Here is a 51,843-nt window from a genome sequence, read left to right on the forward strand (position 1 = left end):
AGCTTTCTTCCGGTCCTGCCTGCCAGACTTTATCAGACTCACTTTCGCTTTCCCAATTCGGCGCGTTTCGCGCTTTCCATGGTTTAGCAGCTGTGTTTCCGCTTCGTCCTGGAGGACTTTATCGGATCTCGCTTTGTTGTCCAATTCGGCGTATTCACACCGCATTCGGATAAAAGCAATATCCACACCTACACAGCCATGACGATCTGACGTGAATCAGATCTTGAGTTCTTCGGCGGATCCTGAGACCCGCTGCCAGAACACCCTGGATCGAGCGATGCTCGAAAGAGTGGAGGTGGCCGCTCCGGGGCCGGAAGCCCGCCCGAAGACTCGCGCTTGCTTCCCGCCGCACCCTGGCGACTCGGAGAACACTACACACACCCTGACGCCGTTTCAAATCGCCAGGGCAACTTTTTTCGTGCGATGTTCTGGGCTCCACTCTAGACCCCCGAGACAAGGCCCATGGGCCGTTTGCTTCACCCGGCGCCAGGGGCCTCGTGACCCACCGGTCAGGCGGGCGCGAAGAGCTCGACCGGGTTACCGGCCGGATCCTCGATCACGGCCTGGGCGCCACCTCGGCCGTCGATGCGGCTGGTGCGTACCCGAGCGCCGGCTTCGCTCAGGCGCCGGAGCTCCTGGTCGACATCGCTCACCTCGAGCTGGATACGGCTCCACCCACCGGGGCTCGGAACCTTGCCGTCGTCGGCGGCCTGTCCTGCGCCGCCGGCACCAGGGGTGTTCAGCATCAGCCGAAGGCCGTGGCCCTCGAGCATCGCGAAGCCGCCAGCTCTCGGACCGATGTCCTCGAACCCGAGCTCGCGATAGAAGGCGACGGCGGCAGTGATGTCGTCGACGATGTAGCGGAATCCTGGAATCATCTGTCTCTCCTCTCTGCAACACTACTGTTGCATAGTAGGCTCCAGACATGGCTTCTCGTCAAGGGCGTACGGACCCCCGTGTGGTGCGCAGCCGGGAAAGAGTGCTCGAAGCAGCGCTTGCGGAGCTCGCCGAGCGGGGATACGGCGGATTCAGCATCGACGGGGTGGCGACACGTGCCGGTGTCGCGCGGAGCACGATCTACCGACTCGGGCACGACCGGCTCAGCTTGGTCGCGGCTGCCATGGAGACGCTCAACGTGCAGCCGCGCCCCGAGGCCGGCGGACAGGACCCGCGAGGCGATGTGGTCGCGATCGTCGCCCATCTCGCCTCCGCCATGCAGTCGTCTTTGATGTCCGACTGTCTCCCCGCCGTGCTCGACGGCGCCGAGCGCGACCCGGGGCTGCGGGAGCTGCACCACCGCTACAGCGCGCAGCGGCGTACGCGGCTGATTGATGCGCTCACCCGGCTGCGGGAGTCGGGGCACGCTGTCGGTGATCCGGAGCGGGCGGCGGAAGCACTGGCGGGGGCGGTGTTCTATCGGCGACTGATGACGCCGGTGCCGCTGCGTACGAACGAGGTCGAGGGTTTGGTGGCGACAGTTCTCGGGGAAAAGTGATCGGGCGGCCGACTCAACCGACGCCGATGTGCTGGTAGTCGAGGTCGATCAAGGCGACAGCACGATTTCCGTACGCGTCGACCTCGCGCGGGTAGGGCGCGCCGGTGTATCGGGTGGCGAGCTCGTCGATGATTCCCCAGCGGGTCTCGTCCTCGACCCAGCCGACGACGCGGCCGCGGAGGATGACCGGCATGAAGTCGTTCTCCTGCGGCGCGAGGGAGAGCGCGATGCGCGGGTCGGTGTGGAGATTGCGGTACTTGCGGCCGCGGTTGCCGGTGAGGAAGACGACGTGGTCGCCGTGGGTTCCGATCCAGACCGGGGAGGTACGCGGGGCGCCGTCGGGTCCGATTGTGGCGACATGGGCCAGGGCGGTCCCCTCGAGGAAGGGGCGTACGTCAGGGTTGATCATCGGTCTTCTCCTTGCTGCGGTCAGCGGATGACGCGGTAGTGGAGGTGGGTGACGCCGGGGGCGGGGACGACGTCGACGATCTCGAGCGAGACGTGCTCGGGGAGCTCGTTGAAGAAGCGGCGGCCAGCGCCGAGGAGCACCGGGACCTGGTGGAGGACGATCTCGTCGACGAGGCCGGCCCTCAGTGCTTCGGTCACGACGCCGCCGCCCATGAGTCCGACGTCCTTGCCGCCGGCCTGTTCCTTGGCGAGGGCGATCGCGTCCTCGATGGTGGTGGCGAAGGTCTGGCGGTCGTGGACCGCGGGAGCGGGACGATGGGAGAGGACGACCAGCGGAGCGGTGGGATGTGGCGCTCCTCCCTTGTCCCAGCCGGAGTCGTCGTAGGTGTTGCGGCCGGCGAGGCTGACCCCGTCGCGTGCGGCCAGGGCGTCGAAGACGCGAGCGCTCGGCTCGGAGAGCTTGAAGCCGTCGAAGACCTGGCTGGGGGTGTCGCCGTCGAAGTACCAGTCGAAGAGGACGCCACCGTCCCCCAGGCCGCGACCGGGGCCCGGATCCCGTCCGGTGATGAAGCCGTCGACCGAGACCGAGAGTGCTGCGAGGACCTTGCTCATGATCGCTCCCTGAGGGTCGGAGTTTCCTGAAGAGACTCTGCGACCGTAGCATTGTGAGTTCCTTCAGGGAACCCTAAATGGTAGATTCGGGGCATGCAACGTACGAACTTCGGCGACATGGCCTGCTCGATCGCGCGGACGCTCGATGTGATCGGGGAGCCGTGGTCGCCTCTCGTGCTGCGCGACATCTGGGTGGGCATGAACCGCTTCGACCAGATCCAGGCGGATCTCGGGATCTCTCGGAAGGTGCTCACCGAGCGGCTCGGGCACCTGGTCGAGCACGGGGTTCTGGAGAAGCGGGCATACGACAACCGGCCGCGCTATGAGTACGTGCTGACGGAGAAGGGGCGTGAGCTCGTCGACGTGCTGATGGTGATGGTCGGCTGGGGTGACAAGTGGCTCGCAGGTGAGGCGGGGCCGCCGGTGCTCTACCGGCATCACGCGTGCGGGGAGATCGGGCGGGTCGATCTGCGGTGCTCACACTGCGGTGAGCCGATGCACGCCGACGACATCGACGTGCTGGCCGGGCCGGGGGCTGCGCCGGAGCCGGCCTCAGCGGGGTAGCGGGCCGGTGTAGGCCTGCCGCGCCGTCTCCACGGCAGGCATGTTCGCCTCCGACCAGTTGCCGACGGCGGCGAAGACCGGCTGGAGGCTGCGACCGAGGTCGGTGATGTCGTACTCCACCCGGGGTGGCACCTCCGCGTGGTAGCGGCGCTCGACGAGGCCGTCGCGCTCCAGCTGGCGCAGGCGCTGGGTCAGCACCTTCGAGGAGATCGTGCCGAGGCGGCGCTCCAGCTCCACGAAGCGCTGGGTGCCGAACTCGTGCAGCGTCCACAGGATCGGGGTGGTCCATCGGCTGAAGATCAGCTCCACCGCCGGGGTGATCGGACAGGCCGCCACCGGCTCGTCAGTGCTCGGTCGCCAGGTCATATCGCTCCAATACTTACCTTGGGGAACCCACTGTATCTAGGGATCTAACGTCGTTCCGAACGCAGATCACGACCTATGAATGGAGACCTCGATGATCGTCATCACCGGAGCGACGGGGAATGTCGGACAGCCGCTCGTCGAGCTGCTGGCCGACGCCGGGCACACCGTCACCGCCGTCTCGCGCGCGAAGTCGGCGCCGCTGCCGACCCGGGCGGGAGTCGTCCCCGCGGTGGCCGACCTGGCCGACGCGGCGACCCTGGCCCCAGCCCTGGCCGGCGCCGACGCGCTGTTCCTGATCGTCAGCGGCGCCGGCGCTCATGTCGACGGGCCTGCACTGATGAAGCATGCCGAGGCGGCAGACGTACGCCGCGTTGTGCTGTTGTCCTCGCAGGCCGTCGGCACCCGGCCGGGGACACCGTCGCACGCACCGCTCGCCGAGCTCGAGGAGGCGGTGCGGCGCTCGGCGATGGAGTGGACGATCCTGCGCCCCGGCGGCTTCGCGAGCAATGCGCTCGCCTGGGTGCCGATGATCAAGGAGATGAACGCTGTCCATGCGGCGTACGGAGATGTCGCGCTTCCCGTCGTCGATCCCCTCGACATCGCCGAGGTCGCCGCGACGACCCTGACCGAGGACGGTCACGCGGGGCGGACGTACGAGATCACCGGGCCTAACGCGACCACGCCGCGGGAACGGGTCGAGGAGATCGCCGCGGCGGTCGGGCGTCCGCTGGAGTTCATCGAGCTGACCCCGGAGGAGGCGCGCGGCCAGATGGCTGAGTTCATGCCGCCGCCTGTTGTCGAGGGGACGCTGGCCATCCTCGGGCACCCGACCGCCGAGGAGCAGGCGGTAAGCCCGCACGTCGAGAAGGTGCTGGGCAGGCCGGCCCGCGGTTTCGGGGAGTGGGCTCGGCGGTTCGCCGCTGCGTACGAGGCCTGAGTTCGGGGCCCGAGGTCAGCTACCGCGGGCGGCGCCGAGCTCCTTGAGCGCGGCGCCGTCGATGCGGTGGACCTCCCACTCGTTCTGCGGGACCGAGCCGAGGGAGCGGTAGAAGGCGATCGACGGTTCGTTCCACGTGAGCACCCACCACTCAAGGCGGCGCCAGTCGTTCTCGACGCAGATCTCGGCGAGGCGTACGAGGAGGGCCTTGCCGGCGCCGGCACCGCGGTGCGCGGGGTCGACGAAGAGGTCCTCGAGCCAGATGCCGTTGCGGCCGGTCCAGGTGGAGAAGGTGACGTACCAGACCGCCATGCCGATGATCATGCCGTCGTTCTCGGCGATGAGGCAGCGGGTGGTCGGGGTGCCGGACTCAGGGAAGAGCGCCGCGGTGAAGTCGGTCTCCGTAGCCTCGACGGCGTCGGGCTCCTTCTCGTAGACGGCCAGGGCGTGGACGAGACGGAGGATCTCGGGTACGTCGGTGGGAGCTGCATCGCGGATGGTGACGGTCACGGGTCGATCCTAGGAGGTCGCGCAGCCAGCGCGCCCGTATCGCGGCGCGCAGCAGGCGGCCCTACCTGCGCGACCTCTCAGGCTACTCGCCAGTTCGGGAATGCGCATTCCAGTGAGACGCAATCGCAATCACGGTGCAACAAAGGCTTCCTACGTTTCGGGGCGTCCCCAACAGATTGGATACCCCCACATGACTCAGACCCAGTCACGTCGGAACTTCTTGCGCAACGTCGGCCTCGCCGGCGGCGCGGGAGTCATGTTGCACAGCATGGGTGCTCTCGGGCTCACCTCGGCTCACGCCGCGGAGACCCCCAGCTTCACTCCTCCCAAGCCTTCCGATCTCGCCCGGGCCGGCAGCAAGTCCGTGGTCATCCTCGGCGGCGGCATCGCCGGGCTCACCGCTGCGTACGAGCTGCTCAAGGGTGGCTACAAGGTCACCGTGCTCGAGGGACGCGAGCGGCCGGGCGGTCGCAACTTCACCGTGCGTGGCGGCACCCGGGTGACCGATCTGAACGGGGTCACGCAGGTGGCCGGGTTCTCCAAGGGTCAGTACATGAACGCGGGGCCCGGGCGGCTGCCGCAGAGCCACATCACGCTGGACTACTGCAAGGAGCTGGGCGTCCCGATCGAGGCGTTCACCAACCAGAACGCCAACGCACTGCTCTACTACCCCGGCGATCACGGCATCGGCGCGGTGCAGATGCGTCAGGCGAAGGCGGACACGTACGGCTATGTCTCCGAGCTGCTCGCGAAGGCGACCGACAAGGGGGCCCTGGACGAGGAGCTGACCGCCGCCGACAAGGACGCGCTGATCGCCTTCCTGAGGAACTTCGGCGATCTCGGCTCCAAGGCGGAGGGGTACGCCTACACCGGCTCCAGCCGCGCGGGCTACACGGTCGAGCCGGGTGCCGGGCAGGAGTCCGGCACCGAGGTGGCCCCGAACTCGATGAGCGCTGTCCTCGCCGCCGGGCTGGGGCAGTACTTCTCCTTCGAGTTCGGCTACGACCAGGCGATGATGATGTATCAGCCGGTCGGCGGAATGGACGCGATCCCCAACGCCTTCGCCCAGGCCGTTGGGGCGCGGAACATCCGCTACGGGGCCGAGGTCGTCGAGTGGAGCAACACCTCGACCGGTGTCTCCGTGGCCTACAAGGCTCGCGGGAGGACCGAGACCATCAAGGCGGACTTCGCGATCAACTGCATGCCGCCGAACATCGCAGCCAAGGTCCAGCACAACCTCGGCGCCGACATCACCGCGAGCCTGAAGTCCTTCGGGCCCTCGAACGCCGGGAAGATCGGGATCGAGTACGACCGGCGCTGGTGGGAGGAGGACTTCCGGATCTACGGCGGCATCACCAACACCCGCCTCGACCTGCGCAACATGTGGCACCCGTCGTACGGGTTCAACGGGGACAAGGGCACGATGATCGGCTACTACAACACCGGTAGCGCGGCCGACACCTACGGCGTGCTCAGCCCTGCGCAGCGGCTCTCGCGGGCGGTGGACATGGGCAAGCAGATCTTCGGGGACGTCTACGGCGAGGGCATCACCGCCTCCTACAGCCAGGACTGGAAGTCGCAGAAGTTCTCCGAGGGAGCTTGGGCGTACTCGACGACGGCCGACACCGATCCGCTCTACACGCGGCTGCTGGATGCCACCGGCAACACGTACTTCGCCGGTGACCACCTCAGTCACTCCGTTGCCTGGCAGCACGGCGCGATCACGGCCGCCCGGGCAGCCGTCGAGAAGCTGCACGCGCGGGTGACGGCATGATGTCGCCGCGTACGAAGGTGCTGGCTGTGGTCGGGTTGACCGCAGCTCTGGTCGCTCCGACGGCGGCAGTCGCCGGGAGCAGATGGTCGGCCTTCCCGCCGCGTGGTGGGGAGACGATCTCGGTGCTGCCCGCGGGACAGGACAACCCGTCGATCGCCAACGGCGTCGCGATCGGGCCGGAGGCGGCGATCTACAAGACCAGCGGGCTCGGTCCGTCCCGGCTCAACACCGGGGCGAGCGGCGAGGCGGCCTACATCGACACCGCGGTGTTCCCGGGTGGTGAGCTGCCGCCGGGCGTGACCATCACCGAGGCCCAGGGAATCAACGTGCTGCGCCGGATCGGGGAGAACCTCGAGGCGGCCGGGCTCTCCTACGACGACGTGATCACGATGCGCGTCTTCCTGCAGAACCCCGCGGGCGAGGCGAAGATGGACTTCGCGGGCTGGAACCGGGCCTATCGGCAGTTCTTCGCGAACACGTCGGTCTCGACCGGCGAGGCCGTCCCGGTGCCGCTGGGCACTGCTGCGCCGGCGGCTCCGATGGTCGTCAACCCCGCCCGTCCGTCGCGGTTCGCGCTCGAGATCGAGAACCTGCCCGTCGACGGATGGCTTGTCGAGGTGGAGGTCGACGCGGCTTATCCGGTGAAGAAGAAGTAGACCCTCGAAAACGAGATCGCCCTCTCCGAGCAGTGCTCGGGGAGGGCGATTCTCGTGCAGCTCAGACCGAGGTCAGAGCTTGGAAAGCTTGGGGAAGGGGCTGGCGATGCGCACCAGTCGGGGACCGAAGTCGACAGTGACTGCGGCCGTTTCTTTGTTGACGACCCGACCCAGGCCGAAGGAGTCGTGGGAAACCAGGTCCCCTGACTCGAACTGCTCAATGACCGGCTCGGGATCTGCCTTGAAAGGACTCGCGGCGAAGTGTCGCCGCCGGGGGGTTGAGGTAGTCATCCCTTCGAGTATGTGGCCTCAGACACGAATAAGGGAATGCACAGGTTGGTCACAATGGCCTATCAGATCGTTTCAGGCCCGCGTGTAGTCGGCCTTGTCGTAGCTGGCGCTGCGGCGGTAGTGGGCCGAGATGCTGGGCCAGTTGGTGGTGATGCGGCCGTTCCGCTCGCGATACCAGGAGGTGCATTTGCTCCAGACGCTGTCGGCCAGCTTGTCCTGGATCCGCGCGTCGTAGGCCTCCTCGACCTCCGCGCGCACCTCGAGCGGGCCGGCATCGGCGACGTGATCGGCGTACCGGCCGAGGTAGCGGGCCTGGGTCTCCAGGAAGAAGATGATCGAGCCGCCACCGGTGTTGGTGTTGGGGCCGTACATGATCAGCAGGTTCGGGAAACCCGGGACGGTCATGCCGTGGTAGGCGTGGGCGCCGTCCTTCCAATGGGTGTGCAGGTCGCGGCCCTGGGTGCCGGTGATCGTCATCGGGGCGAGGAAGTCGGTGGCCTTGAACCCGGTGCCCCAGATGATCACGTCGACCTCGTGCTGCTGCCCGTCGGCGGTCGTCACCCCGGTCGGGGTGATCTCGACGATGTCGTCGGTGATCACGTCCACGTTGGGCTGGGCGAGAGCCGGCAGGTAGTCGTCGGCGAAGAGGATGCGCTTGCAGCCGAACGGGTAGTCGGGCCAGACCTTCTCGAAGAGCCCCGGCTTCGCCGCTGTCTGCGCCTTCATGTGGCGCTTGGACCAGGCCCGCATGACCGCACCGAACGGCTTGACGTGGAAGGACGTGGTGAGCCACTCGGCCTGGACCCAGATCTTCGCGCGGTTGAGGAGCTGCGGCATCGGGCTGGCGGGGTCGGTGCGCTCGAAGTCCTTGCGCGGGACGATGTAGGGCGCCGAGCGCTGGAAGAGGAGCACCTGCGCCGCGTCCTTCCGTACCTCGGGCACGAACTGGATGGCGCTCGCGCCGGTGCCGATCACCGCGACCCGCTTGCCGTGGAGGTTCAGGTCGTGGTTCCACTCGGCGGAGTGGAAGGCCTCTCCTGCGAATGTGTCGGCGCCGGGGATGCTCGGGATCGAGGGCCGGGAGAGCTGGCCGACGGCAGGTACGAACAGGTCGACCGTCTCCGTCTCACCCGTGCTGAGGTCGAGCTGCCAGGTCTTCGACTCGTCGTCCCAGCGGGCGGCGGTCACCTCGGTGTGGAACCGGATGTGGCGGCGTACGTCGTACTTGTCGACGACCCGGTGGATGTAGTCGAGGATCGCGGGCTGGCGGGAGAACTTGTGGGGCCAGTGCGGGTTGGGCTCGAAGGAGTAGGAGTAGAGGCTGGAAGGTACGTCGCAGGCGGCGCCCGGGTAGGTGTTCTCCCGCCAGACGCCGCCGACGTCTCCGGCCTTCTCGAACACGACGATGTCGTCGTGGCCGCGCTTCTTGAGCTCGATCGTGGCGGCCAGGCCGCCGAAGCCGGTGCCGATGACTGCGATGCGCAAGAGATCCTCCGAGTGCCGGGAGCGACGGTGTGACCTGGACCATACCGGGAGAATGTGACCGGCAAAATGTGAATGGCCGCGAGAGGACCGAAAGGTAAGAAGTGGGACGCCCGCTCGTCATCGCGCTTAGGGTCGGCTAACCTAATCCCATGATCGTCTGCCAGTGCCGAGTCGTCACGGACCGTGACGTCGACGCCGCGCTGGCCGACGGGGCGCGCACGGTCAGCGCGATCTGCCGCTCCACGGGAGCCGCTCAGGACTGTGGCTCGTGCATCTTCTCGGTGAAGAAGCAGGTCAGCCGGCATCTCGAGCAGGAGTGCTCACACCTCGTGGCCGACGGCGCCGCGAGCTGACGTACGCAACCGGTCACAAACTGAGTCTGTCCTCACTCCCGGGGTGCCGTGCGAGTATCGGGACAGATCCCGTTACCGGAGGTACGTCATGCAGCCAGTCGATCCACGCGTCGTCGAGCTCCTCAACGAGGCGCTCACGTTCGAGCTCACGGTCACCAACACGTACTTCCTGCATGCTCGGATGCTCGACAACTGGGGTCTGCCCAAGCTCGGCAAGGTCTTCTACGACCTCTCCATCGACGAGATGCGTGACGCCGACGACCTGATCAACCGGATCCTGATGTTCGACGGCCATCCCAACGTGCAGCGCCTCAACGCCATCCAGGTCGGCGAGACCGCCGAGGAGATGCTCTCGCTGGCCCTGGCGAGCGAGCGCGCCGCGGTCGCGCAGTTCAACGCCGGCGGTGAGGAGTGCCACCAGCTCGGCGACCACGGCACCGCGGCCGTCTTCGAGGAGATGGTCCGCGACGAGGAGAAGCACGCCGACTGGTTCGAGGCGCAGCTCGACGCGATCGATCGTGTGGGCCTCCAGGCGTTCCTGGCTCAGCACGTCGGTGCGGGCGAGGGACCCGGCTGAGCCAGGCCCCTCCTTGTTCCCCCTCAGGCAGGCACCGCGTCGTCGATGCAGAGGATGTTGTCCTCGCTGTCCTTGAACCAGGCTGCGTGCCCGGCCTCACCCATACCGGCGACGTCACCGTCCCAGGTCATCCCGGGCATCTCGTAGTGCTCGAAGCTGACTCCCTTGGCGCGCAGGTCGTCGGTCTCCTTGCGGACGTCGGCCACGTGGAACTGGGCGATCGTGTGCCCGGCCTTGCCCGCCTGCTCGGTCTCGTAGAGGTGGAAGGACGTCCCGCCGGACGTCGTGTAGAGCAGGCCGCCGGGGTCCTCACCGCTCGGCTCGAGCCCGAGCTTGTCAGAGTAGAACCGACGCGCCCGCTCGAGGTCGGCGGCCGGGATGTTCGCCATCACACTGCTGTTGGTCAACATCACAGGCCTCCTCAGGCGCTCTCGAACCAGGGGCGGTGGAGGTCGTAGTAGGTCGCGCCCTGCATCGCGTAGTCGAGCTCGCTGCGTACGTCGGCCGGGGGCTCGATCTGCTCACCCTTGCGGGCCTCGTCCTCGCTGGTGAACGCGATGGTCTCGACGAAGCTGCCGTCCGCCTCGATCGCGAGGGTGCCGCCGAGGATCTCGGGGCGCATCTCGTGCAGCTGGGTGGTGTCGGTCGTCATCATCGCCTTGAGCCGGCTCGGGTCGTCGACGCGGCCACGGATGATCTGCACGAACCCGGCGTCGTCGGAGCCGCCGTCGAAGAGCAGCGTGACGTCGTCGCAGTCGTGAAACTCCATCGGCCCGTCCATGACCTCGGCCATCCTCGCCGCCCACTCCCCCTGCTCGGGACGGTCGGAGTTGGCCATCGCGGCCTCGCGGGACTCGAAGCGGACCACCCCGATGAGCTGGCCGTCGTCGGTGAATCCGTAGGTGCCGCCCAGCCACCCGGTCGCGCTCGGCGCCAGGTCTCGACGCCACTCGTCGAGCAACTGGTGAGCCTCGTCCTGCCGGGTGCAGGGCCCCTGAATCATCTGGATGAACATGCTGCCTCCTCGGTCGTTGGTGTGCCAACGGACCGGTCGAGGCAGTAGCCGGGCCCCGGCCAGGCCCTCTCGCAACGTACGTCCGAAGGGTCGCCGCGCACATACCCCAAACAGGCGTTTTTGAAACGACGCCGTCAGTCGACGTCGACCCAGTCGAGCGTGCGGTCGACAGCCTTCCGCCAGCCGGCGTACCCGATCTCGCGCTGCTCGTCGCTCCAGGCCGGCTTCCAGCGCTTGGACTCGTTCCAGTTCTGGCGAAGCTCGTCGGTGTCCTTCCAGAATCCGACGGCGAGCCCGGCAGCGTAGGCGGCACCGAGCGCGGTGGTCTCGGCGACGACCGGACGGCTGACCTCGACGCCGAGGACGTCGGCCTGGATCTGCATGCACAGCTCGTTGGCGGTGATGCCGCCGTCGACCTTGAGGACCTCGAGGCGTACGCCGGAGTCCTTCTCCATCGCTTCAGCGACGTCACGACTCTGGTAGCAGATCGCCTCCAGGGCCGCGCGGGCGATGTGGCCGCTGGTGTTGAACCGGGACAGGCCGACGATCACGCCGCGGGCGTCCGAGCGCCAGTAGGGGGCGAAGAGACCGGAGAAGGCCGGGACGAAGTAGACCCCGCCGTTGTCCTCGACCTCCTTGGCCAGGTTCTCGACCTGCCCGGCGCTGCTGATCACCCGGAGCTGGTCACGCAGCCACTGCACCGCGGAGCCGGTGACAGCGATCGAGCCCTCCAGGGCGTACGTCGGGGGTTGGTCGCCGAACTGGTAGCAGACTGTGGTGAGGAGGCCGTTCTCGGAGCGTACGAGCTCCTCGCCGGTGTTGAGCAGCAGGAAGTTGCCGGTGCCGTAGGTGTTCTTGGCCTCGCCGGCGTCCAGGCAGACCTGGCCGACCATGGCGGCCTGCTGGTCACCGAGGATGCCGGTGATCGGGATCTCGCCGCCGAGCGGACCGTTCTCCAGCGTGGTGCCGTAGGGCCTGGGATCGGAGGAGGGCCGGATCTCGGGGAGCATCTGGCGCGGGATGTCGAAGAAGCCGAGCAGCTCGTCGTCCCAGTCGAGGGTCTCGAGGTTCATCAGCATGGTGCGGCTGGCGTTGGTGACGTCGGTGACGTGTACGCCGCCGTTGGGGCCGCCGGTCAGGTTCCAGACGATCCAGCTGTCAGTGGTGCCGAAGATGGCGTCGCCGCTCTCCACAGCCTCGCGGACGCCGTCGACGTTCTCCAGGATCCACTGGATCTTGCCTCCGGCGAAGTACGTCGCGGGCGGGAGTCCGGCCTTGCGACGAATGATGTCGCCGCGCTCGTCCTTGTCGAGAGCGGAGGCGATCCGGTCGGTGCGGGTGTCCTGCCAGACGATCGCGTTGTAGTAGGGCCGTCCGGTCCTCTTGTTCCAAACCACGGTGGTCTCGCGCTGGTTGGTGATGCCGAGCGCGGCGATGTCCTTGTCCGTCAGGCCCTTGCTGCCGAGCGCGATCTGGATCACCGCCCTGGTGCGCTCCCAGATCTCCACCGGGTTGTGCTCGACCCAGCCCGCCTTGGGCAGGATCTGCTGGTGCTCCAACTGATGGCGGGCCACCTCGTTGCCACCGTGGTCGAAGATCATGCAGCGAGTGCTCGTGGTGCCTTGGTCGACGGCTGCGACGTAGTCGGGCATGTCGGTCCTTTCGGTTTCTCTGCTCTGTGTCTCAGTCGGGGGATCGGTGGTCAGGCAGCGGCAGGCAGGTCGCTGGTCTCCTCAGCCTCTTTCTCGGCGGGCAAGAAGCGTGCAATCAACACCTTGTACGCTCCGGCACCGATGAGTCCACCGACAAGCGGGGCGATGATCGGGATCCAGAAGTAGAGGTCGCCGGCCGCGGTCACCCAGGCTCCGTCGTAGCCCGTGACGAACGAGGCCAGCCGCGGCCCGAAGTCACGGGCAGGGTTGATGGCGTAGCCGGCGTTCGTGCCCCAGGCCATGCCGATGCCGACGATCACGAACGCGATCGCGACGGGCGAGAACCAGGCGATCGGCGCGGAGTTCTTCGCGTCCGTGATCGCCATGATCAGGAACAGCAGGATCGCGGTGCCGATCACCTGGTCGGCGAAGGCGGTGGTGAGGCTGACGCCGAGCGCTGCGTCGCCGTTGCCCGGAAGCGTGGAGAAGATGCCCTGGGTGGCGTGGGTGTGGCCGGGGTCGACGCTGGCGATCGCGTCGCCGTAGGCCGCGCGGACGATGAGAGCGCCGACGAAGGCGCCGAGGACTTGGGCGACACTGTAGGGCAGCACCTTGCGCCACTCGAAGTCGCTGAAGACGGCCATCGCGAGGCTGACGGCCGGGTTGAGGTGGGCGCCGCTGATCCGTCCCGCGGTGTAGATGCCCAGCATCACCCCGATCCCCCAGGCCCAGGCGATCGAGTCGTGGTCGCCGAGCCCGCCGTCGCCGGTCGTGACCTGCGCGACCACACCGACTCCGAAGAGGATCAAGATCATCGTGCCGGCGAACTCTGCGCTGAGCTCTCCGATGAGGGTTCGACGTTGTGCTGGTGAAACGGAGCCCGAGGCGTTTCTTGTTGTCATGCGCTTGCTCCTGCCGTGTGGGGTCTGGCGGACCTCTGCACCGTAGGGACGCGTGACGCGCGTCACAACGGCGTGCGTTCGGCATGGTCGAACGCACGCGTGTTTCGCCGGGCGGCACCGGCGGGTCTCTCGATGGCCGAACCCCGGTTAGAGGGTTTGTTCGGGCTCTACGCTTTTACCCGATGTCTCGGACCGTGCAATCCGTCGAGCGGGCGGCTGCGCTACTGCGTGTGCTCTCTGCCGCGAGTGAGCCGATGCCTCTTGGCGAGCTGGCGGCCGCCGTGGGGCTGGCCAAGCCGACGGCGCACGGGTTGCTGCGTACGTTGGCGGGGGCGGGGTTCGTCGACCAGGAGCCGGTCACCGGGCGCTATCTGGTGGGGTCGGGGTTGCTCCATCTCGGGTCCGTGACGCTGGACCTCAACGAGCTGCGCTCGGAGACGCTCAACTGGGTGGACACGCTGGCGGCGCGCACGGGCGAGGAGGCGCGGATCGCGGCCTATCGAGACGGCTCCGCGGTCGTGGCGCACCATGTCTTCCGGGCGGGGCCGGGAGCGCAGGTGATGGACACCGGGAAGGCACTACCGCTGCACGCCACCGCGCTCGGGAAGGTGCTGGTCGCGTTCGATCCGGGCGCGGCCCGCAGCGTCGTCGGGCAGCGGCTCGACCGGCTGACCTTCCGGACGATCACCGACCGTTCGGCGCTGCTGCGGGCATTGGCAGACGCGCGTGACACCGGGTGGGCGTCGGCGGTCTCCGAGGCGCGGCCGGGGCTGGCCGGGATCGCGGCGCCGGTGCGTGACCGGGGCGGGTACGTGGTGGCGGCAGTCGGCATCGCGGGACCGGTGGTGCGGCTGTGCGACGCCCGTGGCCTGCCTCGCTCCGATCTAGTCGAGGAGGTCGTCGGCGTCTCCAGATCGATCTCGCGGGCGCTCGGTCACGGCCGGGCGGCATGAGTCTTCCGCGGTACGTCGCCGCACTGGACCAGGGCACGACCTCGACCCGGTGCATGCTCTTCGACCGCGAGGGCCGGATGGTGTCGCTGGCGCAGCGCGAGCACCGCCAGCACTATCCGCGCGCGGGCTGGGTCGAGCACGACCCCATGGAGATCTGGGACATCGTCTGCCGGGTCGTGCCGGAGGCGCTCGCGGATGCCGGGGCTTCTCCGTCCCAGGTGGTCGGGCTCGGGATCACCAACCAGCGGGAGACCACGGTGGTATGGGATCGGCACACCGGCCGGCCGGTCCACAACGCGATCGTGTGGCAGGACACCCGGTCGTCGGCCGTGCTGCCCGCCGTCGCCGCGGACATGGCGGAGTCGGAGATCCAGGCTCGGTGCGGGCTGCCGTTGGTGACGTACTTCTCCGGGCCGAAGGTGCGCTGGCTGCTCGACTCGTCTCCATCCTTGCGGGAGAGGGCGGAGCGCGGGGATCTCCTGTTCGGGACGATGGACTCGTGGCTGGTCTGGAACCTGACCGGCGGAGTGTCCGGCGGGGCGCACGTCACCGACGTGACCAACGCCAGCCGCACGATGCTGATGAACCTCGGCACGCTCGACTGGGACCCGGAGCTGCTGGCGGCGATGCGGGTGCCGCGGGCGATGCTGCCCGAGATCCGGCCGACGGTCTCCTCCTTCGGGACCACGGTCGCGCCGATCGCAGGGATCCCGGTGACCGCGGTGATCGGTGACCAGCAGGCCTCCCTCTTCGGGCAGGCGGGGTTCGACCGCGGCGACGCGAAGTGCACCTTCGGCACGGGCGGATTCCTGCTCCTCAACACCGGCTCGTCCCCGGTGCGCTCACAGCATGGGCTGATCACGACGGTGGCGCACGCGATGGAGGGCGAGCCGGCGGCGTACGCCTTGGAAGGGTCGATCGCCGTGGCCGGCTCGCTAGTGCAGTGGTTCCGCGACAGCCTCGGGCTGATCCGCTCGGCGGCAGAGATCGAGACCCAGGCGCTGACCGTCGCCGACAATGGTGGCTGCTACGTCGTCCCGGCGTTCACCGGTCTGTACGCACCGCACTGGGAGCCCGATGCCCGCGGCGTGATCGTCGGGCTGACGTCGTACGTCACCAAGGCGCATCTGTGTCGCGCCGTCCTCGAGGCCACCGCCTGGCAGACCCGCGAGGTCATCGACGCGATGAACGCCGACGCCGCTGCGCCGCTGACGCGGTTGGCCGTCGACGGCGGCATGACCGCCGACAACCTCCTCATGCAGACCATCGCCGACTTCCTGGACATCCCCGTCGTACGTCCGATGGTCGCCGAGACGGTCTCCCGCGGTGCCGCTTATGCCGCCGGGCTCGGCGCCGGGTACTGGCCCGACCGGCAGGTCCTGCGGCGGCACTGGCGCCGGGCTGCCGAGTGGCGGCCGGCGATGTCGGCCGAGCTCCGCGAGGCGGAGTTCCTACGCTGGCGGCGGGCTGTCGAGCTCGCGATCCGCTGGGGCGCCTGAGACGGTGGCCGCACCGCTCGCCGGAACGACATCGTGTTGCGGGTCTCGACTGTCTAGGGTCTTGCCCTGCGAGATCTTCGCCTGTTGCCCGAGGCTCACCTGCAACAGATGAGAGGCAATCATGCGAGTCGAGGATGGAGTCAAGGTGGATCAGCTGTTGAGCATCGCGGTGGCACAGCCGAGATGCACGCCTTTCGACGTCAAGGCGAACGCGATGGCGCATGCGGAAGCCATCCGGGCAGCGAATGCACGGGTGGTGGTCTTCCCGGAGATGTCGTTGACGGGATACGAGTTGGAGGCGGCGCCGGTCCGCCCGGACGATGAACGCCTGGCTCCCATCATCGCCGCGTGCGCCGAGAACGGGGCGCTTGCCTTGGCCGGCGCGCCTGTGCCGGGTCCGTACATCGGCGTCCTCGCCATCGACGGTGAAGGCGTACGCGTTGCGTACGGGAAGGTGCACCTCCACGGCAGCGAGGCCGACCGCTTCATCGCCGGCGAGCCAGCCGTGATCGAGGTGGATGGGTGGCGGCTGGGGCTCGCTATCTGCCGCGACACCGGCATCCCCCAGCACGCCGCACGGACCGCAGCTCTGGGCATCGACGGGTATGTGGCTGGAGTCATCCACGCCGACCACGAAGCCGAGGTCCTCGGAGAGCGCGCCTGCCGAGTCGCGGCCGACCACGGGGTATGGGTCGCCACGGCAGCATTCGCGGGGCCCACCGGCGGCGGTTTCGACCAGACATCCGGCCATTCGGGCATCTGGTCGGCCGACGGGGAACTGCTTGCGGAAGCGGGCGCCGACCCCGATGAGACAGCGCGGGCTGTCTTCGTCAAGTGAGATCTCCGTCCGGAGACTCGGCGAGGGACTTGAGGGCGCGGAGCCTGGTGTCCCAGGCGTTGCCGATGCGGTCGAGCTCGTGGGCGAGGGCGTTGAGGCGGGAGCCGAGGGCGGCGTAGACGATCTCGCGGCCGCGGCGCTCGGCGGTGACGAGGCCGGCCTCGGAGAGTACGTCGAGGTGCTTGACGATCGCCTGGCGGCTGACCGGGAGCACCCGGGCCAGGGCGGAGGCGGACATGGTCTCCTGCCCCAGCCGGGTGAGGATGTCCCAGCGGGTCTGGTCGCCCAGCGCCGCGCACATCTCGGGGAGGGTGGGCGTCGCGGTCACGCGCGCGCCTCGACGTACGTCTTGGCTGCCTCGAGCTCCTGGGCCCAGCCGTTGTCGTTGCCCTCGCGCTCCTTGAGCCAGACGGCGGGGTCTTCGGACAGGGTGGAGAAGCCGCTCTCCAGGACCTCGAGGGTCACGCCGCCGGCCGGGTTCTCCTCGATCCGGAACTCCACCAGCGTGCCCTCGGTGGCGTCGCGGTAGGGCGTGCCGAGCCAGCGGAACGCGGCGTAGCGCGGCTCGTCGAGCTCGATCGTGCGGAACCGGAACTCGCCCATCGTCGGGTGGGTGACCACGGCGACCTCGGTGCCGTCATCGGCGGTCTCGACGCGGGTGTCAGGGTCATCGAGGACGGTGCCGTCGTTGACGTACCACCCGGGGCGGGTGATCAGGGACCAGACCTTCTCGGCACTGGCGTCGATGTCGATCTGGCGTCGGATGCTGTCGAGCTCGGCGAGCTCTTCGGTGCTGTGAACCATGGGTCCTCCTCGGATAGCGGAAGTGCAACCTCAGTGTTGCACTTCCATCATCCACTTGCAACCTTTTGATTGCAGATCGGCTCCAGCCGGCGTACGTCTCCTACTTCTGGATCCGCTCGAGCTTGGTCCAGCCGGTGTAGCCGCGCTTCTCGACCAGGCGCATGAGGTCGCCGGCGACGGGGACCTGCTCGACGAACATCGAGTCGAGCAGGGCGACGAGCTCGGGGGGCATGGCCTGGTCGTTCTCGACGTAGGCGGCCCAGTCCTCGGGCGAGATCGCTTCGAGCTGGGAGACGATCTGGTCGGCAATGGTATCCAGACGCGGGTCACCGGGCTTCCAGTCGAGCAAGGCCTCCATCTGCTTGTACGTCTCGACGACCGACGGGTCGTCGAGCTGGCCGACCTTGCTGCGGATGAAGGCCTCCATGCTCTGTGGCTGCTGGGCCGCGACGATGATCCAGGCGTCGCGTTCGCCGTCGATGATCCGCTGCGGGATTCCGAGCTCCCGCATCCGCTCCAGGTAGGCGACCGCCTCCGGCGGGAGGGCGAGCCCGTCGCCATGGACGAGCCGGGCGATCCGCTCTCGGTGGCCTTGGCGCTCGCGGATCTCGAGACGGAGGCGCTTGTCGATCTCGGCGACAGCCTTCTTGAAATCGTCGTCGCCGGCGTCCAGCAGCTCCTTGACACGGGAGAGCGGGACGCCGGCGTCGGCGAGGATGCGGATCTTGATCAGGTCGACCACAGCGGCGGCGTCGTAGCGTCGGTAGCCCGAGTGGTCGCGTTCGGGCTCCACCAGCAAACCTTTGGCGTGGTAGTGACGCACTGCCCGCACGGTTACTCCGGCGGCGGAAGCCACCTGGCTGATCGTGAGCATCCCCGAATAGTGGCGGGAACGCCCGGGTTTGTCGCGTGGTTTAGGCGAACTTGCGGCGGTAGGCGGCGGTGGCCAGGACGTACGCGACGACCAGGAGGCCGACGCACCAGGCCAGTGCGATCCAGAGCTCGTTGCCCAGCGGCTGACCGGCGAAGATCGCCCGGATGGAGTCGACGATCGAGGTGACCGGCTGGTGCTCGGCGAAGGCTCGCACCGGGCCGGGCATGGTGTCGGTCGGCACGAAAGCCGAGCTGAGGAAGGGCAGGAAGATCAGCGGGTAGGAGAATGCGCTGGCTCCCTCGACCGTGCCGGCGGTCAGGCCCGGGATCACCGCGAGCCAGGTCAGCGCGAGGGTGAACAGGGCCAGGATGCCGACCACCGCGAGCCAGTCGAGCACGCTCGCGCCGGTGCGGAAGCCCATCAGCAGGGCGACGAGCACCACCACGACCAGCGAGATCATGTTCGCGACCACCGAGGTCAGCACGTGACCCCACAGCACCGCGGACCTGGCGATCGGCATCGACTGGAACCGGTCGAACATGCCGCCGTTCTTGTCCTGGAACAGACGGTAGGCGGTGTAGGCGATGCCGGAGGCGATGGTGATCAACAGGATGCCGGGTAGCTGATAGCTGACGTAGCTCTCATGGGAGCCGGTGTCGATCGCGCCGCCGAAGACGTACACGAACATGAGCATCATCGCGACCGGTGTGATCGCGGTGGTGACGATGGTGTCGGGGCTGCGGCCGATGTGTCGCAGGGAGCGGCCGAGCAGGACGGCGGTGTCGCCGAAGAATCGGGTGGTCATCGTGACTCCTTCACGTTGTTCGTGCTGGCGGACCTGCCGTTGGACTTGCTGGTGATGGCGAGGAAGATCTCCTCGAGGGACGGCTGCTTCTCGACGTACTCCTGCTTGGCCGGCGGGAACATCGCCTTGAGCTCGGCGAGGGTTCCGTTGGCGATGATGCGGCCCTCGTGGAGGATCGCGATCCGGTCGGCGAGCTGCTCGGCCTCTTCGAGGTACTGGGTGGTGAGCAGGACCGTCGTGCCGCTGTCGGCGAGCTCCTTGACCGTGTGCCAGACCTCGAGCCGGGATTCCGGGTCGAGGCCGGTGGTCGGCTCGTCGAGGAAGATCACCGACGGGTTGCCGATGAGGCTCATCGCGATGTCGACGCGGCGGCGCATGCCACCGGAGTACGTCGCGACCTTGCGGTTGCCCGCCTCGGTGAGCGAGAACCGGGCGAGGAGCTCGTCGGCGACCGCGCCCGGGTTCTTCTGGCGGAGCAGCTTGGCGATCAGGATGAGGTTCTCGCGACCGGTCAGGATCTCGTCGACGGCGGCGAACTGGCCGGTGAGGCTGATGGAACTACGTACGTCGTTGGCCTGAGTCGCGACGTCGAAGCCGTTGACCGTCGCCTGGCCGCCGTCCGCCTTGAGCAGCGTGGTCAGGATCTTCACGGTCGTGGTCTTGCCGGCGCCGTTGGAGCCGAGGAGGGCGAAGATGCTCCCCTTCTCGACGCTCATGTCGACGCCCTGGAGGACGTGTACGTCGCCGTAGGACTTGGTCAGTCCGGCGATCTCGATTGCTGGTGTCGGGTTCATGTCGAATAGCGTCGAGGGTTGACGCTGGGTCAAGGTCAAGCAGAAGTTCTGACCTTTTTTCGAGGGCCCCGACAGAGGCCCGATTCATCGCCTCAGGCGTAGACGTCCGCCGCCGCCTGCATGTGCGACTCGACGACACCGAGGGCGGCCTCGATGTCACCACGCTCGATGGCGTCGACGATGGGCGCGTGCTGGTCGCGGGACATGATCTCGGGCAGCTCGTCGGCCTTGTTGCTCATGATCGAGACCCGGATGCGCCCCTCGAGGTGGCGCCAGCTCTCCACGAGCATCGGGTTGTCGGCGAGCTGGCACATCAGCAGGTGGAAGCCCAGGTCGGACTCGAGCCGGTCGGCGAAGTCGGCCTTCTCGTCGGCTAGGCGCTCGAGCTCCTCGCGAAGCCTCGCCACCGCCTCCGCACGCCGCGGTGACGCGATGATCGTCTTCACGGCGAGGCCCTCGAGGGCCGTGCGCACCTGATAGAGGCCGCGGACCTCCTCGGCGGTCATGCTGTAGACCTGCAGTCGTCCGCGGACTCCGGGCTCGACAAGACCCTCCTGCTGGAGGTGGCGCAGCGCCTCGCGGACCGTCCCGCGGCTGATCCCGAGGCGGGTGGCGAGCTCGACCTCGCCCAGGTGGTCGCCCGGACGGTACTGCCCCGAGGTGATCGCCCCGCGCAGCGTCTGCAGCGCGCGTTCACGCAGGGTGCTGCGGTCCAGCTGAGCGAACGGCTCGGTCGTGGCCACGGTCGTCTCCTCCATCGGTGCCGGCGTCCTGTGGGTCGGCGCGGTTCATCGTACGCGGCCCACTGTCGGAATGGCGACTGTCAACATTTATACACACGAACCCTTGACAGAATCGAGTGACGGGAGTCACTCTCTATGTCGACTGTTAACAGTCAACTGACCGAGGAGAGGCGCACCTCTCCGTGACCCAGGAGACTCAGATGGACGGGAAACCGCTCCCCGACCCCCACCTCGCCGAGGCCGCCAGCTGGCACCCGGTCGAGGGGACGCCCGCCAAGAAGCGCGTCGCGATGGGCTCCTCCATCGGCGCGACGATCGAGACGTACGACTTCATCGGCTTCGGTACGGCCGCGGCGCTCTACTTCAACACCGTCTTCTTCCCCGCGAACGATCCGCTCTCGGGCACCCTGCTCTCCTTCGCCACCCTCGGCGTCGGCTTCGCGGTGCGACCGCTGGGCGGGATCGTGGGCGGGTATCTCGGTGACAAGATCGGCCGCAAGCCGGTCCTCGTCGGCTCGCTGCTCCTGATGGGCATCGCGACGGTGATGATCGGCCTGCTGCCCACCTACCAGCAGGTCGGCGTCTGGGCCGGCATCCTGCTGGTCGCCGTCCGCGTCGTCCAAGGCCTCGCCTTCGGAGCCGAGTGGGGCGGCGCGATCCTGATGACCTTCGAGCACGCGCCCTGGCGGCGGCGTGGGCTCTATACGGGCATCACCCAGGCCGGCTTCCCGGTCGGCCTGCTCCTCGCCAACCTGGCGTTCCTGGCCAGCGTGCCGCTGGGCGACCAGTGGGCGTGGCGGGTGCCGTTCCTGCTGAGCGCCGTCCTCATCGTGGTCGGCATCGTGATCCGGCTCAAGGTCGAGGAGTCGCCGGAGTTCGAGGAGATCAAGAGCGAGGGCGAGGTCGCCAAGAACCCGCTCCTCGAGGTGCTTCGCACCGACTGGCGCAACGTGCTGCGTGCCTTCTGCCTGCGCATCGCCGAGACCGCGGGCTATGCCGTGTCGGTCACGTTCATGCTCTCCTACCTGGAGAGCGAGGATCTCGCCGAGCGGCCGGTCATCCTCACCGGCCTGCTGCTCGCGGCCGGGATCGGGATCGCCGCCACCACCCTGTGGGGCGCGCTCACGGACCGGGTCGGGCGCCGGCCGGTCTACGTGTTCGGCACGATCGTGACGCTGGCCTGGGGCGTACCGCTGTTCCTGCTGGTCAACACAGGGACCGCCGCGCTCATCGTGATCGCATTCGTGATCAGCTACACGATCTGCCAGAACTCGCTGGCCGGCGTCCAGGGCGCCTGGTTCTCCGAGCTGTTCGCGGTCAAGACGCGTACGTCCGGAGCCTCGCTCGCCTACCAGCTCTCCGCCGTCGTCTCCGGCTTCACGCCGCTGATCGCCACCGCCCTCTACGCCGGGGTCGGCTGGATCGGACCGGCGCTGCTGCTCTCGGCGTACGGCCTGCTCGGCCTGGTCGCCTCGGTCGTCACCGCGGAGACCTGGGGACCCAAGGAGCGGGGAGAGGTGGCCGAGCTCGAGCGCCTCGCGCTCGCCTCGCGGGGCGCCGCTCCCTCCGCTCCGACTCACCGGGTCGCCGGGTCGGCGACCACCACCTTCGAAGGAAGTGACCGATGACCTCCACCGAGATGCTGACCGAGGCACCGACCCGGCAGGAGCGGATCTCGCGCCTGCGGGAGTCCGCCCGCCGGATCCGGCACAACGCGCTGCTGATGGGCGAGGTGCAGGGCCAGGGCTACATCGGGCAGGCGCTCGGCGTGGCGGACATCCTCGCCGTCGCCTACTGCGACCAGCTCCGCTTCCGTCCCGAGGATCCCGAGTGGGCCGGCCGCGACCGGTTCCTGCTGTCCATCGGCCACTACGCGATCGCGCTCTACGCCGCGCTCGCCGAGGCAGGGACCATCCCGGTCTCCGAGCTGGAGACCTATGGCTCGGACGAGTCGCGGCTGCCGATGTCGGGGATGGCGTCGTACACCCCCGGGATGGAGATCTCGGGCGGGTCGCTCGGCCACGGGCTCACCGTCGCGGCCGGGATGGCTCTCGGGCTGCGCCGGCTCGGCAGCGAGTCGCGGATCTTCAACCTGCTCTCCGACGGCGAGCTCGACGAGGGGTCGACCTGGGAGGCCGCGCTGGAGTGCTCCAACCACGAGCTCGACAACGTCACCGCCATCGTGGACGTCAACGCCCTGCAGGCCGACGGCCCGACCGCGACCGTGCTCCGCACCGAGCCGGTGACCGACAAGTGGCGCGCCTTCGGGTGGCACGCCATCCGGGTCGACGGCAACGACATCGGCGCTCTCGTCGACGCCTTCGACGCCGCTGCCTCTCACCGCGGGGCTCCGAGCGTGATCGTCTGCGACACCCGGATCGGACGCGGCGTACCGCTCCTGGAAGACCGGGAGAAGGCCCACTTCATGCGGGTCGAGGAGCACGAGTGGCAGATCGCCCGCACCCAGCTCGAGGAAGGTTTCACCCGATGACCAGCACTGCTCCCGCACCGGCGAAGAAGAAGCTCACCACCTCGGCGATGATCGCGTCCTTCGCCGACCCGGGGCAGAAGACGACGCCCGCCCCGTTCGGTCATGCGCTCGCCAGGCTGGCCGAGGAGCGGCCCGAGATCGTCGGGCTGTCCGCGGACCTGGCGAAGTACACCGACATGCACATCTTCCGGGAGGCGCACCCGGAGCGGTTCTTCCAGATGGGGATGGCCGAGCAGGCCCTGCTCGGCGCGGCCGCCGGGATGGCCGAGGTGGGGCTGGTGCCGTTCGCCTCGACGTACTCCGTCTTCGCCACCCGTCGCGCCTACGACTTCCTGTGCCTCGACATCGCCGAGCCGGGCCTGAACGTGAACGTGGTCGGAGCGCTGCCCGGCCTGACCACCGGGTACGGCCCCAGCCATCAGGCCACCGAGGACCTCGCCATCCTGCGCGCCTGCCCGAACCTCACCGTGGTCGACCCTTGCGACGCCGTCGACATCGAGCAGGCGGTGCCGCAGCTGGCCTCCCATGCCGGCCCGACCTATCTACGGCTGCTGCGCGGGGCTGTGCCGCGCGTGCTCGACGAGTACGACTACACCTTCCGGCTGGGGAAGGCCGCCGAGCTGCGTGCCGGTCGTGATGTCGTCCTCATCTCGACCGGGCTGATGACCATGCGGGCTCTGCAGGCCGCCGAGCGGCTCGAGAAGGACCACGTGGACGTCTCGGTCCTGCACGTGCCGACGGTCAAGCCGCTCGACCGCGAGGCGATCATCGCCGCGGCCGATGGCGACCGGCTCGTGGTGACCTTGGAGAACCACACCGTCGTCGGCGGGCTCGCCGAGGCGGTCGCCTCCACGCTCGCGTTCGCCGGGGTCGGTCGGCGGATCGTGCCGATCGCGCTGCCGGACGAGTTCCTCGCCGCCGGCGCTCTGCCCACCCTCCACGACCGCTACGGGCTGTCGACCGACTCGATCGTCGACCGCGTACGCACCGAGCTCACCCACTGATCAGGAGAACCCATGTCCCGCACCGCCATCGTCACCGGAGCCGCCTCCCGTCGCGGTATCGGCCGCGCCACCGCCCACGCCCTCGCCGCTGCCGGCTGGGACGTCGCCATCCTCGACCTCGACGAGGTCGCCGCCAAGGAGACTGCCACCGAGATCGCCGACCGCCACGGGGTCGCTGCCCACGGCCTGGCCTGCGACGTCACCGACGAGTCCTCCGTCGAGGTCGCCGTCGCCGAGCTGGAGCGCTCCGCCGCACCCGTCGGCGCCCTGGTCAACAACGCCGGCATCACCTCGCCGATCCCCTTCCTCGAGGTCAGCGCCGCCGAGTGGGACCGGGTCTTCGCGGTCAACGTACGCGGCGCCTTCAACATCACGCAGCGGGTCGCCCCCGGCATGGTCGAGCGCGGTTTCGGCCGCGTCGTCTTCCTCTCCTCCGTCTCCGCCGAGCGCGGCGGCGGGGTCTTCGGCGGGGTGGCGTACTCCGCCGCGAAGGCCGGACAGCTCGGCTTCGCCAAGGCGCTCGCCCGCGAGGTCGGCCCGCACGGGATCACGGTCAACTCGGTCGCCCCGGGCTTGATCGACACCGACATCACCGGCGGCGCCCTGGAGGGCGAGCGCAAGGCGAAGCTGATCGAGGGCATCCCGGTCGGGCGCAACGGCCGCGTCGAGGACGTCGCCGACCTGATCACCTTCCTGTGCCGGCCGGAGTCGGGCTACATCACGGGCGTGACGTACGACGTCAACGGCGGGTCGCACATGCACTGACCACGGTTGGCGCCGCCGGTCTCAGGAGCCCTTCTGCAGGCGGCGCCAGCCACCGGCCCGGTTGTTGGCCACGATGGCGCGCAGCAGCTCGGTCAGCGCCGGACGGTCGATCGGGTCGTCCCGGTAGATCTGGATGGCTCGCCCAGTGGCGTTGCCGTGACCCTGGTTGATGATCCCGGCCGGGTCGGGGACGGTCGGGTCGTAGAGGAACAGGTTGATGTGGTCCTTGGTGGCGAGCAGCGCGCACACGTTGCCCTGCAGCACGAAGTAGGGCTGGACCGTCCGTTTGATCGTCTCCTCGATCTCCGGGTCGGCGTCGTGGATGATCTCGCGCAGATCGCGGCAGATGTCGCGCTGCCACTCCGGCAGACCGTCGAGGTAGCTGTCGACGCCGGCATGGGTGCGGATGGCCATGATCGCAATGTACGCCCGGCCCGCAGGCGCCCGGCAAGCCAAATACACATGTCGATAAATCATCCCTTTGACTTCAAGTACTTGAAGTTCTTAGCGTCATTGGCGTGACTGCATCAACGACTCGGACGTACACGATCCGAGAGGTGGCGACGCTGACCGGACTTCCGGCCAGCACCTTGCGCTACTACGAGACGATCGGGCTGATCTCGCCGGTCAGCCGCGGCGCCAGCAGCGGCCATCGGGTCTATGACGAGACCGATCTGGACCAGCTGACCGGCGTCGCCTGCCTTGCCGCGATCGGCCTCTCGATCGACGACATGCGGACGTACGTCGCCAACAGTCGCCTCGGCAGCGACGGTGCCGCCGAGCAGATCGACATGCTCACCGAGCACGCCGCTCACCTCGCCCGCGAGGCGGAGAACCTCGAGCTGCGGCAGCGGTACGTCGGTCTCAAGACCGACTATTGGCGCGCTGTCGCCGCCGGCGAGCAGGCCCGTGCCGAGGAGATCGGCGCGCAGGCACACACCCTGGCGGACCAGATCCGCAGCCGCGAGAACCACTGATCCACCACCCATCTCAGACTCAGGAGACACCCATGCGCGTCAACGCGTACGCAGCACCTTCCGCCGGCGAGCCGCTGGCCCCGATCACCATCGAGCGCCGTGAGGTGGGCGCCGACGACGTACTCATCGCGATCGAGTACGCCGGCATCTGCCACTCCGACATCCACACCGTCAACGGTGACTGGGGCCCGCAGCCGTTCCCGGTCGTCCCGGGCCACGAGATCGTCGGCCGTGTCACCGAGGTCGGCTCGTCGGTGACCAACCACAAGGTCGGCGACCGCGTCGGCGTCGGCTGCTTCGTGAACTCGTGCCGCGAGTGCGACAACTGCCGCAACGGCGACGAGCAGCACTGCTCGACCCCCGGCGGCGGGGTCGGGACGTACGCCGCGAAGGACCGCGACGGCTCGTTCACCCAGGGCGGCTACTCGACCCACGTCGTCGTCGACGCCCACTTCGCGCTCAATGTGCCCGAGGGCATGGACGCGGCGGCCGCGACGCCGCTGCTGTGCGCCGGAATCACCACGTACGCGCCCCTGAAGAAGTGGGGCGCCGGCCCGGGCAAGAAGGTCGCGATCGTCGGCCTGGGCGGGCTGGGCCACATGGGCGTCCAGATCGCCCACGCGATGGGCGCCGAGGTCACCGTGCTCTCGCAGTCGCTGAAGAAGCAGGAGGACGGGCTGCGCCTCGGCGCGGACCACTACTTCGCGACCTCCGACCCGGCGACGTTCGACGAGCTGGCCAGCTCGTTCGACCTGATCGTGAACACCGTCAGCGCGAAGATCGACCTCGACGCGTACCTCGGCCTGCTCGCCGTGGACGGCACCATGGTCAACGTCGGCGCCCCGGCGGAGCCGCTGAGCGTCAACGTATTCTCGCTGATCACCAACCGCCGCAACTTCGCCGGCTCGATGATCGGCGGCATCGAGCTGACCCAGGAGATGCTCGACTTCTGCGCCGAGCACGGCATCGGCTCCGAGGTCGAGGTGATCTCGGCGGACCAGATCAACGAGGCGTACGCCCGGGTTCTGGCCTCCGACGTGCGCTACCGCTTCGTGATCGACACCGCGACCCTCGGCTGAGCACTACGGGAGGGCGAGCGGGTCTCGCCCTCCCGGCCGGTCGAGCGCGTCGACGATGGCCGCGAACGCGACCGCGTGGCCGCGGGCGTTGCCGTGGATGCGGTCGCGGGCGTAGATGTCCGGATCAGCGGCCAGCGGGTGGTGGTGCGTGTCGATGTGGATCCCGCCCAGGCTCCGCGTGGTCTCCGCGGTGATCCGGTCGAGGGTGTCGAACCGTTCGGCCATGTCCGCGGCCTCCTCGGCCCTCACCAGCCCGGACCGGGCGAGGTCGAAGAGCCCGACGGTGAGAATTTCGGCACCGCTCTCAGCCAGTGGCCGGAGCAGCAGCTCGAGCTCCGTGCGCAGCCGGTCCGGGTCGTACGGATTGAAGGCGTCGTTCCCGCCGGCGCTGATGAGCACCGCGTCGGGCGCGAAAGCCAGGGCCGGCTCGAGCTGTACCTCCCGGATCTCGGAGATGGTCAGGTACGGGACGGCGAGATTCACCGCCTCGAAGCCGGGGCGGGTGCTCGCCAGCGCACTCACCAGGCGCTCGGCGAAGGACTCGTCGCGGTAGCCGTCGAGCGGGCCACGCACGCCGGCGGTGACGCTGTCGCCCAGCACGGCGAAACGGCTCCACGAGTGGTGTCGGAGTCGTTCGGCGGCGGTCTCGGGGTCGGTGCAGTAGGGATCTGCAGCTTCCAGATCGAAGTTGCAGGGCAGCTCGCGGGTCTCGGTCATCGGGTGCCTCCTTCATGGACGGGGCCGGGCACACGATCAGATTAAGCGCACGATCGTACGTTATGCAATAGAGTTCGATCGTGCGCTAAACTCGTCGGCATGGCAGGACGTGCATCCGCCCAGGCGGCACTCAAAACCCGACGGAGCGTGGTCAAGGCAGCCGCCGACCTGGCGTCGGTCGAGGGACTGGACAGCGTCACGATCGGGCGGCTGGCGGAGGTCGTCCAGATGAGCAAGTCCGGGGTGATCGGCCAGTTCCGCACCAAGGAGGCACTTCAGCTGGAGACGGTCGAGCTGGTCTTCTCCGACTTCCGCACCCGGGTCTGGGAGACGGTCAAGCGGTTCCCGCGAGGTCTCCCCCGACTCCTGGCCGCATGCGACGCCTGGACGGAGTACGCCGCCGACCCCGGCTACCCCGGCGGATGCCTGATGACCCAGGTGACCTACGACTACGACGGGCGCGACGGCGCCGTCCACGAGAAGCTGCTCGAGGGCCGCAACCAGTGGCGGGAGACGTTGCGGGCCGACCTCACCACCGCTGTCGCGGCCGGCGATCTGCCCGAGGACACCGACATCGAGTCGGTCGTGTTCGGGCTCGAGTCGCTCGCCTCGTTCATCACCCCGGCCCGTCTCCTCCACGGCGACTCCCGGGCCGCCGACCGCGCCTTTCAGGGCATGCAGCGGATCATCGGGGTCCCGGAGTAGGTCCGGCTGGTGGCGCGGCCGCGATGCCACGGACCGCGTGCTCGAGCGAGTGCTGGGCGAGCGGGTCGGTGATGCGGTCGGCTTTCAGCAGCAGTGCTCCCGGCAGCGTGACGACGCAGTGACGCACGATCGTGACCGCCGCACGGTCGCCTCGCTCCCACAGGGCGGAGGCGAGCTCGACAAGGAGGGCGCCGAGCTCCTTCTGGAGCTGGAGGAGCTGCGTACGTCCCTCCTCGTCGAGCTCTGAGGTCAGCAGATCGTCCGCGGTGGCGGCCAGCAGGAGCCGGGCGCCGTCCTCGTCGTCCTTCGCGTACGCCGCGGGGGCGAGCGCCGCCGCGACGATCGCCGCGGTGGCGTCGCCCTCGCACATCGCCTCCGCCACTCGGTCGCGCTGGAACGCGAGGAAGCGCCCGGCCTCCTCGGCCCAGACCCGGGCCAGGAGGCCGTCGCGGGATCCGAACGCGTGGTAGACCGCCCCGTTGGACGCACCCGACGCCGAGCTCAGCGCCCGGATCGTCAGGCCGTCGACCCCGCGCTCGATCCAGAGGTCCCGGGCATGCCCGAGGAGGTCGGCGAGGTCGTACTGCCGTGGACGCCCCATGACGGGATCAGGCAGAGTCGTCGTTGCCGGCGCCGAGCGCCTTGACGACGTCCGCGAACATCCGGGCCTTGATCGTGCCCAGCGTGGCGCGGTCCTTGCCCGCGAGGTCGCGTACGAAGCCTGTGGCCGTCTCGAGCAGCTTCTCCGACGAGGCGGTGGCGTCCACGATGCCCGCTGCCGCGGCGTCACCTCCGCCGAAGCGCCGCCCGGTCGCCATCGCGTCGAGCGCCGTGCGCGGGGTCAGCTTGCTGGTGACGAGGGCGTTCATCCCCACGGTGAACGGGATGTGGATGTCGACCTCGGGGAAGCAGAAGTAGCCGCGGTCCTCACGCATCACGCGGTAGTCGTGCGCCATCGCCAGCATCGCGCCCGCGCCGAACGCGTGCCCGTTGACCGCGGCGACCGTCGGGACCGGCAACGTGAGGAGGCGGGCGAAGAGGTCCTCGACCCGGGCGACGTACGTGTCGTGCTGGTCGAGGTTCTGCCCCAGCCACTCCAGGTCGAGCCCGTTCGAGTAGAACTTGCCGCCACCGACCGTGACCAGCACCGCCGGCTCGGTCGTCGACTCGATCTGGTCAAGCGCTGAGCCGACGGCCTCGAGCCAGTCAGGCGAGAAGCGGTTCTCGTCGTCCCCGAGGTCGAGTGTCCATACCGGTCCGTCGCTGGAGATGGTGACCACGCTGCTGCTCCTTCGTTCGAGACCCGTACGTCGTGCCGCCGGGTCTGGCTGCCCCCGACAGTAACAGAGCAGCGCTCTGAAATCCCGCCCGGACTAAGGTGAGGGACATGAGCATCCCGGTCGCGTTGCCCGATCTCGCCTCGACCCTCGAGCGGTTCGGCAGCGGCTTCCTGCTGACCACCGCGGGCGAGCGGATCAAGGTCGTGGTCGTGGACCCGGTCGTGGAGGGCTCGGCACTGCGGATCTCTGATCCCGGCGGCGGCACCCGCGCGAATCTCGCCAGCAACCCGGTGCTCACCCTGACGTACGCCCCGCTGACGCCGCGCGACCATGCGCTGATCGTCGACGGCACCGGCCACCTCGACGGCTCCGATGTCGTCGTGACGCCGACCGGTGCCGTGCTGCATCGGCCGGCATCGCACGCTTCCGGGCCGGTCTCCGAGGACGGCTGCGGGCAGGACTGCCGGCCGATCGACCCGTCCGATCCGTAGGCTCGAACCATGGAGACCTCGCCCACCGTGCTCGTCACCGGCGCGACCGGCTTCATCGGTCGACGGTTGGTCGCGGAGCTGACCCGACGCGGCACCACTGTGCGTGCGATGACCCGGCGCCCGGACGACTACGACGGCCCCGGCGAACCGGTGGGCGCCGACGTCAACGACCCCACCACCCTGTCGGCCGCGCTCGACGGGGTCGATGTGGCGGTCTATCTGGTGCACTCGCTCGATCACGAAGACTTCGAGGAGCGCGACGCCCGGGCCGCACGCTCCTTCGGGGCCGCCGCGGCCCAGGCCGGAGTGCGCCAGATCGTCTATCTCGGCGGGCTCGGCGACGATGACGGGGACCTGTCGCCCCACCTGCGCTCTCGGCGCGAGGTCGAGGCCCTGCTCGGCGAGGCCGGCGTCCCGGTCACGGTGCTGCGGGCCGCGATCGTCGTCGGCCACGGCGGCGTCTCCTGGGAGCTGACCCGGCAACTGGTCAAGAACCTCCCGGCCATGGTGGTGCCGAGGTGGACCGCCACCCGGACCCAGCCCATCGCCGTCGACGACGTGATCCGCTATCTCGCCGGTGTCATCGACCACGAGGACGCGATCGGCGAGGTCTTCGAGATCGGCGGTCCCGAGGCGATGACGTACCTCGACATGTTGACCGCCGCCTCCAAGGTGGCCACCGGCCGGACGATCCCCGTCGTCCCGGTGCCGGTCCTGACGCCGCGGCTGTCGTCGTACTGGCTGGCACTGGTGACCGACATCGACCTGACGACGGGGCGCAACCTGATCGACTCGATGACGACCGAGGTGGTCGCACAGGACCGGCGCATCCTCGAGGTCGTACCCGGCGAGCCGCTGCCCTATCGCGAGGCCGTGCGACGCGCCCTGGCCGAGCGGCTGGCCGAGGGCAAGGGCGTCTGAGACCTCAGCCGAAGAGCAGCGGCAGCGCCAGCAGCATCGACAGGGACCACGCACAGTGGGTGAGGATCGGCGCGAGTACGCCACCGGACGCACGCCGCTCGAGCCCGACCACGACCCCGAGCAGGATCGCGGCGAAGGCGAGCATCACGTTGCCGGTCGCCAGGGTCGCGATCACGTAGGCCACCGACGTCCAGACGACCGGATGGCGAGGCAGGGCGGCATAGACCGCCCCCCGGAAGAAGAGCTCCTCCGCCACCCCGTTGACGGCAGTCACCACGACCAGGATCGGGAGCGAGCCCTGGTCGGCGAAGTCGAGCACCGAGCGCACCTGCCGGTCCAGCCACGGGATCTCGCGCACGACGAGACCGCCGATGACAAAGATGGCGGCCAGGCCCAGACCGAGCAGGATCGGCGGCAGCACCGGGCGGACGAGCCGCCGCCTGCCCTCCTGCTGCCGCCACGCGCCGATCCGTCCGAGATGCAGCGGCCCTGACGCGAATGCGCCGACGGCCCACACTCCGGCTAGGGCGAAGGTCGCCGGATAGAACCAGACGCTGCCTGGTTCGATGCGGAGCGATACGCCGAGCACCAGCGCACCGAGCACCACGAATCCGACCGTGACCGACTGGCGGCGCCGCAGGCCGGCGTCGCTCTGACGGTGATCGCGCGGCACGACGTCCCACAAGGACCTGCGCACCCAGCTGCGCACGGCACCCCCTCGCTCCAGTGACGGCTGCGTCCAACGTACGTGGCCAGCAAGACAATCACACCGGATCGGGGCGGCACCCGATCGACGAGCCGTCAGATGATCGCGACGGCGTTCGCCGGTGAGCCGGTCGCGCCGGTGACGTTGAGCGGCTTGACGCTGAGGAAGGCCTCCCACCGCTGCAGCGCGTCCATGCGGCGTGCCAACGGCCCGAGCCGCCACAGCTCACCGAGCGGCATGCCGAGCTTGGCCAGGAACTCCTGGTGCATCAGGCCGCGGTCGTTCGGCGCCGACTGGACGAAGGGCGAACCGGGCACGGCAGGCAGGCACTCGACTGCGAAGGTGTCCGCTGCGAGCAGGGCGAGACCGGAGTCCCAGGCCCAGTCGAGCACCTCCTCGCTCTGCTCGATGCCCGTGGCGCGGCCGAGGGCCTGCTGAGCCAGCTTCTTCTCGGCGGTGAGCTCGAGGAACCACTCGCACCACCCGGTGTGGAGCATGACGATGTCACCGGCACGCAGCTCGATCGCCTGCGCGGTGAGCGCCTGGTCGATGTAGTCGTACGGGATCGACTGGCCGGCCTCGTGATCGAGAATCTCCTCGCGCCGGGCGAGAAGGCCGGCGATGTCCACCAGGACTCCCCGGCTGACGATGGGACGGTCGGCCCAGACCTGGATGCCGATCTCCTCGGTCCCCGGGATGACCAGCTCGTCGGCGGTGCCGGCGTAGAACCCGACGTCGTCGGCCCGCCGGTGCCGCAGCCCGTCGACCTGGGTCGAGGACTGGAGGTAGTAGCCGTCGAGGTAGTCGGCGCGGTGAGCCGGATCGTTGCCGTAGATGACGTGCTCGGCCGGCTTCTCGGCCCTGGACATCCCGGGCATGAACGCGTTGATCGGGTAGTCCAGCCCGAAGGTCTCGCCGAGCTGGACGAGACCGGCCGCGGCCACCACGCACTCCTCGTCCGCGAACGACGGCGTGCCGCGCCACGGGTCCTCGAAGAGCTCCCAGGAGGGTGCCCCGCAGCGGTCCGGGCCGGTCGTGGAGCTCAGCCCTGCTCGGGCGGTCATGCGTGGTCATGGTGATGTCCGTTCGTATCTCAGACCGGCTGGATGCCGTGCCCCCACGCGGCTCGCCTCAGTATCTCGCGCTTCGCCGTGCCCTAGAGTCATTTTTCGATGCCCGACAACTGGCTGAACGAGACCCGCGAGTCGTACGACACCGATGCCGCCGGCTACGCCGAGAAGGTACGCGGCCTGCTGGACGATCGGCCGTACCTGCGCGCGGGTCTGTCAGTGTTTGCCGAGGCTGTGCGCGAGGGCGGGCCGGTGGCCGACGTCGGCTGCGGCCCGGGCTATGTCACCCGGCACCTCCACGACCTCGGCGTGGACGCGTTCGGGATCGACCTCTCCCCCGAGATGATCGCCATCGCCCGGCAGGACCATCCTGATCTCGGGTTCGAGGTCGGATCGATGACCGATCTGCCGCTGGCGGACGGGTCTCTCGGCGGCGTACTCGCCTTCTGGTCGGTCATCCACATCCCCGACCCGGCGGTGCCCGGAGTGTTCGAGGAGTTCCGGCGGGTCCTGCGGCCCGGCGGCTCGGTGCTGGTCGGGTTCCACGTCGGTGACGAGACTCAGCGTTCGACCACCGGATACACCGGGCGCCCGATCGGCGTCGACACCCACCGCCGTACGCCCGAGCAGATCTCCCGGTGGCTTCGCGAGGCCGGGTTCGACATCGAGGCCGAGCTCCTCATGCGGCCCGACGACGAGGTCCCGGGTGCGATCGTCTTCGCCCGCAAGCCTCTCTCCGACTGATCAGGAACGAAGAAGCGTACGGAGCCTCTGCGTCCTTAGGCTCGTCTCAACGGACCCGATAGGAAGGAAAGATCGATGGCGAAGAGCACGACGTTCACCGAGGAAGAGAAGGCCGCCATGAAGGAGGCCGCCGCCGAGCGCAGGACGGCCGCCAAGCGTGGGACCGGCAGCAAGAAGGCCGAGGCCGACCTCGCTGACTGCCTCGAGAAGATCGAGGCGATGGACGACAACGACCGCGCGATCGGCGAGACGCTCCACCGGATCGTCACCACGCACGCGACCGACCTCGCCCCCAAGACCTGGTACGGCATGCCCGCCTACGCCAACTCCGACGGCAAGGTCGTGGCGTTCTACAAGTGCGCCGGGAAGTTCAAGATGCGCTACGCCGAGGTCGGCTTCCAGGAGTGGGCGAACCTCGACGACGGCGACATCTGGCCGACCGTCTTCGCCGTCTCCACCATGACCCCCGCCGTCGAGGAGAAGCTCACCGAGCTGGTGAAGCGAGCGGTCCGCTAGCCGGCGTGATGCTCGCGGTAGCGCTGGTAGAGCCGCTCCAAGAACCCTTCGAGCTCGGCGGCCATCTCCTCGTCCAAGGTGGGAAAGGAGAAGGTCGCCTTGCCCGTACGCCGCTTGCGGAACGCCTCTGACGATCCCTCGAGCGCCTCCGGCCAGGTGTCGACGGCGATCGCGTAGAGGCTCACCTTCTGCGCGCTTCGCTTGACCGCGGCGAAGTAGTCATGGGCGCCGGAACCGGGCCAGCGCAACGACGGCATCCCGTAGATCGTCGCGTCCTCGAGCTCGTTGCGGTAACGGGCGAGGAGCGCCCAGATCCGGTCTTCGACGCCATCGAGGTCGGCCACATTGGGAGCGTAACGCCTGCCGAGGCGCTCAGTCGCGACGGAAGAGCCGAACCGACGACGTCGCCGATCACCCGTGGCTTCCGCTTCGCGAGGCTTCCTGCGGCGGGCCGCGCGACGGTCGGCCCACTCGGCAACAGTGACGTCGGGGTCGCGAGGCATCGTGATCAGCGGCGGCCCTGCTGGCGGTTCATAGCGTGCGCTGATCACGCGGGCGTTGAAGTCGTCGATCTCGCGACGTACGGCCTTCTCGTCTGCCAGCTGATCCAGGCGCGCGTCCAGCGCGGCATCGTCCTTGCGGAGCTGGATCGACGGTGGCAGCAGCGCGACGTGCTCACGCTCGATGAGACTCCTGATCCACCACTCCGGGTCGTGCTGGTCCGGCAGGTCGATCGGCTCACCACTGCCGGGCAGGTCGTCGAAGTCGCCGCGCGCGATCGCCTTCCGGATCTGGAAGTCGGCGAGGAGGGCGACAGCGACCGCGTCGTCGATCGCAAAGGCGTACGGGTCGTGGGCCATCACCATTCGTCACCTTCGCTCCATCGACTTGCTGATATAAGTCACGTGTATTATGTCACGCGTATTGAAACGAGGGAGGGATCGGGCGATGCCGAAGCAGGTCGACCATCAGGAGCGACGAGAGGCGATCGCCCACGCGTTGTGGCGGGTGGTCGAGCAACAGGGCTGGCCGCGAGCGACCATGCGCGAGGTCGCCCGCGAGGCGGAGGTCTCTCTCGGGCAGCTTCAGCACTACTTCTCGTCCCGGATCGCGATGCTGACCTTCGCGATGGAGTTCGCCTCTGAACAGACGTCAGGCCGAGTCGCTCGCGGCCTGACCGGTCTCGACCAGCCGCCACACCCCCGCGACGTGCTGCGGGTGGTTCTCACCGAGATGCTCCCGCTGCACCCCGATACCCGCGCCACCAGCCGGATGAACGCCGCGTACGTCCTCGAAGCACTGCACGACCCCGAGCTGCGCGAGGTGGCCAGCGTCGGTCTGCGCCAGGGTCGCGGCTTGGTCGAGCGCCTCATCCGGGAAGCGATGGCCGACGGACACATCCCCGCCGACCGCAACGTCGCAATCGAGACGGACCTCATCCTCTCGTTGACCGGATTCACGCCGTTGCTGGAGCTCGGCGTGGTCGAACCCCAGGCCGTGCTCGCGGCCATCGACCAGCACCTGGACCAGCTCTTCTCGCCCGCATCATGACGGCCGACCGACCCGGCCTGCGTCGGCCGCCAGCCGGAGGGCGGCTTGAGCTCGGCGGGTTACCTCGGGCCAGTCCTGGCGACGGATCAGCTCAGGTTCGACGATCCACGACCCGCTGACGGCCCCGACGGACGGTAGTGCGAGGTAGTCGGCCATGGTGTCAGGACCGATGCCGCCTGACGGCAGGAACCGCAGGTCGGGGAATGGTCCGGCGAGGGCGCGTACCGCCGCGGTTCCGCCGAGCAGGTCGGCAGGGAACAGCTTCACGGCCTCCAGCCCGAGCGCGACCGCGGCCATCGAGTCGGTCGCCGAGCCCACCCCGGGGATGACGGGTAGCCCGTGGTTGCGGCAGCGGTCGACCACCTCGACCGACAGTCCTGGGCTCACCACGAACCCGGCACCCGCCGCTGCCACGAGGTCTACCTGGGCGGGCGTGACCACCGTGCCTGCGCCCGCGAGCAGCCCGGTGACGGCTGCCATCCGGCGGAGTGTCTCCTCCGCGGCAGGTGTCCGCAGCGTCACCTCGACCACTGTTACGCCCCCGGCCAGCAGTGCGTCCGCGAGCGGCACCGCGTCGCCAGCGTCGTCGATGACGAGCACAGGTACGACGGGGCAGTGGGCGAGCACGCAGAGAGCCGACCTGTCGGCGGCCGGAAGAGAGTCAGCGGGTGGTGCGGTCATCGCACGACCTCCGCCCGACGTCCGGCGGCGGCCGACGCTCGCGGGGGCGTGAGGGGCCGGGCCAAGGTGGCTCGGGTCGGGAGGCCCTCCCAGTCGCCATGCACCAAGCAGACCTCCGCGCCGGTGCGGTTCGCGGTTGCCAGTCGCTCGGCCTCCTCACGGCCCGACACGAACTCTGCGAGGTAGCCGGCGACGAACGCGTCGCCAGCGCCGACGGGATCGATCGGGTCGACCGGCGCGGTGGGTGCCCGATGGACCGCATCGCGGGTCACCGCGAGCGCTCCGAGCGCACCGAGCTTGATCACGACGGTGGCCGGGCCGAGGCTGCGCAGTCTGTCGGCCAGCTCTTCAGCACGCTCGAAAGAGGCCTCCCCCGCGACGGTGCCAAGCACCAGCGCGGCTTCCTCCTGACCGGCGAAGACCAGGTCCGCCGCGGCGACCAGGCGGGCAAGGGCCGGAGCCGCCTGCTCGTCGGACCACAGCGACGCCCGGTGGTTGACGTCGAAGGACACGGTCGTGCCCGACGCTCGCGCGAGTTCGATGGCGCGTACGAGGGCGGCTGCGGGACCTGGGCCGAGCGCGGCCGTGATCCCACTGACATGGAGTACGTCGGCGGCCTCGATCGCAGCCCGGTTGCCGGCCTCCGCCACGTCGGCGACACTCAGCCGAGAGGCGGCGCTACTGCTTCGGTAGTAGCGGACCCGGACGGGTCGACCGCCGTGCATCTCCTTGAGCATCAGGCCGGTGGGGGCTTGGTGGTCCCTCGCCGCACGGACGACGACGCCCTCCGAGATGAGCTGCCGCTCGACGTACTCACCGAGCGCGTCGTCACCGAGCCGGCTCAGCCAGGTGCAACGTACGCCGAGGCGACTCAGCCCGATCGCCACGTTGGTCTCGGCCCCGCCGAAGCGGAGGGACTGCCCAATGCCGGTCGTCACGGGTGCCGAGGTCTCCATCTCGATCAGCCCCATGGTCTCGCCGAGGGTGACGACGTGGGCAGGCCGGCTCACGAGGCATTCCCTTCGCACGAACCGTCGGTGAGACGGAGCAGCACTTTGCCGCTGTCCTGTCTGGCGGCCGTGGCGAGCGCCTCCTCAGCGTGCGCGAGGTCGAAGCGGTGAGTGACCAATGCCGAGACGTCGAGCCCACCGGCCAGGGCGTCGAGGGCATCGGTCATCTCCTCGACGAACCGATAGGAGCCGATCCACGTGATCTCGCGCGTGACCAGGTCGCCGAGCACGGCCGGCACCGCAGAGCCGGGCAGGTTGCCCACGGACACCACGGTTCCGCCCCGAGCCGTGGCACGGAGAACGCCACCGAGCGCAGCAGCGGCGCCGGAGGCCTCGAAGACGAGCTCGGCGTCCTCAGGGAGGGCGTCACCTGCAGCGAGGTTGCGCACTTCGTCCGCCCCGAGCTCCTTGGCCACGGCGAGGGCGACGTCGGAGACGTCGACCGCAGTGACGAAGCGGGCACCGCGGTGCTTCGCCGCGGCGACGACCAGCGCGCCGATGGGCCCGGTGCCGTTGACCACGACGTCGCGGCCGATCAGGTCACCGGCGCGACCGACGGCGTGCAGGGCGACGGCCAGCGGCTCCGCCAGTGCGCCCTGCTGGGTGGAGACGCCTTCCGGGAGCGGTCGCAGCTGGTCGACGGGCACAGCGCGGAACTGGCTGAAACCTCCCTCGGTGTGCGGGTCGAAGGCCGCCGACCCGAAGTAGCGGACCCGGGAGTGGAGGTTCGTCCGGCCCGCCAGCCGGGTCGGCAGGACCGACCCGGCGGCGGGGCTGGCGGGGTGGACAGTCACCGGTTGCCCGACCTCGACCCCGGCGACACCCCGGCCCAGGGAGGCGACCCGGCCGGCCACCTCGTGGCCCAGCACGAGCGGCCGCTTCAGCACCGCAGTGCCGGAGGCGCCGTGGCGCCAGTAGGCCACATCGGAGCCGCAGATCCCGCCCCACTCCATCGCCACGACCACCTCACCCGGCTCGGGCAGCGGGTCCGGCCGCTGCTCGACGCGGACGTCGCCGGCGCCGTGGACGACCACGGCCTTCACGCCGCGTCCTCGAGTCGGACCAGGTCACGGCCGCGGGTCTCCGGCGCCACCGCCGCGGCGACGAGGGTGATCGTGGAGTAGACGATGAGCATGGCCGCGATCGGCCACCAGCTGCCCGTGGCCGCAGTCAGCGAGGCCGCGATGACCGGGCCGATGGCGGTGGCCAGGATCCCGCCGATCTCCTTGGCCAGGGCGAGCTGGGTGAAGCGGGTGCGCGCACCGAACAGCTCGGCCATGGTGACGCTCTCCAACGCGAAGAGGCCGAGGACGCCCATGTTGAGACCGGCGATCATGCCGAACATCAGGCCCGCAGTTGTACCGCCCGTGACAAGCAGGAGCATCGGGAAGGCGAAGACGATCGTGGCCAGGGAGAGCGCGATGTAGATGGTGCGCCGACCGAACCGATCGCCCAACGCGCCGACCAGCGGCACGGTCGCGAAGCCGGCGATGGAGCCGTACATGATCGCCTCTGTCGCGACCTCCTTGTCCAGCAGGAGCGTGGTGGCGATGTAGCCGACAAGGAAGGTCTGGATGAGGCCCGAGTTGCCGGCCTGGCCGAAGCGGAGGGCAAGCGCGAGCGCGAAGGCCTTGCCCTTGCGCTGCTCGAGGGCGGCCTCCAGGACACTCTTGTCGGCCACCTCCTGCACCTCCGCCTTGGAGAGTGCGACACCGTCCACGACGTCCGGTCGCGCGTCGAAGACCGGGCTCTCCTTGACGTGAGTGCGCACCCACACCGCGAACAGCATCAGCACGAAGCTGAGCAGGAAGGGAATGCGCCAACCCCACGAGAGCAGCTGCTCCTCAGAGAGCACCGCCAGCAGCACGGTCCACAGAGCCGTCGCCGCCAGGGTGCCGGAGTTGGTACCGAGCGAGACGAGTGAGGCGACGAGACCGCGGCGCTTCGGCGGCGCGTACTCGGCGAGCATCACCGTCGCGCCGGCGATCTCAGCGCCGGCACCGAAGCCCTGGATGAGCCGGAGGGCCACCAGGAGGATCGGGGCCAGGAGGCCGACCTGGGCGTACGTCGGCAAGACACCGATCAGGGTCGTCGACGCGCCCATCAGGGCGATGGTGAGGAACAGCACCCGACGGCGGCCGATGCGGTCGCCCATCCGCCCGAAGTAGATGGCCCCGGCGAGCCGAGCGACGTACCCGACGCCGTAGGTGGCCATCGCCGCGATGAGGCCGATGGCCGGGCTGACGTCGGGGAAGAAGATCTGGTTGAAGACGATGGCCGCGGCCAGTGAGTAGAGCTGGAAGTCCATGAACTCCATAGCCGTGCCGAGCCAGCCGGAGACCGCTGCCCGGGTGAGGTCCCGGGTCGAGCGTTTGGTCGCTATGCCTTCTGGCGTCATGTCTGTGTCCACCATCGGTAGTACTCCTTGCATTCTGGACCGCCGATGCGGTCGCGTGTCGACCCCGGGGGCGGCTCGCCCCGGGATGTCGCGGTCTAAGCCGTAGACCGGGTGGTGATTCCTCAGATCTCGATGCGTCCAGCCGCCAGAGCGGGCAGGCGGGAGGTGATCGCGTCGACGATCGCCGGGTCCTCGGCGACGTCGTCGGCATCGATGGTGCGCAGGAGGCGCGCAACGACCGTCGTTGGGTCACCGGCGCCCCAGCACGCCGCAAGTGCGGCAGCGGCCGGGTCGGTGGTGCCGAACCGGAGGGCCGCGGGGCTTCGGGGGGAGGAGCCGTCTGCCGACGGCCGGGTCGCGTTGACCCATGCCGCGAGCGCCAGCTCCAGGGTGGTGGTGGAAGCCCCGGCAGTGCGGAGCTGCCGTAGCGCGGGCAACCAACGTTCGCCGACCTTCAGCGAGCCGTCGTTCCCGATCTGCTGGAGCCGGTGCCGAACAGCGGGGTTGGCGAAACGGGTCACCAGTGCCTGGGCGTACTCCTCTTTGTCCGGGCCGCCGGCGATCGTCGGGCCCACCTCATCGCCGAGCGAGCGCACCAGGCGCTCGCCCCAGTCGGTGGCCATCACGTCGGCCACGGTCGTGCGTCCGGCAGCGAGACCGAGATAGGCGAGCGCGGAATGGGCGCCGTTGAGCAGTCGCAGCTTGGTCTGCTGATAGGGACGTACGTCGTCGACAAAGAGGGCTCCCGCGAGCTCCCACTGCGGGCGGTCACCCCGGAAGGCGTCCTCGAGGACCCACTGACGGTAGGGCTCCCCGACCACAGCGAGGTCGTCGCGGAGGCCCAGCGCGCTGGACGCGGCGTCCAGATCGGCCGACGTGGGGGCCGGCACGATCCGGTCGACGACGGTGTCGGGGCACCCGACCGAGGAATCGAACCATTCCAGCAACGCCTCGCGCTCGGGCCAGCTCGAGGCACGTACGAAGTCACCGAGCACCCCGCGCAGCGCGGCTCCGTTGCCCGCGGTGTTGTCGCAGGAGACCAGGTCGATGGCGGCACCCGAGCCGCGGAACCGCTCGAGCAGTCCGGAGGCCAGCCGCCCTACGACCGTGGTCATCGGTCCGGCGCCAGCCGTGGCGGCGATGTCCTGCTCGATACCCGGGGCACTGCGGTCCAAGCCCCCGCCGGGACGGCGGGCGTAGCCCTTCTCGGTGACGGTGATCGTGACGGTCGCGAGCTCGGGGGCGGCCATGAGGGCATCGACTGCCCCTCCCTGACGCTGCATTTCGAGGGTCTGCACGACCGAGCCGACGACACGCGCAGGGCGGGCGCCGGCGGCCAGCGTCGTGAGCGAGAACAGGCCGTCCTGCGCCCCTGCCTGGTCCGCCAGACCTGCCTGGCGGGGCACGACCGCGACGATGCCACGGCCGTCGCTGGAGCGGGCGGCGGTTTCCTCTGTGTACTCCGCCTGGTGGGCCCGGTGAAAGGCGCCCAGCCCGAAGTGGAGTATCCGTGGCTTGAGCTCGCGGGGGTCGACGCGCGGGCGCTGCTCGGGGGCGAGCCGGGTGAGGGTGCGCAGGGAGAGGCGGTCCATGTCAGGTCACCAGTCGTGGACGGAGCCGTCGAGGCGACGCGCCACGGGTAGATAGCGCGGGTCGTACGGGAACCGCTCGGCCGCCTTCTCGTCGTACTCCACACCGAGGCCGGGCACCTCCGCGACATCGAGCATTCCGTCGGAGTAGGAGACGGTGCTACGGAAGACCTCCATGGTCTCCCGCACGTGCGGCATCCACTCCTGGATGCCGAAGTTCGGCACGGAGAGATCGACGTGCACGGCTGCGGCCAGCGTCACCGGCGACAGGTCGGTGGCGCCATGGGAACCGGTGCGGACCTGGTAGAGCGCGGCCAGGTCGAAGATCCTGCGCAGGTGGGTGATGCCGCCGGCGTGGACCACGGTGGTGCGTACGTAGTCGATGAGCTGCTCCGTGATGAGGTGTTGGACGTCCCAGATCGAGGAGAGCGCCTCCCCCACGGCGACGGGCGTCGTGGTGTGCTGCCGGATGAGCCGGAATGCATCCTGGTTCTCTGCGGGAGTGGGGTCCTCCATCCAGAACAGTCGACATTCCTCGACGCTCTTCCCGAACCGTGCGGCCTCGATCGGGGTCAGCCGGTGGTGGATGTCGTGGAGCAGGTGGAAGTCGAACCCGAAACGGTCGCGTACCGCCTCGAGGTAGGTGGGGGCGAAGTCGAGATACGCCTCGGTGGACCAGGGCTGCTCGTCGGGCAGCGACGTGGCGGCCGGTTCGTAAACACTGCCCTTGCGTACGCCGTAGGAGCCCCCGATCTCCGGCACCGCCGCCTGCGCCCGGATCGCTTTGAAGCCCTGGTCGCGGAAGCGCGCCACGTCGTCGATGAGGGCGGGTACGTCGGCCCCGCTGGCGTGGCCGTAGACCATCACGCCGTCCCGGCACCGGCCGCCGAGCAGCTGGTAGACCGGCTGGCCGGCGATCTTGCCCTTGATATCCCACAGGGCGGTGTCCACCGCGGCGATGGCCGTCATCGTGACCGGGCCGCGCCGCCAGTAGGCACCTCGGTACAGGTACTGCCACATGTCCTCGATGCGGTCGGGGTCGCGCCCGACGAGGAGCGGGACCACGTGGTCACGGAGATAGCTGGCGACGGCCAGCTCGCGACCGTTGAGCGTCGCGTCACCCAAGCCGGTGACTCCGTCTGAGGTGGTGATCCTCAGAGTGACGAAGTTCCTGCCTGGGGAGGCGATGAAGACCTCGGCACGCTCGATCTTGGCCATGGACAACCTCTCTCGTTCCTTCATCACGTTGTGTGCAGTGCTTGTATGCAAGCACTGCCATCCAGGCTGTGTCAACCGTCACATGTGTGTCAGTGGGCATCGATGGCCCTAGACTGAGGGCATGGGGGAAGCCACCAAACGGTCCAACCGGCGGATCGTCTACGAGACGCTGCGACGCAAGGTGCTGACCCTGGAGTTGCCGCCCGGCACTCCCCTGTCCGAGAACGACCTCGCGGCTGCCCTCGGAGTCAGCCGCACGCCGGTTCGCGAGAGCCTCATCCTGCTCGCCGAAGAGGGTCTGGTCCGCGTCTTCCCGAAGGTGGGCTCCTTCGTCTCGCGGGTGGACCAGGAGAGCGTCACCGACGCGCAGTTCCTCCGCGAGGCCGTCGAGCTCGCTGCCCTCGACGATGTCCCTGACCACCTCGACCCCGACATCGTCGCCGACCTGGAGACCAACCTCGAGCGCCAGTCCTCACCCTCTATCGACAACGAGGAGTTCTTCAACCTCGACGAGGCTTTCCACCACGGGCTACTGCGCCTGAGCGGCCACGGGCGCGCATGGTCCACCGTCGTAGCAGCCAAGGGCCACCTCGACCGGGCCCGTCGGCTGGGGCTCTACGAGACGAGCCCACAACCGTTCGTCCTCCAGCACCGGGAGATCTTCGACGCGGTGAGGACCGGCAACCTCAGCGCGGCACGCGACGCGATGCGCGTCCACCTGCGGCTCGTCTTCGAGGACATCGAGAAGGTCCGCCAGCGCTCGCCGGAACTCTTCGTCACCGACGACGGCAAGGTGCCCGTCAGGCGCAGCGTGGCCGTCTGGGAGTGATTCGGGCTCGGGAGTCACAGATCGCGTCGCTGTCCGGTCTATCGAGTGCACCGTTCATCGAGGAGGACTCCCATGTCATTGACCGTGCTTCAAGAAGCGAAACCGCCCTTCATCCCGGAGGGGGCACACGCGATGACGATCGTCATCGAGTACCCGCCGGGCGACCCCGGCACCCCGCCGCACCGCCACTCCGGGCCGGCCTTCGGCTACGTGCTGGAGGGAGAGATGGTGTTCGAGCTCGAGGGCGAGCCACCGCGGGTCGTCCGTGCCGGCGAGACGTTCTGGGAGCCGGGTGGCGACGTCATTTACTATCAGGACGGCAACAACCGCGACGACATCCCGGTGCGGTTCACCGTCACCATGCTCTGCGAACCGGGCAAGCCGATGCTCGAGTTCGTGGCCGACGAAGAGCTCCGGGCGAAGGGTTGGTCGCGGAGCTGAGCTGACCGGGGCTCAGTCCGCGACGGCTCCGTTCTTCTCGGGGTTGACCAGCCAGAGCACCTGATCGATGCCGTCGGCGGTGGCGCCGACGGTGATCAGGCCGTACACGGAGCCGTCGCGGACCAGCAAGGCGGAAGTCTGTCCGTTCGTGGTCGCCCACCGGATCTCGACGCCGTCCCAGAACCAGGTGGAGATCGCCTTGAGGAACTTCGCGACCCGCTCCACGCCCACGACCGGCGTACGGGCGACACCCCTCCGGCCGTTGCCGTCGGACAGGCTGGTCACGTCCGGTGTGAAGAGCCGCTCCAACGCGGTCAGGTCGCCCACGCGGGCAGCGGTGAGGAACGTGGTCAGCAGCTCCCGCTGCTCGGCCGCGGCCACCGGGGCGCGCCGCTCGCCGGCGATGTGCTTGCGTGCCCGGCTGACCAGCTGACGTACGGCTGGTTCGGTCGAGGACAGGATGTCCGCGATCTGCGCGTAGGAGTAATCGAAGGCCTCTCGCAGCACGTAGGCGGCGCGTTCGTTGGGGGTGAGCTTCTCCATCAGCAGCAGGGACGCAAATTGGAGGGCCTCGGCCCGCTCGGCACCGAGGTATGGGTCGGCCTCGGTGTCGACCGGTTCGGGCAGCCACGGCCCGATGTAGGTCTCGCGCCGTTTCCACGCCGACTGCAGGACGTTGATGGCCAACCGGGTGGTGGTCGTCGCCAGGAACGCCTCCGGGTTGGCCACCATGGACCGGTCGTACGCCTGCCAGCGCAACCAGACGTCCTGCAGCAGGTCCTCGGCCTCGGTGACGCTGCTGAGCATGCGGTACGCGATCCCGAACAGACGCGGCCGCGCCTGCGTGAAGACAGCCGTGGCCGCCTCGAGATCCTCCACGCCGCCGAGGTCACGCACCTCGGAAGCCGTCATCCCACGCCCTACCGTCGTCTCTCGATCACCGTCCGACACCCGCCAAACTTTAGATGCTCTTGGCGGGCTGCCGGGTTCACTTCGCCGGCGGCGGGTTCAGCGGCAGCCAGTCGGCGAACCGGGTGGCCGCCAGCTGCGCGTCGGGACCGGGCAGGAGCATGTCCTTGTCCAGCAGGGCCCCGAAGTAGCGTGCCTCCCGGTCGGTGACGACCTCACGGGCGTCGCCGCGGTAGGTCAGCCCGGTGCGGATCAGCTCGTCGAGACCGAACTGCTCGGGACCGGCCACCTCGACGGTGCCGTCCAACGGTGTGCCCACAGAGACTCGACCAACCGCGGCGGCCACGTCCTCGCCGGCGATGGGCTGGATCCGCGCATCCGAGAGACGGACGGTATTTCCCTCGGTCGTCGCCTGGGCGATGCTGCCCACGAACTCGAAGAACTGCGTGGCGTGCACGATCGAGTACGGCCGTCCGGACTCCTTGATGAGCCTCTCCTGCTCGATCTTCGCGCGAAAGTAGCCACTCTCGGCGAGACGTTCGGTCCCGACCACCGACAGCGCCACGTGGTGTCCTACCCCGGCCTTATCCTCGGCGGCGAGGAGGTTCCCGGTGGACGTACGGAAGAAGTCCAGCACGGCGTCGTCGGCGAACGAGGGCGAGTTCGAGACGTCCACCAGGACCTGAGCGCCCTCCAGCACCTCGGCCAGCCCTTCGCCGGTCAGAGTGTTGACCCCCGAGTCGGGAGAGGCGGGCACCGCTTCGTGGCCGTGTTCGCCCAGCTTGCGGACGAGCTTCGAGCCGATGAGACCAGTTCCGCCGATCACGACGATCTTCATGGTGTTCCTTCCATCCCGCGTCCCGGCCGCTCCGGAACGTCGCTCACCAGTCACGACCGGACAGGCCTCCGATCTGTGACAGAAGGTCCGGCTGTCACAAACCGAGGGCTGGTCCGGTCCTGATTGCAGACACCGACCTGACGAACCGAGGTACCCCAATGGACACCCCAGGCGCCCACGCCATCGACACGATCGACGATCTCCGCCGCCACCTGCAGTGGGCGATCGAGCTCGAGCACGCGACGATTCCGCCCTACCTGTGCGCGCTCTACTCCCTGGACCCGGCCCGCAACCCCGAGGCGGCCCAGGTCGTCGGCACGGTCCTCGCCGAGGAGATGATCCATCTGGCGCTGGCCGCGAACCTGCTCAACGCCGTCGGCGGCTCTCCCAAGCTCGACGCGCCGGAGCTGCTGCCGGCGTACCCCCATCCGCTGCCCCACGGCGACCGGTCCGTGCACGTCCATCTCGTCCCGTTCGGGCCCGAAGCGCTCGACTTGTTCCTACGCATCGAGCAGCCTGCTTCCGTCGACGCGCCGCCGCAGAGCGACGAGTATCGGACGATCGGGCAGTTCTACGCCGCGATCGAGGCCGGCTTGCGCACGCTGTGTGACCAGCTGGGCGAGGAGCAGGTGTTCAGCGGTGACCCGGCCCGGCAGATCGGCGAGTTCCACCTCAGGGGCGGAGGCGGCGAAGTCCTGCCGGTCGTCGACCTGAAGTCCGCGTCGGCCGCGCTGGCCGCGCTGGCCGAGATCGTCGAGCAGGGCGAGGGTGCCGCGCGTACGAACGTGTGGGACGGCGACCGCGACGTCTTCCACCCCGACCGGGACGAGGTCGCGCACTACTACCGGTTCCAAGAGCTCCTCCTGGGCCGCCGCTACCAGACCGGTGACACACCGCAGTCCGGACCGACCGGCAAGGAGATCGCGATCGACTTCGACGGCGTGCTGCCGATGCGGCCAAACCCGCGGACCGCCGACTACCCGGAGGGCAGCCCGATCCGCGTCGCCCAGGAGGAGTTCAACCAGACCTACAGCCTGGTTCTGTACCTCCTCGAGCAGGCCTTCAACGGTGATCCCAGCCAGATGCAGGACGCCGTCGGCGCCATGTTCGGACTCCGCAAGCAGGCGCTGGCGCTGATGAAGATGCCGACCGGCGACGGGAAGACGACCGCCGGTCCGTCCTTCGAGTACGTGCCACCCGAGCAACGGAACTGAAGCGCGGCCCTGCCAATCCCGCCGGAATCAGTGGGCCATGTCGACGAAGCGGCTGTAGTGGCCCTGGAAGGCGACGACGAGGTCGCGGGTGGGGCCGTTACGGTGCTTGGCGATGATCACGTCGGCCTCGCCGGGGCGGGTCGACTCCTTCTCATAGACGTCGTCACGGTGGAGGAGGACGACCATGTCGGCGTCCTGCTCCAGCGAGCCTGACTCACGGAGGTCGGAGACGGCCGGGCGCTTGTCGGCGCGCTGCTCGGAACCACGGTTGAGCTGCGACAGCGCGATGATCGGGACCTCGAGCTCCTTGGCCAGCAGCTTGATCTGGCGGGAGAACTCGGAGACCTCGAGCTGACGGGACTCGACCTTCTTGCCGGAGCTCATCAGCTGGAGGTAGTCGATCACGATGAGCCGGAGATCGTGACGCTGCTTGAGCCTTCGGGCCTTGCTCCGGATCTCCATCATCGTCATGTTGGGGCTGTCGTCGATGAACATCGGCGCGCTGGAGACCTCGCCCATCTTGCGCGCCAGCTTGTTCCAGTCGTCGTCGGACATGTTGCCGTTGCGGATGTGGTTGAGCGGCACCTTGGCCTCCGCCGAGAGGAGACGCATGGTGATCTCGGAGCGGCTCATCTCCAGGCTGAAGAAGACGCTGGTCAGGTTGTTGTGGATCGAGGCGGCACGACAGAAGTCGAGAGCCAACGTCGACTTACCCATCGCAGGTCGCGCCGCGACGATGATCATCTGGCCGCCGTGGAAGCCGTTGGTGAGCTCGTCGAAGTCGGCGAAGCCGGTGGGTACGCCGTAGAGGCCGGCCTCGCGGTTGGAGATCGCCTCGATCTCGTCGAGGACGCCGTCCATGATGTCGGCGAGCGGGGAGTAGTCCTCACCGGAGCGCTTGTCGGTGAGCTTGAAGACCTCGGCCTGGGCCTCGTCGACGATGTTGTCGACCTCGCCCTCGCCGGCGTAGCCGATCTGCACGATCTTGGTGCCAGCCTCGACCAGGCGGCGCAGGACAGACTTCTCCCGGACGATCTCGCCGTAATAGCCCGCGTTGGCGGCGATCGGGACGTTGGAGGCGAGCGTGTGCAGGTAAGGGGCGCCACCGATGCGCTCCAGCTCAGCCTTGCGGCGCAGCTCGTCGGCGACGGTGACCATGTCAGCGGGCTCGCCGCGACCGTAGAGGTCGATGATCGCGTCGTAGATGGTCTCGTGCGTGGGGCGGTAGAAATCGGTGCCGCGCAGCGTCTCGGAGACGTCGGCGATCGCGTCCTTCGAGATCAGCATCGAACCGAGGACAGCCTGCTCGGCAGCCATGTCCTGCGGCGGCGTGCGGTCGTTGACCGCGCGCGGGGCGTTGCCCGGTTCGTACGCCGCGGGGCCGTCGCCCCACTCCTCGAACGGCGGCTCCGGGAAGTCGCCCGGACCGCCCATCGAGCCGGTCTCAGTGACGCTCATTCCCTTGCCCCTCCGTGGTCTGCGGATCGTCGCGGCGTGATCTCGGTCGATTCGGTGCCACGCTACGGGTGAGCACCGACAGTTCTGTTCGCACAGTTCCGGGCCGACCGTCGACGACACCCTCAAGTCTCCGCGACCCTACGTCGCAGACCACATCGGCGACAGAGGGTTATCCACAGGCCCTGGGGATAACCAGGGGATAGCGGTGGACGACACCCTGGTCAATGTGAACAGCCTGGGGAACTGCCTGTGCATAACTGCTTCCACCGGATTGGTAAAGGCGGCCTGACCTGCAATTTTACTATCCATAGGCTGTGGACAAAAGAAAGTACGCAGCCCGTCGTGATTCACGGCCGGGATCGCCGTACCCCCTTGGGCGTTTTGTCGACATAGCGCCGCAACGACGTTTTCCACAGGTTTTCCACCTGCCCTGGACAACGCTCCGCGCCGACGGTGTTTAACCTTGGGAGCGTGACGACGCCGGCGGATGCGAAGAGCTACTCGAAGACCGACCGCCGAGGCCTCGACAAGGAGATCTGGCGGCTCGCGATTCCCGCGTTTCTGGCCCTCGTCGCCGAGCCGCTCTTCCTGCTGGGGGACTCCGCGATCGTCGGCCACCTCGGCACACGCGAGCTCGCCGGCCTCGGTGTCGCGGGCATCGTGCTCCAGACGATCGTCGGGCTCTGCGTCTTCCTCGCGTACGGCACCACAGCATCGGTCGCCCGCCGCATCGGCGCCGGCGACACCGCCGGTGCGCTCCGGCAGGGGATCGACGGGATCTGGCTCGCGGTCATCATCGGGGTCGTCGTCACGGTTCCTGTGATGGTCCTGGCCGAGCCGCTCAGCCGGGCGGTCGGCGCGGGCGACGAGGTGGTCGGCCCCGCGACGACCTACCTCCGGATCGCCGTCCTCGGGGTGACACCGCTGCTGATCATGCTCGCAGCCACCGGTGTCCTCCGTGGACTGCAGGACACCAAGACTCCGCTGATCGCGGCGGTCGTCGCCAACGTACTCAACATCGTGCTCAACCTCGCCCTCGTCTACGGCGCCGGACTCGGCATCGCCGGTTCGGCGATCGGCTCGGTGATCGCACAGGTGCTGGCGGCCGGGATGCTGACGTACGTCGTGGTCCGGGCCGCCCGCAGCCGGGACGTGCCGCTGCGCCCGGACATGCCCGGGATCCGTGCCTCCGCGCGGGCCGGCGTACCGCTCGTGGTCCGCACGCTGACTCTGCGCATGGCGCTCCTGGTCACGACGTACGCCGTCACCCATCTCGCCGTCGGCGACCAGGCCGTCGGGCTGGCCACCCACCAGATCGCCTTCACGCTGTGGACGTTCCTGGCGTTCGTGCTCGATGCGATCGCGATCGCCGCACAGGCGCTGACCGGGCGGTCGCTGGGGGCAGGCGACACCCAGGAGACCCGGGCCATCACGGCCCGGATGGTGTGGTGGGGTGTCGTGATCGGGATCGCCGCCGGCGTACTCCTGGCTTCCCTCTCACCGTTCCTCGGCGCGCTCTTCACCGAGGACCAGGCGGTGCGGGAGCTGTTGGTGCCGGTGGTGATCGTGGCGGCGATCGCACAGCCGATCGCGGGCGTCGTCTTTGTGCTCGACGGGGTGCTCATCGGCGCCGGCGACGGGCGCTATCTGGCCTGGGGCGGGGTCTGGACCCTCGTCGCCTACGTCCCGCTCGTGGCACTGGCCGTCGCCCTCGGCGGTGGGTTGGTGTGGGTGTGGATCACCTTCGCGGTCGGCTTCATGGGCGCCCGCTTCGTGGTGCTGACGCTCCGTGCGCGAAGCGACCGCTGGCTGGTCACCGGCGCCTGAGCACCGGTCCCACATACTCACTTGTGCCTAGACCGGCCGCACGCCAAGGTCATCTCATGGCAACTGACCCGAAGACCACCTTGAAGAAGTACATCGACGCTCGCCGCGAGGCGCTGATCTCCAAGGTCGAGGGCCTCTCGGAGCGGGAGGCGCGGCTGCCGCGTACGCCGACCGGCACCAACCTTCTCGGCATCATCAAGCACGTCACCGGGGTCGAGGCCGTCTATCTCGGGGCGACGTTCGGGCGTCCGTTCCCGCATCCCGAGGAGCTGATCTCGGACGAGCAGTGGGACATCGACCCGCAGGCGGACTGGTACGCCACCGAGGACGAGACGATGGAGGGCATCATCGATCTCTACCGTCGGGTCATCGCCCACGGTGACGAGACGATCGAGGCGCTGCCGCTGGACGCCATCGGGCATGTGCCGCACTGGGGCAACGAGGAAGTCACCCTGCACCAGATCCTGGTGCACCTCTTCGCCGATCTCGCCGGCCACGGCGGACAGGCCGACATCCTTCGCGAAGAGGCCGACGGCGCAGTCGGCTGGCGCAAGTCGGGCGACAACATCCCGTCGGAGTACGACTGGCCGGCGTACGTCGCCAAACTGACCGACCTCGCGAACAAGTTCTGAAAACGAACAGGCCCGCCTCCCGGAGGAGGCGGGCCTGGGTGAATCCCTAGATCAAGCGGGGACCACGTTGAGGGCCAGCTTGGCGGACACCTCGTCGTGGAGCTTGACGGAGACCTCGTGAGCACCGAGCGCCTTGATCGGGTTGCCCAGCGCGATGGTGCGCTTGTCGATCGACTCGCCGGTGGTCTCGGAGACCGCGGCGGCGATGTCGGCGGCGGTGACGGCGCCGTAGAGGCGGCCGTCCTTGCCCGAGCGGACCTTCACGTTGACCGTGTTGGCCTCGAGCTTGCCCTTGATCTCGGCGGCGTGAGCCTCGTCGCGCACGGAGCGAGCCGAGCGCGCAGCCTTGATGGAGTCGGCCTGCGACTCGGCGCCGCGGCTCCAACGGATGGCGTCGCCACGCGGGATCAGGTAGTTGCGGGCGTAGCCGTCCTTGACCTCGACGACGTCACCGGCGGAACCCAGCCCGGTGACCTCCTGCTGAAGGATGATCTTGGTTGCCATGTCGATCCTCCTCAGCGACCGGTGGAGGTGTAGGGCAGCAGAGCAACCTCGCGCGCGTTCTTGACGGCGATGGCCACGTCGCGCTGGTGCTGGACGCAGTTGCCGGTCACGCGACGGGCGCGGATCTTGCCGCGGTCGGAGATGAACTTACGGAGCAGGGTGGCGTCCTTGTAGTCGACACCGGTCGCCTTCTCCTTGCAGAACTGGCAAACCTTCTTCTTAGGCTTGCGAATCACTGCCTTGGCCATTGTGGTGCTTCCTTTCTAGAAGCCCGGCCCCAGCCGCGGAGCGGCATATGGGTTGAGTACCGGAATGGTTGAGGGATTCGGAAATATGGATCTGTTGATCAGAAGGGAGGCTCGTCGTTGCCC

At 68.7% G+C, this 51,843-nt stretch carries 63 protein-coding genes (1 of these 63 only partly in view); 27 read left to right on the forward strand and 36 right to left on the reverse strand.

All coding sequences use genetic code 11. From position 1 onward, the window contains the following. Nucleotides 1-509: 509 nt before the first annotated feature. On the reverse strand, nt 510-878 hold the full coding sequence (locus tag AB0F44_RS15940; RefSeq protein ID WP_357356984.1) for a VOC family protein: 369 nt from the start codon (nt 876-878) through the stop codon (nt 510-512). A gap of 47 nt (nt 879-925) precedes the next feature. Here AB0F44_RS15940 and AB0F44_RS15945 point away from each other — a divergent pair, with 47 nt between their 5' ends. Next, nucleotides 926-1,495 carry a TetR-like C-terminal domain-containing protein gene (locus tag AB0F44_RS15945; protein ID WP_357356986.1) on the forward strand — a complete coding sequence of 190 codons (570 nt, stop codon included), beginning with the start codon at nt 926-928 and terminating at the stop codon, nt 1,493-1,495. Between the two features lie 13 nt (nt 1,496-1,508). On the opposite strand, the gene AB0F44_RS15950 is transcribed toward AB0F44_RS15945, so the two are convergent. Together AB0F44_RS15950 and AB0F44_RS15955 are read right to left on the reverse strand one after the other, a co-directional pair. Continuing rightward, nucleotides 1,509-1,904: a TIGR03618 family F420-dependent PPOX class oxidoreductase gene (locus tag AB0F44_RS15950; protein ID WP_357356988.1), complete on the reverse strand. Its 396-nt coding sequence runs from the start codon at nt 1,902-1,904 to the stop codon at nt 1,509-1,511. A 20-nt stretch (nt 1,905-1,924) separates the two neighbouring features. Then, nucleotides 1,925-2,515 carry a dihydrofolate reductase family protein gene (locus AB0F44_RS15955; protein ID WP_357356990.1) on the reverse strand — a complete coding sequence of 197 codons (591 nt, stop codon included), beginning with the start codon at nt 2,513-2,515 and terminating at the stop codon, nt 1,925-1,927. A gap of 93 nt (nt 2,516-2,608) precedes the next feature. Here AB0F44_RS15955 and AB0F44_RS15960 point away from each other — a divergent pair, with 93 nt between their 5' ends. Further along, a complete protein-coding gene (locus tag AB0F44_RS15960) occupies nt 2,609-3,079 on the forward strand; it encodes a helix-turn-helix domain-containing protein (protein WP_357356992.1) in 471 nt (156 codons plus the stop codon). On the opposite strand, the gene AB0F44_RS15965 is transcribed toward AB0F44_RS15960, so the two are convergent. Then, a complete protein-coding gene (locus tag AB0F44_RS15965) occupies nt 3,068-3,445 on the reverse strand; it encodes a helix-turn-helix domain-containing protein (protein WP_350717688.1) in 378 nt (125 codons plus the stop codon). The two genes, AB0F44_RS15960 and AB0F44_RS15965, sit on opposite strands and share 12 nt — an antisense overlap. Before the next feature lie 91 nt (nt 3,446-3,536). Between AB0F44_RS15965 and AB0F44_RS15970 the strand changes: the two genes are divergently transcribed. Beyond that, nucleotides 3,537-4,382 (forward strand): NAD(P)H-binding protein, encoded by an 846-nt coding sequence (locus AB0F44_RS15970; RefSeq protein ID WP_357356994.1) that lies wholly within the window; start codon nt 3,537-3,539, stop codon nt 4,380-4,382. A gap of 15 nt (nt 4,383-4,397) precedes the next feature. Here the strand turns inward: AB0F44_RS15970 and AB0F44_RS15975 are convergent, their stop codons facing one another. Continuing rightward, a complete protein-coding gene (locus tag AB0F44_RS15975; protein ID WP_357356996.1) occupies nt 4,398-4,892 on the reverse strand; it encodes a GNAT family N-acetyltransferase in 495 nt (164 codons plus the stop codon). A 190-nt stretch (nt 4,893-5,082) separates the two neighbouring features. Here AB0F44_RS15975 and AB0F44_RS15980 point away from each other — a divergent pair, with 190 nt between their 5' ends. Further along, nucleotides 5,083-6,666 (forward strand): FAD-dependent oxidoreductase, encoded by a 1,584-nt coding sequence (locus AB0F44_RS15980; protein ID WP_357356998.1) that lies wholly within the window; start codon nt 5,083-5,085, stop codon nt 6,664-6,666. Next, complete coding sequence (locus AB0F44_RS15985) at nt 6,666-7,322, forward strand: Rid family hydrolase (RefSeq protein WP_357357000.1); 657 nt, start codon at nt 6,666-6,668, stop codon at nt 7,320-7,322. The genes AB0F44_RS15980 and AB0F44_RS15985 overlap by 1 nt, the downstream gene beginning before the upstream one ends. A 72-nt stretch (nt 7,323-7,394) precedes the next feature. Here AB0F44_RS15985 and AB0F44_RS15990 read toward each other — a convergent pair whose 3' ends face one another. After that, on the reverse strand, nt 7,395-7,613 hold the full coding sequence (locus AB0F44_RS15990; protein ID WP_141790972.1) for a hypothetical protein: 219 nt from the start codon (nt 7,611-7,613) through the stop codon (nt 7,395-7,397). A 72-nt stretch (nt 7,614-7,685) separates the two neighbouring features. Further along, the gene (locus tag AB0F44_RS15995) at nt 7,686-9,098 is read right to left on the reverse strand and encodes an NAD(P)/FAD-dependent oxidoreductase (protein ID WP_357357001.1); all 1,413 of its coding nucleotides are present in this window, start codon (nt 9,096-9,098) and stop codon (nt 7,686-7,688) included. A 149-nt stretch (nt 9,099-9,247) separates the two neighbouring features. Between AB0F44_RS15995 and AB0F44_RS16000 the strand changes: the two genes are divergently transcribed. Continuing rightward, nucleotides 9,248-9,451 carry a (2Fe-2S)-binding protein gene (locus AB0F44_RS16000; RefSeq protein ID WP_350665493.1) on the forward strand — a complete coding sequence of 68 codons (204 nt, stop codon included), beginning with the start codon at nt 9,248-9,250 and terminating at the stop codon, nt 9,449-9,451. Between the two features lie 88 nt (nt 9,452-9,539). Continuing rightward, nucleotides 9,540-10,028, forward strand: a complete 489-nt coding sequence (gene bfr, locus AB0F44_RS16005; RefSeq protein WP_357357003.1) for a bacterioferritin — start codon at nt 9,540-9,542, stop codon at nt 10,026-10,028. A gap of 23 nt (nt 10,029-10,051) precedes the next feature. Here the strand turns inward: bfr and AB0F44_RS16010 are convergent, their stop codons facing one another. The 4 genes from AB0F44_RS16010 to AB0F44_RS16025 all read right to left on the reverse strand — a co-directional run bounded on the left by AB0F44_RS16010 (nt 10,052) and on the right by AB0F44_RS16025 (nt 13,597). Continuing rightward, the gene (locus tag AB0F44_RS16010; RefSeq protein WP_357357005.1) at nt 10,052-10,438 is read right to left on the reverse strand and encodes a VOC family protein; all 387 of its coding nucleotides are present in this window, start codon (nt 10,436-10,438) and stop codon (nt 10,052-10,054) included. 11 nt (nt 10,439-10,449) lie between these two features. Continuing rightward, nucleotides 10,450-11,043: a hypothetical protein gene (locus tag AB0F44_RS16015; RefSeq protein WP_357357007.1), complete on the reverse strand. Its 594-nt coding sequence runs from the start codon at nt 11,041-11,043 to the stop codon at nt 10,450-10,452. Nucleotides 11,044-11,177: 134 nt separating this feature from the next. Then, a complete protein-coding gene (gene glpK, locus AB0F44_RS16020) occupies nt 11,178-12,695 on the reverse strand; it encodes a glycerol kinase GlpK (RefSeq protein WP_357357009.1) in 1,518 nt (505 codons plus the stop codon). A gap of 50 nt (nt 12,696-12,745) precedes the next feature. Beyond that, entirely contained in the window at nt 12,746-13,597 is an 852-nt protein-coding gene (locus tag AB0F44_RS16025; RefSeq protein WP_357357011.1) for an MIP family channel protein, read from the reverse strand. A 182-nt stretch (nt 13,598-13,779) separates the two neighbouring features. Here AB0F44_RS16025 and AB0F44_RS16030 point away from each other — a divergent pair, with 182 nt between their 5' ends. From AB0F44_RS16030 to AB0F44_RS16040, 3 genes are all read left to right on the forward strand, one after another. Further along, nucleotides 13,780-14,550: an IclR family transcriptional regulator gene (locus AB0F44_RS16030; RefSeq protein ID WP_357357013.1), complete on the forward strand. Its 771-nt coding sequence runs from the start codon at nt 13,780-13,782 to the stop codon at nt 14,548-14,550. After that, nucleotides 14,547-16,049, forward strand: a complete 1,503-nt coding sequence (gene glpK, locus AB0F44_RS16035) for a glycerol kinase GlpK (RefSeq protein ID WP_357357015.1) — start codon at nt 14,547-14,549, stop codon at nt 16,047-16,049. Before AB0F44_RS16030 ends, glpK (AB0F44_RS16035) begins: the two co-directional genes overlap by 4 nt. A 145-nt stretch (nt 16,050-16,194) precedes the next feature. Further along, the gene (locus tag AB0F44_RS16040) at nt 16,195-16,887 is read left to right on the forward strand and encodes a carbon-nitrogen hydrolase family protein (protein WP_357357017.1); all 693 of its coding nucleotides are present in this window, start codon (nt 16,195-16,197) and stop codon (nt 16,885-16,887) included. Here the strand turns inward: AB0F44_RS16040 and AB0F44_RS16045 are convergent. The 6 genes from AB0F44_RS16045 to AB0F44_RS16070 all read right to left on the reverse strand — a co-directional run bounded on the left by AB0F44_RS16045 (nt 16,880) and on the right by AB0F44_RS16070 (nt 20,907). After that, nucleotides 16,880-17,215 (reverse strand): metalloregulator ArsR/SmtB family transcription factor, encoded by a 336-nt coding sequence (locus tag AB0F44_RS16045; RefSeq protein WP_357357019.1) that lies wholly within the window; start codon nt 17,213-17,215, stop codon nt 16,880-16,882. The two genes, AB0F44_RS16040 and AB0F44_RS16045, sit on opposite strands and share 8 nt — an antisense overlap. After that, nucleotides 17,212-17,691: an SRPBCC domain-containing protein gene (locus AB0F44_RS16050; RefSeq protein ID WP_141801934.1), complete on the reverse strand. Its 480-nt coding sequence runs from the start codon at nt 17,689-17,691 to the stop codon at nt 17,212-17,214. Before AB0F44_RS16050 ends, AB0F44_RS16045 begins: the two co-directional genes overlap by 4 nt. A gap of 100 nt (nt 17,692-17,791) precedes the next feature. Then, nucleotides 17,792-18,565: a MerR family transcriptional regulator gene (locus AB0F44_RS16055; RefSeq protein ID WP_357357021.1), complete on the reverse strand. Its 774-nt coding sequence runs from the start codon at nt 18,563-18,565 to the stop codon at nt 17,792-17,794. 40 nt (nt 18,566-18,605) lie between these two features. Then, nucleotides 18,606-19,370 carry an ABC transporter permease gene (locus tag AB0F44_RS16060; protein ID WP_357357023.1) on the reverse strand — a complete coding sequence of 255 codons (765 nt, stop codon included), beginning with the start codon at nt 19,368-19,370 and terminating at the stop codon, nt 18,606-18,608. Continuing rightward, nucleotides 19,367-20,164, reverse strand: coding sequence for an ATP-binding cassette domain-containing protein (locus AB0F44_RS16065; RefSeq protein ID WP_357357025.1), 798 nt, complete (start codon nt 20,162-20,164; stop codon nt 19,367-19,369). Before AB0F44_RS16065 ends, AB0F44_RS16060 begins: the two co-directional genes overlap by 4 nt. 92 nt (nt 20,165-20,256) lie before the next feature. Further along, on the reverse strand, nt 20,257-20,907 hold the full coding sequence (locus AB0F44_RS16070) for a GntR family transcriptional regulator (protein WP_357357027.1): 651 nt from the start codon (nt 20,905-20,907) through the stop codon (nt 20,257-20,259). Nucleotides 20,908-21,107: 200 nt separating this feature from the next. On the opposite strand from AB0F44_RS16070, the gene AB0F44_RS16075 reads away from it, so the two are divergent. Genes AB0F44_RS16075 through AB0F44_RS16090 form a run of 4 tightly spaced genes read left to right on the forward strand, consistent with a single transcriptional unit; the run spans nt 21,108 to nt 25,167 of the window. Then, nucleotides 21,108-22,535 (forward strand): MFS transporter, encoded by a 1,428-nt coding sequence (locus AB0F44_RS16075; RefSeq protein WP_357357029.1) that lies wholly within the window; start codon nt 21,108-21,110, stop codon nt 22,533-22,535. Then, entirely contained in the window at nt 22,532-23,398 is an 867-nt protein-coding gene (locus tag AB0F44_RS16080; RefSeq protein WP_357357031.1) for a transketolase, read from the forward strand. Before AB0F44_RS16075 ends, AB0F44_RS16080 begins: the two co-directional genes overlap by 4 nt. Next, complete coding sequence (locus AB0F44_RS16085) at nt 23,395-24,402, forward strand: transketolase C-terminal domain-containing protein (RefSeq protein WP_357357033.1); 1,008 nt, start codon at nt 23,395-23,397, stop codon at nt 24,400-24,402. The genes AB0F44_RS16080 and AB0F44_RS16085 overlap by 4 nt, the downstream gene beginning before the upstream one ends. Before the next feature lie 12 nt (nt 24,403-24,414). Then, nucleotides 24,415-25,167, forward strand: coding sequence for an SDR family NAD(P)-dependent oxidoreductase (locus AB0F44_RS16090; protein WP_357357035.1), 753 nt, complete (start codon nt 24,415-24,417; stop codon nt 25,165-25,167). A gap of 21 nt (nt 25,168-25,188) precedes the next feature. On the opposite strand, the gene AB0F44_RS16095 is transcribed toward AB0F44_RS16090, so the two are convergent. Beyond that, nucleotides 25,189-25,581 (reverse strand): DUF1801 domain-containing protein, encoded by a 393-nt coding sequence (locus AB0F44_RS16095; RefSeq protein ID WP_357357037.1) that lies wholly within the window; start codon nt 25,579-25,581, stop codon nt 25,189-25,191. Between the two features lie 104 nt (nt 25,582-25,685). Here AB0F44_RS16095 and AB0F44_RS16100 point away from each other — a divergent pair, with 104 nt between their 5' ends. Both AB0F44_RS16100 and AB0F44_RS16105 read left to right on the forward strand, forming a co-directional pair. After that, on the forward strand, nt 25,686-26,144 hold the full coding sequence (locus AB0F44_RS16100) for a MerR family transcriptional regulator (protein ID WP_357357038.1): 459 nt from the start codon (nt 25,686-25,688) through the stop codon (nt 26,142-26,144). 32 nt (nt 26,145-26,176) lie between these two features. Next, entirely contained in the window at nt 26,177-27,223 is a 1,047-nt protein-coding gene (locus AB0F44_RS16105) for an NAD(P)-dependent alcohol dehydrogenase (RefSeq protein WP_357357040.1), read from the forward strand. Between the two features lie 3 nt (nt 27,224-27,226). On the opposite strand, the gene AB0F44_RS16110 is transcribed toward AB0F44_RS16105, so the two are convergent. Next, nucleotides 27,227-27,940 carry an SGNH/GDSL hydrolase family protein gene (locus AB0F44_RS16110; RefSeq protein WP_357357042.1) on the reverse strand — a complete coding sequence of 238 codons (714 nt, stop codon included), beginning with the start codon at nt 27,938-27,940 and terminating at the stop codon, nt 27,227-27,229. Between the two features lie 99 nt (nt 27,941-28,039). On the opposite strand from AB0F44_RS16110, the gene AB0F44_RS16115 reads away from it, so the two are divergent. Continuing rightward, a complete protein-coding gene (locus tag AB0F44_RS16115; RefSeq protein ID WP_357357044.1) occupies nt 28,040-28,645 on the forward strand; it encodes a TetR family transcriptional regulator in 606 nt (201 codons plus the stop codon). On the opposite strand, the gene AB0F44_RS16120 is transcribed toward AB0F44_RS16115, so the two are convergent. Further along, on the reverse strand, nt 28,626-29,246 hold the full coding sequence (locus tag AB0F44_RS16120; RefSeq protein WP_357357046.1) for a helix-turn-helix domain-containing protein: 621 nt from the start codon (nt 29,244-29,246) through the stop codon (nt 28,626-28,628). The two genes, AB0F44_RS16115 and AB0F44_RS16120, sit on opposite strands and share 20 nt — an antisense overlap. Nucleotides 29,247-29,253: 7 nt before the next feature. Next, the gene (locus tag AB0F44_RS16125; RefSeq protein WP_357357048.1) at nt 29,254-29,925 is read right to left on the reverse strand and encodes an enoyl-CoA hydratase-related protein; all 672 of its coding nucleotides are present in this window, start codon (nt 29,923-29,925) and stop codon (nt 29,254-29,256) included. Between the two features lie 107 nt (nt 29,926-30,032). Here AB0F44_RS16125 and AB0F44_RS16130 point away from each other — a divergent pair, with 107 nt between their 5' ends. After that, a complete protein-coding gene (locus AB0F44_RS16130) occupies nt 30,033-30,416 on the forward strand; it encodes a pyridoxamine 5'-phosphate oxidase (protein WP_357357050.1) in 384 nt (127 codons plus the stop codon). A 9-nt stretch (nt 30,417-30,425) separates the two neighbouring features. Continuing rightward, entirely contained in the window at nt 30,426-31,337 is a 912-nt protein-coding gene (locus AB0F44_RS16135; RefSeq protein ID WP_357357052.1) for an NAD(P)H-binding protein, read from the forward strand. Between the two features lie 4 nt (nt 31,338-31,341). Here the strand turns inward: AB0F44_RS16135 and AB0F44_RS16140 are convergent, their stop codons facing one another. Together AB0F44_RS16140 and AB0F44_RS16145 are read right to left on the reverse strand one after the other, a co-directional pair. Next, nucleotides 31,342-32,046: a type II CAAX endopeptidase family protein gene (locus AB0F44_RS16140; protein WP_357357054.1), complete on the reverse strand. Its 705-nt coding sequence runs from the start codon at nt 32,044-32,046 to the stop codon at nt 31,342-31,344. 92 nt (nt 32,047-32,138) lie between these two features. After that, nucleotides 32,139-33,107: a cyclase family protein gene (locus AB0F44_RS16145; protein ID WP_357357056.1), complete on the reverse strand. Its 969-nt coding sequence runs from the start codon at nt 33,105-33,107 to the stop codon at nt 32,139-32,141. Nucleotides 33,108-33,215: 108 nt separating this feature from the next. Between AB0F44_RS16145 and AB0F44_RS16150 the strand changes: the two genes are divergently transcribed. Together AB0F44_RS16150 and AB0F44_RS16155 are read left to right on the forward strand one after the other, a co-directional pair. Beyond that, nucleotides 33,216-33,857: a methyltransferase domain-containing protein gene (locus tag AB0F44_RS16150; protein WP_357357057.1), complete on the forward strand. Its 642-nt coding sequence runs from the start codon at nt 33,216-33,218 to the stop codon at nt 33,855-33,857. Nucleotides 33,858-33,932: 75 nt separating this feature from the next. Continuing rightward, nucleotides 33,933-34,373 carry a hypothetical protein gene (locus AB0F44_RS16155; RefSeq protein WP_357357059.1) on the forward strand — a complete coding sequence of 147 codons (441 nt, stop codon included), beginning with the start codon at nt 33,933-33,935 and terminating at the stop codon, nt 34,371-34,373. Here the strand turns inward: AB0F44_RS16155 and AB0F44_RS16160 are convergent. Then, entirely contained in the window at nt 34,370-35,233 is an 864-nt protein-coding gene (locus AB0F44_RS16160) for a DUF1992 domain-containing protein (protein ID WP_357357061.1), read from the reverse strand. The genes AB0F44_RS16155 and AB0F44_RS16160 overlap by 4 nt on opposite strands. An 88-nt stretch (nt 35,234-35,321) precedes the next feature. On the opposite strand from AB0F44_RS16160, the gene AB0F44_RS16165 reads away from it, so the two are divergent. Beyond that, on the forward strand, nt 35,322-35,924 hold the full coding sequence (locus AB0F44_RS16165) for a TetR/AcrR family transcriptional regulator (protein WP_357357063.1): 603 nt from the start codon (nt 35,322-35,324) through the stop codon (nt 35,922-35,924). Here AB0F44_RS16165 and eda read toward each other — a convergent pair. The 6 genes from eda to manD all read right to left on the reverse strand — a co-directional run bounded on the left by eda (nt 35,919) and on the right by manD (nt 42,820). Next, nucleotides 35,919-36,605, reverse strand: a complete 687-nt coding sequence (gene eda / locus AB0F44_RS16170) for a bifunctional 4-hydroxy-2-oxoglutarate aldolase/2-dehydro-3-deoxy-phosphogluconate aldolase (protein WP_357357065.1) — start codon at nt 36,603-36,605, stop codon at nt 35,919-35,921. The genes AB0F44_RS16165 and eda overlap by 6 nt on opposite strands. After that, nucleotides 36,602-37,615: a sugar kinase gene (locus AB0F44_RS16175; RefSeq protein ID WP_357357067.1), complete on the reverse strand. Its 1,014-nt coding sequence runs from the start codon at nt 37,613-37,615 to the stop codon at nt 36,602-36,604. The genes eda and AB0F44_RS16175 overlap by 4 nt, the downstream gene beginning before the upstream one ends. Continuing rightward, nucleotides 37,612-38,658, reverse strand: coding sequence for an L-idonate 5-dehydrogenase (locus AB0F44_RS16180; RefSeq protein ID WP_357357069.1), 1,047 nt, complete (start codon nt 38,656-38,658; stop codon nt 37,612-37,614). The genes AB0F44_RS16175 and AB0F44_RS16180 overlap by 4 nt, the downstream gene beginning before the upstream one ends. Then, nucleotides 38,655-40,028 carry an MFS transporter gene (locus AB0F44_RS16185; RefSeq protein WP_357357071.1) on the reverse strand — a complete coding sequence of 458 codons (1,374 nt, stop codon included), beginning with the start codon at nt 40,026-40,028 and terminating at the stop codon, nt 38,655-38,657. Before AB0F44_RS16185 ends, AB0F44_RS16180 begins: the two co-directional genes overlap by 4 nt. A 107-nt stretch (nt 40,029-40,135) precedes the next feature. Further along, nucleotides 40,136-41,605, reverse strand: a complete 1,470-nt coding sequence (locus tag AB0F44_RS16190; RefSeq protein WP_357357073.1) for a mannitol dehydrogenase family protein — start codon at nt 41,603-41,605, stop codon at nt 40,136-40,138. Nucleotides 41,606-41,611: 6 nt separating this feature from the next. After that, nucleotides 41,612-42,820, reverse strand: coding sequence for a D-mannonate dehydratase ManD (gene manD, locus AB0F44_RS16195; protein WP_357357075.1), 1,209 nt, complete (start codon nt 42,818-42,820; stop codon nt 41,612-41,614). A gap of 121 nt (nt 42,821-42,941) precedes the next feature. Between manD and AB0F44_RS16200 the strand changes: the two genes are divergently transcribed. Next, on the forward strand, nt 42,942-43,649 hold the full coding sequence (locus AB0F44_RS16200) for a GntR family transcriptional regulator (protein WP_357357077.1): 708 nt from the start codon (nt 42,942-42,944) through the stop codon (nt 43,647-43,649). 72 nt (nt 43,650-43,721) lie between these two features. Next, nucleotides 43,722-44,090, forward strand: coding sequence for a cupin domain-containing protein (locus tag AB0F44_RS16205; RefSeq protein ID WP_357357079.1), 369 nt, complete (start codon nt 43,722-43,724; stop codon nt 44,088-44,090). Nucleotides 44,091-44,102: 12 nt separating this feature from the next. On the opposite strand, the gene AB0F44_RS16210 is transcribed toward AB0F44_RS16205, so the two are convergent. Both AB0F44_RS16210 and AB0F44_RS16215 read right to left on the reverse strand, forming a co-directional pair. After that, nucleotides 44,103-45,002 (reverse strand): RNA polymerase sigma-70 factor, encoded by a 900-nt coding sequence (locus tag AB0F44_RS16210; protein WP_357357081.1) that lies wholly within the window; start codon nt 45,000-45,002, stop codon nt 44,103-44,105. Between the two features lie 76 nt (nt 45,003-45,078). Then, complete coding sequence (locus tag AB0F44_RS16215) at nt 45,079-45,837, reverse strand: SDR family oxidoreductase (protein WP_357357083.1); 759 nt, start codon at nt 45,835-45,837, stop codon at nt 45,079-45,081. A 158-nt stretch (nt 45,838-45,995) separates the two neighbouring features. Between AB0F44_RS16215 and AB0F44_RS16220 the strand changes: the two genes are divergently transcribed. Further along, nucleotides 45,996-47,051, forward strand: a complete 1,056-nt coding sequence (locus AB0F44_RS16220) for a ferritin-like protein (protein ID WP_357357085.1) — start codon at nt 45,996-45,998, stop codon at nt 47,049-47,051. Nucleotides 47,052-47,078: 27 nt separating this feature from the next. Here AB0F44_RS16220 and dnaB read toward each other — a convergent pair whose 3' ends face one another. Then, the gene (dnaB, locus tag AB0F44_RS16225; protein ID WP_350665421.1) at nt 47,079-48,509 is read right to left on the reverse strand and encodes a replicative DNA helicase; all 1,431 of its coding nucleotides are present in this window, start codon (nt 48,507-48,509) and stop codon (nt 47,079-47,081) included. 471 nt (nt 48,510-48,980) lie between these two features. Between dnaB and AB0F44_RS16230 the strand changes: the two genes are divergently transcribed. Both AB0F44_RS16230 and AB0F44_RS16235 read left to right on the forward strand, forming a co-directional pair. After that, nucleotides 48,981-50,336: an MATE family efflux transporter gene (locus tag AB0F44_RS16230; RefSeq protein WP_357357087.1), complete on the forward strand. Its 1,356-nt coding sequence runs from the start codon at nt 48,981-48,983 to the stop codon at nt 50,334-50,336. 56 nt (nt 50,337-50,392) lie between these two features. Next, nucleotides 50,393-50,968: a DinB family protein gene (locus AB0F44_RS16235; protein WP_357357089.1), complete on the forward strand. Its 576-nt coding sequence runs from the start codon at nt 50,393-50,395 to the stop codon at nt 50,966-50,968. 51 nt (nt 50,969-51,019) lie between these two features. On the opposite strand, the gene rplI is transcribed toward AB0F44_RS16235, so the two are convergent. From rplI to AB0F44_RS16250, 3 genes are all read right to left on the reverse strand, one after another. After that, the gene (gene rplI, locus AB0F44_RS16240; RefSeq protein ID WP_141801967.1) at nt 51,020-51,472 is read right to left on the reverse strand and encodes a 50S ribosomal protein L9; all 453 of its coding nucleotides are present in this window, start codon (nt 51,470-51,472) and stop codon (nt 51,020-51,022) included. Between the two features lie 11 nt (nt 51,473-51,483). Then, entirely contained in the window at nt 51,484-51,720 is a 237-nt protein-coding gene (gene rpsR / locus AB0F44_RS16245) for a 30S ribosomal protein S18 (RefSeq protein ID WP_008355445.1), read from the reverse strand. Nucleotides 51,721-51,818: 98 nt separating this feature from the next. Next, nucleotides 51,819-51,843 carry the end of a single-stranded DNA-binding protein gene (locus tag AB0F44_RS16250; protein ID WP_357357091.1) on the reverse strand. Its footprint extends 575 nt past the window's final position, so only the last 25 of its 600 coding nucleotides appear in the window; its start codon lies off the right edge, out of view; it ends in the stop codon at nt 51,819-51,821.

The organism is Nocardioides sp. NPDC023903, assembly GCF_040639295.1.
Classification (GTDB): domain Bacteria; phylum Actinomycetota; class Actinomycetes; order Propionibacteriales; family Nocardioidaceae; genus Nocardioides.

Excerpts from the sequence above, each read along its gene's own strand:
- AB0F44_RS15940 (WP_357356984.1), bottom strand. The coding sequence starts at position 878 with ATGATTCCAGGATTCCGCTACATCGTCGACGACATCACTGCCGCCGTC.
- AB0F44_RS15945 (WP_357356986.1), top strand. The coding sequence starts at position 926 with ATGGCTTCTCGTCAAGGGCGTACGGACCCCCGTGTGGTGCGCAGCCGG.
- AB0F44_RS15950 (WP_357356988.1), bottom strand. The coding sequence starts at position 1,904 with ATGATCAACCCTGACGTACGCCCCTTCCTCGAGGGGACCGCCCTGGCC.
- AB0F44_RS15955 (WP_357356990.1), bottom strand. The coding sequence starts at position 2,515 with ATGAGCAAGGTCCTCGCAGCACTCTCGGTCTCGGTCGACGGCTTCATC.
- AB0F44_RS15960 (WP_357356992.1), top strand. The coding sequence starts at position 2,609 with ATGCAACGTACGAACTTCGGCGACATGGCCTGCTCGATCGCGCGGACG.
- AB0F44_RS15965 (WP_350717688.1), bottom strand. The coding sequence starts at position 3,445 with ATGACCTGGCGACCGAGCACTGACGAGCCGGTGGCGGCCTGTCCGATC.
- AB0F44_RS15970 (WP_357356994.1), top strand. The coding sequence starts at position 3,537 with ATGATCGTCATCACCGGAGCGACGGGGAATGTCGGACAGCCGCTCGTC.
- AB0F44_RS15980 (WP_357356998.1), top strand. The coding sequence starts at position 5,083 with ATGACTCAGACCCAGTCACGTCGGAACTTCTTGCGCAACGTCGGCCTC.
- AB0F44_RS15985 (WP_357357000.1), top strand. The coding sequence starts at position 6,666 with ATGTCGCCGCGTACGAAGGTGCTGGCTGTGGTCGGGTTGACCGCAGCT.
- AB0F44_RS15990 (WP_141790972.1), bottom strand. The coding sequence starts at position 7,613 with ATGACTACCTCAACCCCCCGGCGGCGACACTTCGCCGCGAGTCCTTTC.
- AB0F44_RS16000 (WP_350665493.1), top strand. The coding sequence starts at position 9,248 with ATGATCGTCTGCCAGTGCCGAGTCGTCACGGACCGTGACGTCGACGCC.
- bfr (WP_357357003.1), top strand. The coding sequence starts at position 9,540 with ATGCAGCCAGTCGATCCACGCGTCGTCGAGCTCCTCAACGAGGCGCTC.
- AB0F44_RS16010 (WP_357357005.1), bottom strand. The coding sequence starts at position 10,438 with ATGTTGACCAACAGCAGTGTGATGGCGAACATCCCGGCCGCCGACCTC.
- AB0F44_RS16015 (WP_357357007.1), bottom strand. The coding sequence starts at position 11,043 with ATGTTCATCCAGATGATTCAGGGGCCCTGCACCCGGCAGGACGAGGCT.
- glpK (WP_357357009.1), bottom strand. The coding sequence starts at position 12,695 with ATGCCCGACTACGTCGCAGCCGTCGACCAAGGCACCACGAGCACTCGC.
- AB0F44_RS16025 (WP_357357011.1), bottom strand. The coding sequence starts at position 13,597 with ATGACAACAAGAAACGCCTCGGGCTCCGTTTCACCAGCACAACGTCGA.
- AB0F44_RS16030 (WP_357357013.1), top strand. The coding sequence starts at position 13,780 with ATGTCTCGGACCGTGCAATCCGTCGAGCGGGCGGCTGCGCTACTGCGT.
- glpK (WP_357357015.1), top strand. The coding sequence starts at position 14,547 with ATGAGTCTTCCGCGGTACGTCGCCGCACTGGACCAGGGCACGACCTCG.
- AB0F44_RS16050 (WP_141801934.1), bottom strand. The coding sequence starts at position 17,691 with ATGGTTCACAGCACCGAAGAGCTCGCCGAGCTCGACAGCATCCGACGC.
- AB0F44_RS16055 (WP_357357021.1), bottom strand. The coding sequence starts at position 18,565 with ATGCTCACGATCAGCCAGGTGGCTTCCGCCGCCGGAGTAACCGTGCGG.
- AB0F44_RS16060 (WP_357357023.1), bottom strand. The coding sequence starts at position 19,370 with ATGACCACCCGATTCTTCGGCGACACCGCCGTCCTGCTCGGCCGCTCC.
- AB0F44_RS16065 (WP_357357025.1), bottom strand. The coding sequence starts at position 20,164 with ATGAACCCGACACCAGCAATCGAGATCGCCGGACTGACCAAGTCCTAC.
- AB0F44_RS16075 (WP_357357029.1), top strand. The coding sequence starts at position 21,108 with ATGGACGGGAAACCGCTCCCCGACCCCCACCTCGCCGAGGCCGCCAGC.
- AB0F44_RS16080 (WP_357357031.1), top strand. The coding sequence starts at position 22,532 with ATGACCTCCACCGAGATGCTGACCGAGGCACCGACCCGGCAGGAGCGG.
- AB0F44_RS16085 (WP_357357033.1), top strand. The coding sequence starts at position 23,395 with ATGACCAGCACTGCTCCCGCACCGGCGAAGAAGAAGCTCACCACCTCG.
- AB0F44_RS16090 (WP_357357035.1), top strand. The coding sequence starts at position 24,415 with ATGTCCCGCACCGCCATCGTCACCGGAGCCGCCTCCCGTCGCGGTATC.
- AB0F44_RS16095 (WP_357357037.1), bottom strand. The coding sequence starts at position 25,581 with ATGGCCATCCGCACCCATGCCGGCGTCGACAGCTACCTCGACGGTCTG.
- AB0F44_RS16105 (WP_357357040.1), top strand. The coding sequence starts at position 26,177 with ATGCGCGTCAACGCGTACGCAGCACCTTCCGCCGGCGAGCCGCTGGCC.
- AB0F44_RS16110 (WP_357357042.1), bottom strand. The coding sequence starts at position 27,940 with ATGACCGAGACCCGCGAGCTGCCCTGCAACTTCGATCTGGAAGCTGCA.
- AB0F44_RS16115 (WP_357357044.1), top strand. The coding sequence starts at position 28,040 with ATGGCAGGACGTGCATCCGCCCAGGCGGCACTCAAAACCCGACGGAGC.
- AB0F44_RS16120 (WP_357357046.1), bottom strand. The coding sequence starts at position 29,246 with ATGGGGCGTCCACGGCAGTACGACCTCGCCGACCTCCTCGGGCATGCC.
- AB0F44_RS16130 (WP_357357050.1), top strand. The coding sequence starts at position 30,033 with ATGAGCATCCCGGTCGCGTTGCCCGATCTCGCCTCGACCCTCGAGCGG.
- AB0F44_RS16135 (WP_357357052.1), top strand. The coding sequence starts at position 30,426 with ATGGAGACCTCGCCCACCGTGCTCGTCACCGGCGCGACCGGCTTCATC.
- AB0F44_RS16145 (WP_357357056.1), bottom strand. The coding sequence starts at position 33,107 with ATGACCGCCCGAGCAGGGCTGAGCTCCACGACCGGCCCGGACCGCTGC.
- AB0F44_RS16150 (WP_357357057.1), top strand. The coding sequence starts at position 33,216 with ATGCCCGACAACTGGCTGAACGAGACCCGCGAGTCGTACGACACCGAT.
- AB0F44_RS16155 (WP_357357059.1), top strand. The coding sequence starts at position 33,933 with ATGGCGAAGAGCACGACGTTCACCGAGGAAGAGAAGGCCGCCATGAAG.
- AB0F44_RS16160 (WP_357357061.1), bottom strand. The coding sequence starts at position 35,233 with ATGGCCCACGACCCGTACGCCTTTGCGATCGACGACGCGGTCGCTGTC.
- AB0F44_RS16165 (WP_357357063.1), top strand. The coding sequence starts at position 35,322 with ATGCCGAAGCAGGTCGACCATCAGGAGCGACGAGAGGCGATCGCCCAC.
- eda (WP_357357065.1), bottom strand. The coding sequence starts at position 36,605 with ATGACCGCACCACCCGCTGACTCTCTTCCGGCCGCCGACAGGTCGGCT.
- AB0F44_RS16185 (WP_357357071.1), bottom strand. The coding sequence starts at position 40,028 with ATGGTGGACACAGACATGACGCCAGAAGGCATAGCGACCAAACGCTCG.
- AB0F44_RS16190 (WP_357357073.1), bottom strand. The coding sequence starts at position 41,605 with ATGGACCGCCTCTCCCTGCGCACCCTCACCCGGCTCGCCCCCGAGCAG.
- manD (WP_357357075.1), bottom strand. The coding sequence starts at position 42,820 with ATGGCCAAGATCGAGCGTGCCGAGGTCTTCATCGCCTCCCCAGGCAGG.
- AB0F44_RS16200 (WP_357357077.1), top strand. The coding sequence starts at position 42,942 with ATGGGGGAAGCCACCAAACGGTCCAACCGGCGGATCGTCTACGAGACG.
- AB0F44_RS16205 (WP_357357079.1), top strand. The coding sequence starts at position 43,722 with ATGTCATTGACCGTGCTTCAAGAAGCGAAACCGCCCTTCATCCCGGAG.
- AB0F44_RS16210 (WP_357357081.1), bottom strand. The coding sequence starts at position 45,002 with ATGACGGCTTCCGAGGTGCGTGACCTCGGCGGCGTGGAGGATCTCGAG.
- AB0F44_RS16215 (WP_357357083.1), bottom strand. The coding sequence starts at position 45,837 with ATGAAGATCGTCGTGATCGGCGGAACTGGTCTCATCGGCTCGAAGCTC.
- AB0F44_RS16220 (WP_357357085.1), top strand. The coding sequence starts at position 45,996 with ATGGACACCCCAGGCGCCCACGCCATCGACACGATCGACGATCTCCGC.
- dnaB (WP_350665421.1), bottom strand. The coding sequence starts at position 48,509 with ATGAGCGTCACTGAGACCGGCTCGATGGGCGGTCCGGGCGACTTCCCG.
- AB0F44_RS16235 (WP_357357089.1), top strand. The coding sequence starts at position 50,393 with ATGGCAACTGACCCGAAGACCACCTTGAAGAAGTACATCGACGCTCGC.
- rplI (WP_141801967.1), bottom strand. The coding sequence starts at position 51,472 with ATGGCAACCAAGATCATCCTTCAGCAGGAGGTCACCGGGCTGGGTTCC.
- rpsR (WP_008355445.1), bottom strand. The coding sequence starts at position 51,720 with ATGGCCAAGGCAGTGATTCGCAAGCCTAAGAAGAAGGTTTGCCAGTTC.